This window comes from Staphylococcus sp. MZ3, assembly GCF_018622755.1.
GTDB classification, from domain to species: Bacteria; Bacillota; Bacilli; order Staphylococcales; family Staphylococcaceae; genus Staphylococcus; species Staphylococcus aureus.
This window is the reverse complement of the sequence record NZ_CP076026.1, coordinates 461,372-519,042: the sequence shown is the minus strand read 5'-3', so window position 1 is coordinate 519,042 and position 57,671 is coordinate 461,372. Positions and strand designations below refer to the sequence as shown.

The 57,671-nt window shown below is 35.6% G+C and carries 49 protein-coding genes, 1 tRNA gene, 3 rRNA genes, 1 other RNA gene and 1 pseudogene (2 of these 55 running past the window's edge); 6 read left to right on the top strand and 49 right to left on the bottom strand.

All coding sequences use genetic code 11. The features are described 5' to 3' along the window. The 33 genes and pseudogenes from KI230_RS02380 to KI230_RS02220 form a co-directional block, all read right to left on the bottom strand. A protein-coding gene (locus tag KI230_RS02380) for a polysaccharide biosynthesis protein (protein ID WP_045176646.1) crosses the window boundary here: on the bottom strand, window positions 1–718 show its start. The gene continues 809 nt to the left of window position 1, outside the view; only the first 718 of its 1,527 coding nucleotides appear in the window; its start codon is at window positions 716–718; its stop codon lies off the left edge, out of view. Beyond that, window positions 708–4,214 (bottom strand): transcription-repair coupling factor, encoded by a 3,507-nt coding sequence (gene mfd / locus KI230_RS02375; RefSeq protein WP_214958310.1) that lies wholly within the window; start codon window positions 4,212–4,214, stop codon window positions 708–710. The genes KI230_RS02380 and mfd overlap by 11 nt, the downstream gene beginning before the upstream one ends. Further along, complete coding sequence (gene pth / locus KI230_RS02370) at window positions 4,214–4,786, bottom strand: aminoacyl-tRNA hydrolase (protein ID WP_000649791.1); 573 nt, start codon at window positions 4,784–4,786, stop codon at window positions 4,214–4,216. Before pth ends, mfd begins: the two co-directional genes overlap by 1 nt. Before the next feature lie 310 nt (window positions 4,787–5,096). After that, window positions 5,097–5,750 carry a 50S ribosomal protein L25/general stress protein Ctc gene (locus KI230_RS02365; protein ID WP_000157650.1) on the bottom strand — a complete coding sequence of 218 codons (654 nt, stop codon included), beginning with the start codon at window positions 5,748–5,750 and terminating at the stop codon, window positions 5,097–5,099. A gap of 149 nt (window positions 5,751–5,899) precedes the next feature. Next, window positions 5,900–6,865, bottom strand: coding sequence for a ribose-phosphate diphosphokinase (locus KI230_RS02360; RefSeq protein WP_000933774.1), 966 nt, complete (start codon window positions 6,863–6,865; stop codon window positions 5,900–5,902). Window positions 6,866–7,011: 146 nt separating this feature from the next. Beyond that, on the bottom strand, window positions 7,012–8,364 hold the full coding sequence (gene glmU / locus KI230_RS02355) for a bifunctional UDP-N-acetylglucosamine diphosphorylase/glucosamine-1-phosphate N-acetyltransferase GlmU (protein ID WP_214958309.1): 1,353 nt from the start codon (window positions 8,362–8,364) through the stop codon (window positions 7,012–7,014). Window positions 8,365–8,386: 22 nt separating this feature from the next. Further along, a complete protein-coding gene (locus tag KI230_RS02350) occupies window positions 8,387–8,518 on the bottom strand; it encodes a hypothetical protein (RefSeq protein ID WP_001789654.1) in 132 nt (43 codons plus the stop codon). A 189-nt stretch (window positions 8,519–8,707) separates the two neighbouring features. Further along, window positions 8,708–9,010 carry a septation regulator SpoVG gene (gene spoVG, locus KI230_RS02345; RefSeq protein WP_000868999.1) on the bottom strand — a complete coding sequence of 101 codons (303 nt, stop codon included), beginning with the start codon at window positions 9,008–9,010 and terminating at the stop codon, window positions 8,708–8,710. 71 nt (window positions 9,011–9,081) lie between these two features. Beyond that, a pseudogene (locus KI230_RS02340) lies at window positions 9,082–9,462 on the bottom strand (RidA family protein). A gap of 16 nt (window positions 9,463–9,478) precedes the next feature. Then, entirely contained in the window at window positions 9,479–10,303 is an 825-nt protein-coding gene (purR, locus tag KI230_RS02335; protein WP_001269643.1) for a pur operon repressor, read from the bottom strand. Between the two features lie 13 nt (window positions 10,304–10,316). Beyond that, on the bottom strand, window positions 10,317–11,165 hold the full coding sequence (gene ispE / locus KI230_RS02330; protein ID WP_000638870.1) for a 4-(cytidine 5'-diphospho)-2-C-methyl-D-erythritol kinase: 849 nt from the start codon (window positions 11,163–11,165) through the stop codon (window positions 10,317–10,319). Window positions 11,166–11,474: 309 nt separating this feature from the next. After that, window positions 11,475–11,738: a biofilm formation stimulator Veg gene (veg, locus tag KI230_RS02325; protein WP_001126664.1), complete on the bottom strand. Its 264-nt coding sequence runs from the start codon at window positions 11,736–11,738 to the stop codon at window positions 11,475–11,477. A 99-nt stretch (window positions 11,739–11,837) separates the two neighbouring features. Continuing rightward, window positions 11,838–12,731, bottom strand: coding sequence for a 16S rRNA (adenine(1518)-N(6)/adenine(1519)-N(6))-dimethyltransferase RsmA (gene rsmA / locus KI230_RS02320; protein ID WP_000886501.1), 894 nt, complete (start codon window positions 12,729–12,731; stop codon window positions 11,838–11,840). Window positions 12,732–12,741: 10 nt separating this feature from the next. Further along, a complete protein-coding gene (rnmV, locus tag KI230_RS02315) occupies window positions 12,742–13,278 on the bottom strand; it encodes a ribonuclease M5 (protein ID WP_000700080.1) in 537 nt (178 codons plus the stop codon). 166 nt (window positions 13,279–13,444) lie between these two features. Next, window positions 13,445–14,218, bottom strand: coding sequence for a TatD family hydrolase (locus KI230_RS02310; protein WP_000904312.1), 774 nt, complete (start codon window positions 14,216–14,218; stop codon window positions 13,445–13,447). Between the two features lie 30 nt (window positions 14,219–14,248). Then, window positions 14,249–16,222: a methionine--tRNA ligase gene (gene metG / locus KI230_RS02305; RefSeq protein ID WP_001051129.1), complete on the bottom strand. Its 1,974-nt coding sequence runs from the start codon at window positions 16,220–16,222 to the stop codon at window positions 14,249–14,251. A gap of 284 nt (window positions 16,223–16,506) precedes the next feature. After that, window positions 16,507–17,346: a 16S rRNA (cytidine(1402)-2'-O)-methyltransferase gene (rsmI, locus tag KI230_RS02300; protein ID WP_000279917.1), complete on the bottom strand. Its 840-nt coding sequence runs from the start codon at window positions 17,344–17,346 to the stop codon at window positions 16,507–16,509. Window position 17,347: 1 nt separating this feature from the next. Then, window positions 17,348–17,596 carry a GIY-YIG nuclease family protein gene (locus KI230_RS02295; RefSeq protein ID WP_000377064.1) on the bottom strand — a complete coding sequence of 83 codons (249 nt, stop codon included), beginning with the start codon at window positions 17,594–17,596 and terminating at the stop codon, window positions 17,348–17,350. Next, the gene (locus KI230_RS02290; protein WP_000910696.1) at window positions 17,589–18,314 is read right to left on the bottom strand and encodes a tRNA1(Val) (adenine(37)-N6)-methyltransferase; all 726 of its coding nucleotides are present in this window, start codon (window positions 18,312–18,314) and stop codon (window positions 17,589–17,591) included. The genes KI230_RS02295 and KI230_RS02290 overlap by 8 nt, the downstream gene beginning before the upstream one ends. 273 nt (window positions 18,315–18,587) lie before the next feature. After that, window positions 18,588–18,935 carry a DNA replication initiation control protein YabA gene (gene yabA, locus KI230_RS02285; RefSeq protein WP_000375686.1) on the bottom strand — a complete coding sequence of 116 codons (348 nt, stop codon included), beginning with the start codon at window positions 18,933–18,935 and terminating at the stop codon, window positions 18,588–18,590. 16 nt (window positions 18,936–18,951) lie between these two features. Continuing rightward, window positions 18,952–19,755 (bottom strand): PSP1 domain-containing protein, encoded by an 804-nt coding sequence (locus KI230_RS02280; RefSeq protein WP_001134197.1) that lies wholly within the window; start codon window positions 19,753–19,755, stop codon window positions 18,952–18,954. Then, window positions 19,756–20,682 (bottom strand): DNA polymerase III delta subunit-related protein, encoded by a 927-nt coding sequence (locus KI230_RS02275; RefSeq protein WP_000344336.1) that lies wholly within the window; start codon window positions 20,680–20,682, stop codon window positions 19,756–19,758. 213 nt (window positions 20,683–20,895) lie between these two features. Continuing rightward, a complete protein-coding gene (darA, locus tag KI230_RS02270; RefSeq protein WP_000781979.1) occupies window positions 20,896–21,225 on the bottom strand; it encodes a cyclic di-AMP receptor DarA in 330 nt (109 codons plus the stop codon). A 27-nt stretch (window positions 21,226–21,252) separates the two neighbouring features. Beyond that, on the bottom strand, window positions 21,253–21,870 hold the full coding sequence (tmk, locus tag KI230_RS02265) for a dTMP kinase (RefSeq protein WP_001272126.1): 618 nt from the start codon (window positions 21,868–21,870) through the stop codon (window positions 21,253–21,255). Window position 21,871: 1 nt separating this feature from the next. Then, window positions 21,872–23,209: an aminotransferase class V-fold PLP-dependent enzyme gene (locus KI230_RS02260; RefSeq protein WP_000812832.1), complete on the bottom strand. Its 1,338-nt coding sequence runs from the start codon at window positions 23,207–23,209 to the stop codon at window positions 21,872–21,874. A gap of 625 nt (window positions 23,210–23,834) precedes the next feature. Further along, a 5S ribosomal RNA gene (gene rrf / locus KI230_RS02255) occupies window positions 23,835–23,949 on the bottom strand. Between the two features lie 72 nt (window positions 23,950–24,021). Next, window positions 24,022–26,943: ribosomal RNA gene (locus KI230_RS02250) — 23S ribosomal RNA — on the bottom strand. A gap of 548 nt (window positions 26,944–27,491) precedes the next feature. Continuing rightward, window positions 27,492–29,042: ribosomal RNA gene (locus KI230_RS02245) — 16S ribosomal RNA — on the bottom strand. Together the 16S, 23S and 5S rRNA genes form the textbook arrangement of a ribosomal RNA operon. Window positions 29,043–29,593: 551 nt before the next feature. Beyond that, window positions 29,594–29,692, bottom strand: a complete 99-nt coding sequence (locus KI230_RS02240) for a hypothetical protein (RefSeq protein WP_001791812.1) — start codon at window positions 29,690–29,692, stop codon at window positions 29,594–29,596. A 204-nt stretch (window positions 29,693–29,896) separates the two neighbouring features. Continuing rightward, the gene (gene recR / locus KI230_RS02235) at window positions 29,897–30,493 is read right to left on the bottom strand and encodes a recombination mediator RecR (protein ID WP_000559156.1); all 597 of its coding nucleotides are present in this window, start codon (window positions 30,491–30,493) and stop codon (window positions 29,897–29,899) included. Window positions 30,494–30,499: 6 nt separating this feature from the next. Then, on the bottom strand, window positions 30,500–30,817 hold the full coding sequence (locus KI230_RS02230) for a YbaB/EbfC family nucleoid-associated protein (RefSeq protein ID WP_001213992.1): 318 nt from the start codon (window positions 30,815–30,817) through the stop codon (window positions 30,500–30,502). Window positions 30,818–30,906: 89 nt separating this feature from the next. Beyond that, window positions 30,907–32,604, bottom strand: a complete 1,698-nt coding sequence (dnaX, locus tag KI230_RS02225; RefSeq protein WP_001109040.1) for a DNA polymerase III subunit gamma/tau — start codon at window positions 32,602–32,604, stop codon at window positions 30,907–30,909. 68 nt (window positions 32,605–32,672) lie between these two features. Beyond that, window positions 32,673–33,197, bottom strand: coding sequence for a GNAT family N-acetyltransferase (locus KI230_RS02220; RefSeq protein WP_001167828.1), 525 nt, complete (start codon window positions 33,195–33,197; stop codon window positions 32,673–32,675). 309 nt (window positions 33,198–33,506) lie between these two features. Here KI230_RS02220 and KI230_RS02215 point away from each other — a divergent pair, with 309 nt between their 5' ends. Continuing rightward, window positions 33,507–34,826 carry an ISL3-like element IS1181 family transposase gene (locus KI230_RS02215; protein ID WP_001808146.1) on the top strand — a complete coding sequence of 440 codons (1,320 nt, stop codon included), beginning with the start codon at window positions 33,507–33,509 and terminating at the stop codon, window positions 34,824–34,826. Window positions 34,827–34,844: 18 nt separating this feature from the next. After that, the gene (locus KI230_RS13735; protein WP_234741199.1) at window positions 34,845–34,946 is read left to right on the top strand and encodes a hypothetical protein; all 102 of its coding nucleotides are present in this window, start codon (window positions 34,845–34,847) and stop codon (window positions 34,944–34,946) included. Window positions 34,947–35,025: 79 nt separating this feature from the next. On the opposite strand, the gene ffs is transcribed toward KI230_RS13735, so the two are convergent. From ffs to gltB, 7 genes are all read right to left on the bottom strand, one after another. Beyond that, window positions 35,026–35,295: signal recognition particle sRNA large type (ffs, locus tag KI230_RS02210), an RNA gene on the bottom strand. A 61-nt stretch (window positions 35,296–35,356) separates the two neighbouring features. Continuing rightward, entirely contained in the window at window positions 35,357–36,085 is a 729-nt protein-coding gene (gene treR, locus KI230_RS02205; RefSeq protein ID WP_001118675.1) for a trehalose operon repressor, read from the bottom strand. A 24-nt stretch (window positions 36,086–36,109) separates the two neighbouring features. After that, the gene (treC, locus tag KI230_RS02200) at window positions 36,110–37,750 is read right to left on the bottom strand and encodes an alpha,alpha-phosphotrehalase (protein ID WP_045177114.1); all 1,641 of its coding nucleotides are present in this window, start codon (window positions 37,748–37,750) and stop codon (window positions 36,110–36,112) included. Between the two features lie 63 nt (window positions 37,751–37,813). Next, window positions 37,814–39,241 carry a PTS system trehalose-specific EIIBC component gene (gene treP / locus KI230_RS02195; RefSeq protein WP_000279365.1) on the bottom strand — a complete coding sequence of 476 codons (1,428 nt, stop codon included), beginning with the start codon at window positions 39,239–39,241 and terminating at the stop codon, window positions 37,814–37,816. 469 nt (window positions 39,242–39,710) lie between these two features. Continuing rightward, window positions 39,711–39,803: transfer RNA gene (locus tag KI230_RS02190), tRNA-Ser, on the bottom strand. A 269-nt stretch (window positions 39,804–40,072) separates the two neighbouring features. Beyond that, window positions 40,073–41,536, bottom strand: coding sequence for a glutamate synthase subunit beta (locus tag KI230_RS02185; protein ID WP_000503583.1), 1,464 nt, complete (start codon window positions 41,534–41,536; stop codon window positions 40,073–40,075). 17 nt (window positions 41,537–41,553) lie between these two features. Beyond that, window positions 41,554–46,053, bottom strand: coding sequence for a glutamate synthase large subunit (gltB, locus tag KI230_RS02180; protein WP_045177109.1), 4,500 nt, complete (start codon window positions 46,051–46,053; stop codon window positions 41,554–41,556). 180 nt (window positions 46,054–46,233) lie between these two features. Here gltB and gltC point away from each other — a divergent pair, with 180 nt between their 5' ends. The 3 genes from gltC (at window position 46,234) to KI230_RS02165 (ending at window position 49,130) form a co-directional block, all read left to right on the top strand. Further along, window positions 46,234–47,118 carry a glutamate biosynthesis transcriptional regulator GltC gene (gene gltC, locus KI230_RS02175; protein WP_000403916.1) on the top strand — a complete coding sequence of 295 codons (885 nt, stop codon included), beginning with the start codon at window positions 46,234–46,236 and terminating at the stop codon, window positions 47,116–47,118. A 114-nt stretch (window positions 47,119–47,232) separates the two neighbouring features. Further along, window positions 47,233–48,351 (top strand): YibE/F family protein, encoded by a 1,119-nt coding sequence (locus tag KI230_RS02170; protein ID WP_001794550.1) that lies wholly within the window; start codon window positions 47,233–47,235, stop codon window positions 48,349–48,351. Continuing rightward, window positions 48,348–49,130 carry a YibE/F family protein gene (locus KI230_RS02165; protein WP_214958308.1) on the top strand — a complete coding sequence of 261 codons (783 nt, stop codon included), beginning with the start codon at window positions 48,348–48,350 and terminating at the stop codon, window positions 49,128–49,130. The genes KI230_RS02170 and KI230_RS02165 overlap by 4 nt, the downstream gene beginning before the upstream one ends. A 168-nt stretch (window positions 49,131–49,298) precedes the next feature. Here KI230_RS02165 and KI230_RS02160 read toward each other — a convergent pair whose 3' ends face one another. Then, entirely contained in the window at window positions 49,299–49,784 is a 486-nt protein-coding gene (locus tag KI230_RS02160) for a GNAT family N-acetyltransferase (protein WP_000183669.1), read from the bottom strand. Continuing rightward, window positions 49,774–50,169, bottom strand: a complete 396-nt coding sequence (locus KI230_RS02155) for an NUDIX hydrolase (protein ID WP_000588530.1) — start codon at window positions 50,167–50,169, stop codon at window positions 49,774–49,776. The genes KI230_RS02160 and KI230_RS02155 overlap by 11 nt, the downstream gene beginning before the upstream one ends. A 148-nt stretch (window positions 50,170–50,317) precedes the next feature. On the opposite strand from KI230_RS02155, the gene KI230_RS02150 reads away from it, so the two are divergent. Beyond that, window positions 50,318–50,587 carry a hypothetical protein gene (locus KI230_RS02150; protein ID WP_001129473.1) on the top strand — a complete coding sequence of 90 codons (270 nt, stop codon included), beginning with the start codon at window positions 50,318–50,320 and terminating at the stop codon, window positions 50,585–50,587. Between the two features lie 183 nt (window positions 50,588–50,770). Here the strand turns inward: KI230_RS02150 and aaa are convergent, their stop codons facing one another. The 7 genes from aaa to KI230_RS02115 all read right to left on the bottom strand — a co-directional run. Next, on the bottom strand, window positions 50,771–51,775 hold the full coding sequence (gene aaa, locus KI230_RS02145) for an autolysin/adhesin Aaa (protein WP_001170264.1): 1,005 nt from the start codon (window positions 51,773–51,775) through the stop codon (window positions 50,771–50,773). Between the two features lie 331 nt (window positions 51,776–52,106). Beyond that, a complete protein-coding gene (gene gmpC, locus KI230_RS02140) occupies window positions 52,107–52,949 on the bottom strand; it encodes a dipeptide ABC transporter glycylmethionine-binding lipoprotein (RefSeq protein WP_000825530.1) in 843 nt (280 codons plus the stop codon). A gap of 36 nt (window positions 52,950–52,985) precedes the next feature. Next, a complete protein-coding gene (locus KI230_RS02135) occupies window positions 52,986–53,645 on the bottom strand; it encodes a methionine ABC transporter permease (protein ID WP_000467991.1) in 660 nt (219 codons plus the stop codon). 3 nt (window positions 53,646–53,648) lie between these two features. Next, a complete protein-coding gene (locus KI230_RS02130) occupies window positions 53,649–54,674 on the bottom strand; it encodes a methionine ABC transporter ATP-binding protein (protein ID WP_000569289.1) in 1,026 nt (341 codons plus the stop codon). 296 nt (window positions 54,675–54,970) lie between these two features. Then, window positions 54,971–56,113: a bifunctional cystathionine gamma-lyase/homocysteine desulfhydrase gene (locus KI230_RS02125; protein ID WP_001036648.1), complete on the bottom strand. Its 1,143-nt coding sequence runs from the start codon at window positions 56,111–56,113 to the stop codon at window positions 54,971–54,973. Continuing rightward, on the bottom strand, window positions 56,106–57,011 hold the full coding sequence (locus KI230_RS02120) for a PLP-dependent cysteine synthase family protein (RefSeq protein ID WP_000634098.1): 906 nt from the start codon (window positions 57,009–57,011) through the stop codon (window positions 56,106–56,108). Before KI230_RS02120 ends, KI230_RS02125 begins: the two co-directional genes overlap by 8 nt. A gap of 216 nt (window positions 57,012–57,227) precedes the next feature. Beyond that, on the bottom strand, window positions 57,228–57,671 hold the 3' portion of the coding sequence (locus KI230_RS02115; protein WP_000828722.1) for a sodium-dependent transporter. The gene runs 894 nt beyond the window's last position; only the last 444 of its 1,338 coding nucleotides appear in the window; the start codon falls outside the window, past its right edge; the stop codon is at window positions 57,228–57,230.

Here is a 57,671-nt window from a genome sequence, read left to right as displayed (position 1 = left end):
TATCAATCACTTGCCATAAAATTACGATTAATTGACTGATAGCGAAAATCAAAACCGAAAGTGCGAACTGTTTCCAAACAATCTTTGCAGTGTTATTTACCATTTTAAACTTAAAAGGTCGGTGCGCTACTAAATAAATTGAAGAACCTAAAAAACCTATCGTTGATGCTAAAATAGCAATTGTTCCCGCTTCATATATCGTCCAACCTCTGTCTACAAAAATAACAATAGTAACAATGATAATACCTACTCGTATAACTTGTTCTATAACCTGGGAAATAGCCGGAACTGTCATATTATTTGCAGATTGATAATAACCTCTTAACACGCCAAGCATACCTATAAATATAAAGCTTAAACTTGCTGCTTGAATCATTGGTGTTAAATGGCTATCACCCATCATATGTGCAATATTGTTCGCAAACACAAAAATAGCAATAAATAATAATATACCAACTAATTGTATATAAGCGACTGCTTTTGCATATGCTTCGTCACTATGATACTTCCCTATATTTTGTGTAATTGCACTAGGAATGGCATTCATCGATAATATCATTCCTAATGCTACAATTGGATACACTTGTTGATATGCATACAAACCTGTATCACCTAATATATTTTGATATGGAATTCGATATACAGCACTCAGAATTTTAATGACAATTAATGCAGCAGTTAACACGACAACGCCATTAAATGCTTCTTTATGCTTCATCACTGATTCTCATACTTTCTTCAATGCACTTAACTAAAAACTTCAAACTATCAAGCCATTGATTTTGTTTCGTTAAAGTAATTGTCATTGCATTATTTTGAACACCAACCTTCATTATTCTACCTAAAGGTTGTGTTGCTTTGAACAGCACTTCGCCATCAATATTTTCAGTGGCTTTTACAGATAAATGAATATCAATTATTTTCCCTTTATCTTTAATCAACGTGATACCTGAATGTAATGCGTGTACTTTTATTTCCACTATATCAAGCAAACGTGCTACTTCAACAGGATAATCATTAAAACGATCAATTAATTCATCTTTAATGTCGATAATTTGATCAAATGTTTCAGTTTTTCGTAGCTTTTTATAAATTTCAATTTTAGCTTGTTCATTTGCAATATATTCTGTTGGCAAATATGCATCCAAGTTTAAATCAACTTCGACTTCTGGCACCTCAGATTCTGGTTCCTTAATACCACGTTTTTCATTTACAGCTTCTTCTAACATTTGACTGTACAAATCAAATCCAACTGTATCAATAAAGCCGTGCTGTTGTTTACCTAACAAATTACCAGCACCACGAATGTTCAAATCACGCATCGCAATCTTAAATCCTGAGCCTAACTCCGTAAATTCTTTAATCGCTTGTAATCGATCTTCTGCAGTCTCAGTTAGTACCTTATTTGCTGGATGTAAGAAGTATGCATAACCAATACGACTTGAACGACCAACACGACCTCTTAATTGATACAACTGACTCAATCCAAAGCGATCTGCATCTTCAATGATCAAAGTATTTGCATTTGGGACATCGACACCTGTTTCAATAATCGTCGTCGTTACTAAAATATCATATTCATTATTGATAAAACTTAACATCGTTTCTTCTAAATCGCGCTCTGTCATTTGTCCATGAGCAACTGCAATGTTAGCATCTGGCATTAACATCTGGAGTTGTTCTCGTTTTTCATAAATGGATTGCACTTTATTATAAAGATAAAACACTTGGCCATCACGGGATAGTTCTCTTTCTAAAGCTTCTTTGATAAAACTCATGTTCTGTTCTAATACATATGTTTGAACTGGGAAACGATTTTCTGGCGGCGTTTCAATCACTGACAAATCGCGCACACCTAGCATACTCATATGCAATGTTCTAGGTATTGGGGTTGCAGTCAATGTTAGTACATCTACATTATGTTTTAATGTTTTAATACGCTCTTTATGGCGTACACCAAATCGTTGTTCTTCATCTACAATCAACAGCCCTAAATCTTTATACTGTATATCTTTACTAAGTAATTTGTGTGTACCAACAACTATGTCAACAAACCCAGTTTTAAGTCCTTCCTTAGTTTGTTTTATCTCTTTTGGCGTTCTAAAACGACTCATTAATTGAATTTCAACAGGAAAATCTTGCATACGCTCAATTAACGTCTCATAATGTTGCTGAGCTAAAATAGTTGTAGGAACTAAAAATGCAACTTGCTTTCCTTCCATTACAGCTTTGAATGCTGCTCTCACTGCAACTTCAGTTTTACCATAACCAACATCACCACATAGCAAGCGATCCATTGGACGCGATTTTTGCATGTCATCTTTAATTTCATCGATAGATTTAGCTTGGTCAGGCGTAAGTTCATATGGAAAATCTAATTCAAATGTTGTTTGCTCAGCTGTGTCTTCCCCATATTGATAACCTTCTGCCATTTCTCTTTCTTTATATAAATCAATCAACTCTTCAGCAATATCTTCAACACTTTGTTGAACTTTAGCTTTTGTTTTTTTCCATTCACTGCCACCGAGTTTATTTAATTTTGGCGTCTTATCTTCCGAAGCTACATATTTTTGAACTTGATCCATTTGATCTACTGGAACAAATAGTTGATCCGTACCTTTATATTGCAATTTAATATAATCCCGATGCGTTTGCCCCACTTCGAGCGTCTCAACACCTAAATATCTACCAACACCATGATGCACATGAACAATATAATCTCCCACATTTAAATCTTGGTAAGACTTAATTTTTTCAGCATTTGAGATAGCTTTCGTACGTTTTCGTTGCTTTTTCTGTTTTGATTTAAAAAGCTCACGCTCAGTAATGACAACTAATCCCATATCAGGTAGTTCAAATCCTTCAGATAAACTGCCTTCAATAATCACTGCTTGCCCCGATGACATTGAGCGATGCAATTTTGTTATTGATGGAATATGCATTTCACTTAACATCGCTTGCATACGTTCAACTTTAGTTTCAGTTTCGACCAAAACCACGATATGATAATTTTGATTGACATATCGTTGAAATTCAGAACGCATAATGTCATATTGCCCATAAAATTGTTGGACAGGTTTACATGAAAATTTAATAATATGATTTAGTTTTATCGGCATTGTTGTAGCGAATAATGAAAAATAAGTGACAGGATAGCCTTCAATCAATGTTTCAAAATCATCATATTTTATAAAACTTTGTCCTATAAATCCATTACCACTTTCAATAATATTGCTAATAAACGAATCAGACTCTACTGTTAAACTTTCTTCAGTTTCTTTAATACGATTAAATTCATCAACTGCAATGATTGCATCTTTTTGGAAATACTCAATAATTGTCGAAGGTGTTTCATACATAAACGCTACTAAGCGACGTAGTATTTGATGATCAAAGTATGTACTTTCGAATAATTTAAAGCTTTCATACGTTTCTTTCAAATCATTGCACACTGATTTATCTATTTTGGGTCTTGTATTTTCATATGCAGTTTTTAACTCTTCTTTAAGATGGCTGATCACTTCTTCAGTAATGATATAATCACTTGCAGTTGTGATATCGACTTCTTCAACATTATCTTTGGAACGCTGCGTTTCAACATCAAAATCCCGAATAGAATCAATTTCGGTATCAAATAGCTCAATTCTGATTGGTTCCCCAATTAGCGGAAAGATATCGATAATACCTCCTCGCAATGAGAATTCACCAATATGCGATACCACGGATTCCCGTTTGTACCCCATATTAACTAATTTGTTAAGAAATTGGTCCACATCGATATCCTCACCAACACGCAATGTCATTTGGTGATTTTGCCACATTTCAACAGGAGTTAACCACTTTTTCAAACCATTTAAAGGAACGATAAATAACCCTTTCTTACCTTGAGCTAACGCAGTTAAAGTTCTAATACGTTCACTCATCAGTTGAGGGCTTTGTGTTGAAAACTCTTCGGTCATAATATCTTGCACAGGATACTTATACAATTCTTCAGCATCTATAAATTGAAGTAAATCTGTTTCTAATTTATCTGCTTGGTATAAATTATTGGTAATTAATAATAACTGTTGATTACTTTGTGCATATTTTTCAGCAATCATCGTCACTTTAGCTGACGGGGAAAGACCAGTTACTAGTGTGTTTGCTTGTCCAAATACCTGATTAAGGTCTTGAAAATGATTATCTTCTTTTATAAGCGTTGTCAATATTGTCATTATTTCACTTCACCATTAAATTCATTCATAACATGGTCAAATCGTGATGTTTCAACAAACTTTTCAATTGCGCGTGCTGCGTGTTCGATAACTTTTTCCATCGTTACCATTTCATCATTTGAAAAGCGTTGTAAAACATAATCAGGTACCGTCATACCATTCGTTGGTCTTCCCACACCAATACGAATACGTTTAAATTGGTCTGTACCAAGCATTTTAATAATTGATTTCATACCATTGTGACCGCCCGCACTTCCTTTTTGTCTTAAGCGAACTTGTCCTTGTTCTAAATCTAAATCATCATATAAGACAATTAAATCTTCTGGATTAACATTGTAATAATCCATAATCGGTGCAACTGCTTCACCTGACAAATTCATCATTGTCATTGGTTCGATAAATAACACTTTATCGCCGTTCATTCGTTCAATTGTATATGCACCTTTAAACTTTTGTTTATCTAATGAAAAATTATTTTTCTCTAAAATATAATCAACGACTTCAAAGCCGATATTATGTCTTGTAAGTTCAAAACGTTTACCTATATTACCTAGACCTACAATACATTTCATGCGTGTTTACCTCCAACATAATTGTTTCATTTATTATTATAATGACAACATCCATTTTCCGCCATTGCCATCAATTATCATTATTCTTTAGCTTAGTAAGTATGTATTTTAAAATCGAGTACATTAAAATTTTTATGATGTATCATTGTTGAGTTTAATGTCTTTTACTCACTAAAATTAATTAAACTTTAGTACAAAGTAATAAAGTTTAATTAAGCTTTATAATAACACAAAAAGCACCATGCTTATATTAAAATAAGCACAGTGCTTGTTAAACAAAGTATAAAAACTTTAATGTAACAGATTAAAATTACTCTTCAGTTTTTTCTTCGTCTTCTTTGCTTTCGCCAACAACTTCTGGTTCTTCAGTTTGTTGTTCGCCTTCCATAGCTTCGATTTCTTCTTCAGTTGGTTCTTCAGTTGGAGCAACTACTGTTACTACTGATTCAGCTGAATCGTTTTCGATTTTGAAGTCGCCAGTTACTTTAACATCAGCAACAGTTAAGCTGTCGTTAATGTTTAATTCAGTAATGTCTACTTCGATTGCTTCTGGAATATTGTCTGGAGTAGCAGTTACTTCTAAGTTGAATAATGGTTGTTCAACTACGCCGCCTTCTTTAGCGCCTACTGCTTCACCAACTAATTGAACTGGTACTTCAACAGTACGTTCTTCACTCATATTGATTGCTAAAAAGTCAATGTGAGTAATTTGGTTTTTAAGTGGATCGAATTGGTAGTCTGCAACCATAACTTTGATAGTTTTAGAACCAACGCCTAATTCGATAACACCGTTACGACCTACTTCACGGATAACTTTGATGAATTCTACTTCATCAACTTTAACTGACACGTTTTTAGTACCGTAACCGTATACTACTGCTGGTACTTTACCAGATTTTCTTAATTGTTTAAGATCTGAACGTGTTTGCTTACCTTGACGGATGATTGACTTTAATGAAGCCATTCTCATTTCCACCTTTCATTTTTGCTCAAAACGAGCACCTCACTTACCCATCAACATCATCGTTGCTTGCAAGTGTTTATTTATTCGTATAATCACGAACGAAACTATTATACACGTTTGGAATATGTTCGTCAAACGCCTTTTAAATATTAGTCAAATAATACGCTAACTGATTCTCTTTCGTATACACGAATGATAGCTTGTGCGATTAAACCAGCAACAGATAATTCTTTAGTGTTAGATGGTTTGCGATCTTCATCTAAATGAATTGAGTTTGTTACGATTAATTCTTTTATAGCAGAATTTTCGATACGTTCTTTAGCCGGTCCTGATAAAACAGGGTGTGTACAACAAGCATATACTTCTTTAGCACCTTTATCTTTTAATGCTTGTGCAGCTAAAGTGATTGTACCTGCTGTATCAATAATATCGTCAATAATAATTGCCGTACGTCCTTCAATCTCACCAACAATGTTCATCACTTCAGCAACATTTGGTCTAGGACGACGTTTATCTATAATTGCAATTGGAGTTTTTAAAATGTCAGCTAATTTACGTGCACGTGTAACACCGCCATGGTCTGGTGAAACAACGACACATTCTTCTGGGTTAATATTCGGATCATCTTTGAAATGTTTAGCAAGAATTGGCACACCCATTAAGTGGTCAATTGGAATATCAAAGAATCCTTGAATTTGTGGTGCATGTAAGTCTAACGCAATCATACGAGTTGCGCCAGCTGTTTCGATTAAGTTTGCAACTAATTTAGCAGTGATTGGCTCACGGCTACGGGCTTTTCTATCTTGTCTTGCATATCCATAATATGGCACTACAATATTGATTGTTGCTGCAGAAGCACGTTTACAAGCATCAATCATAATTAATAATTCCATTAAATGTAGATTCACAGGATATGATGTTGGTTGAATAATAAATACGTCACAACCACGAATACTCTCTTCGATATTAATTTGAATTTCTCCATCACTAAAACGTTTAACTGAACATTTACCTAGTTCAATTCCTACTTGGTCAGCAACTTCTTGCGCTAATGCTTCGTTTCCTTTCAATGAAAAAATCTTTAATGACGAATTCTTATATTCATTATTTAACATTTATAGTCCTCCAATTATTTACTTACGCAATTACTATTATATATAAAATGTAACTCCATTACTATGCGAATCATTAAATCATAAAGATTACATTAATATTACATAGGATTATCCTTTTATCCTAGCCATTTTAAATACGTAAATGATTATTTCCTATATCCTTCTTTTGTTGTTTGTCTTGCTCTTGCCACAGCTAAACTGTCATTTGGTACGTCATCTGTGATTGTGGAACCAGCTGCCACCAATACATCATCACCAATTGTTACAGGTGCTACTAAATTAACATTGCAACCTACAAATGAATCTTTGCCGACGATAGTTTTAAATTTATTTTCACCATCATAGTTAACTGTAATCGTTCCGCAACCAATATTAGTACGTTCGCCAATTACAGCATCGCCAATATAACTTAAATGTGAAACCTTAGCACCATCTTTAAGATCTGCTTTTTTAATTTCTACAAAATTTCCAACCTTAACATCTGCACCTAATTGCGCGCCTGGTCTCAATTGCGCAAACGGTCCGACCTTAGTATTCGCTCCTACGCTAGCATCATTAACAACAGACTGTTGAATACATGCACCATTTTCAATCGTACTATTGTTAATTTCAGAGTACTGACCAATAACAACATCTTCGCCAATTTCTGTACGACCATTAATTCGTACGCCTGGTTCAATGACTGTATCACTACCAATTGTAACGTCTGGACCAATATAAGTGCTGTCAGGATCGATGATTGTCACACCATTTAGCATGTGATAATGATTCGTACGACGTTGCATCGCCTTCTCAGCCTGACTAAGCATTACACGATCATTTACACCCATGATTTCTTCAACATCATTGGTACGATAGACTTCTACGATGCCGCCATCATTTAAAATTAACGACAATACATCAGGGAGGTAATATTCACCTTGCGCATTATCATTTTTCACTTGTGTTAATTTTTCAAACAACGTTTTATTATTAAACGCAAAAATACCTGAACTGATTTCATTAATATCCTTTTCAGCTTGCGTTGCATCTTTCTCTTCAACTATGCGTTCTAAACGACCTGACGCATTTCGAACGATTCTTCCGTATCCATATGGTTGTTGAATCGATGCAGATAATACAGTTGCTTGAGCATTAGCATCCTCGTGATGCGCAATCAATGTTTCTAATGTTTCCTTTGTGATGAGCGGTGTGTCACCACATACAAAGATCGTCGTACCTTCCTTGTCTTCTAAGTGTGATTTCGCCATTTGCACTGCATGCGCAGTACCGAGTTGTTCCTCTTGAAAACTGTATAAAGAACGCTCGCCTAAATGTCCTTTTACACTTTCAGCACCATGTCCTACGATGGTTACAACTTGATCGACACCAGAGCCTTTCACACTTTCCAATACATGTTCGACCATAGGTTTCCCAGCAACCTCGTGTAGCACTTTATACTTTTTAGATTTCATTCTTGTGCCTTTACCTGCTGCCAAAATTATCGCGTGTCTTCGCATGAACATTAACCCCCATTAAATTTTACACTTCGTCATTATTATAATTTAATCTGCAATACTCTTTCAACATATAAAAGGCATTGTTTTTAATTCGTTGTAATTTTAAAAACAACTTTTTTCTTACTTCAAAAATACGAGCATCATTCAAACGCAATTTTTATCAGCAATGAATCAATAATTTTCATATCATCATAATCTGTTAACGTATATATTTATTAGCCTTTCATTAAAAATAAAAAAACATTAATACAAACTAAAAAAACTGCCGACAAAGCTTTATGCTTTATCGACAGTATCAAATCAACTTATTGCAAATGTATTACATCGCTAAATATAAAATTGATTAAGCTTCTTCTGAATCTTCTGATGTAGCGTTTTTATCTGGTACTACTTCATCTGTTTCATCATATACTTTCATCACTGCATCTTGAATTTCTTGTCTCATATCTGAATTAATAGGATGCGCGATGTCGCGGAATTCACCATCTGGTGTACGTTTACTTGGCATTGCAACGAACAAGCCAGAGTTTCCTTCAATTACACGTAAATCATGAATTACGAAAGCTTCATCTAATGTAATGGAAACGAGTGCTTTCATTCGTCCATCTGTTTGTATTTTTCTAAGTCTTACATCTGTCACTTTCATGTAGTGAGCCCCCCTATAGTATATATCTCTCTGTTTTATTTAGAAGCTTGATTAAACATATTAATCGAAAATTATAATTCCTTAATTTTACTTACTAATTCAATTTCTACTTTCACATCTTTTGGCAAACGCGCAACCTCTACACAACTACGCGCTGGCTTGTGTTCATTAAAATATTGACCATACACTTCATTTATTTTTTGGAAATCATTCATATCTTTAATGAAAATGGTCGCTTTCACAACAGAATCCAAATCAGATCCTGCTTCTTCCAAAACAACCTTTAAATTTTATAAAACTTGTTTTGTCTGTGCTTGAACATCAGCGCTTACGATATGTCCATCAATATTCAATGGAATCTGACCAGAAGTATAAACCATACCATTCACAACTGTTGCATGCGAATATGGTCCAAGTGCTTCCGGTAATCTTGTTGTGTTAATGATTTTCATAATACTAAAACTCCTTTTATGAAAACTTAGATAAACTGTTGCCAGGTTCTACGTTAAACTCTTGATTATATTCATCTACATCAGATAATTTCACTAAGGAAGTATAATCTTCAATCAATCTTTGTTTAACTTCTTTTGATTCTACAAGTACTGATACCCCTTTTACATGGGCTTTAAACTCATTCATTAAATTCATAACACCATTAATAGAGCCACCAGCCCTCATAAAATCATCGACAACTAAAACATTTGAATTTTCTGCTAAAGTTCTCTTCGAAAGTACCATTGTTTCTATTTTTCTTGAAGATCCTGAAACGTAATTAATTGAAACTGTAGAACCTTCAGTCACCTTGTTGTCTTTTCTAATCACTACTACTGGTAAATTTAAAATATTAGCAACCGCATTTGCCAATGAAATACCTTTTGTCGCAATGGTAACAACAGCATCTAATTTTTCTTCCATGTAAATACTGGCAATTAACTTACCAACTTTGTTTAGTAGCGATGGATTACCTACCAAATCTGATAAAAATAAATATCCGCCAGGTAACAAACGTTCTTTCTCTTCTAATAGAGTAATGACCTCATTAACAACTTCAGTCGCCTCTTCTTTACTCATCATTGGTTTATACGTAACACCACCACTTGCGCCAGCAGTAGTAATTACTGTACCTAACTTTTCTTTTTGGAATGTATTTTTTATAATTTGGACATCTTCACTTATTGAAGACTTCGCCTGTTTAAATTTTTTCACAAAAAAAGTTAATGGAATCAATTTATTCGGATGGTTCATCAAATATTGCGTCATAAAAACAATTCTCTCGCTTCGTTTATATCTCATCTTTTCAACCCTTCTATCCTAATAGTCTAACTAAGTACACTTCATTACAACAACCGTTAACTGCATTATAAATATTTTTTGCTTGGCTTTCTTTTCGTGCTAGCCCATACACAGTCGGTCCGCTTCCACTCATTAACGCACCATCTGCACCACTTTTCAACATATTATTTTTTAATTTATCGATTTGTGGGTGTTTTGAAACAGAAATTGGCTCTAATCGATTAGACAAACTTTGACATAATTGTTGATAATCTCGATTTTCTAAGGCCTCATAACACATTTTCGTATGTACGTCGTAACGCTTATCTAAATTGATCAACTTAAATATATCTGGTGATGATATGCCTAAGTTTGGTTTAGCAAGAATCACCCAAGCTGAAGGTGGTTTATTTAAAAACTCGATTTTCTCTCCTCTTCCAGTACATAGTGCAGTTTTATTATAAATACAAAACGGAATATCTGTCCCGATTTTACTGCCTAGTAGAGCCAATTCTTCCAAACTCGCCCCTATATCAAAAAGTCGATTCAATCCTCTTAACGTTGCTGCTGCATCAGCCGAACCTCCAGCTAAGCCAGCAGAAACAGGTATTTCTTTATCGATAGAAATTGTTACACCTTGCTTTAGTTGATATTGCTCAATAAATAGTTGCGCTGCACGATATGCGAGATTTTTATGATTAGAAGGCACATAATTATGTTCAATCTCAACAACTATCTTTCGATCTTTTCTTTTATGAAAAGTTAAACGATCATTTAAATCAACTGTTGTCATTATCATTTCAATCTCATGATAGCCATCATTTCTTTTAAAAAGTGTATCGAGCGTAAAATTAATTTTGGCTGGTGCCGTTTCATATATCATTTTCCGCCCTCTTTTCGTTATCTTAATATGATGATTTTAACATAAAGAGAATTAATATTTGACATTTTAATTTGTTTTTTAGTGTTTTTTTAATAAAAAAGTAATTTTCTCCATCTAATTACTTAGTATTTACTTGTATTTGTGTTTATAAATACAATTATCCATTTACTGAAAAATCTATAAGCGAAACATCAGTGTTAAACATTTTGTAAATAAAAAGAGTATTGAACATAATGCCCAACACTCAAATAATTATCATAATATTTACTTCTTATACTAAGAAACGTCTAACATCTCTATATGTCTTATTTAGTGTGCAATTGATTCGTGATGATTATCCTCTTCAAATGAAACTTGAACATTTTCAGTTAACACATCAGTGTATGTATAAGATACTCTCTCAAAGTTGTGTTTGTCTTGATCTAACTCAACAATGAAAACTGACGGATATGTTTCTTTTAAAATTCCAGAACGTTTTATTGTTTTCTTACGGCCTCCATTGGCTTTCAGTACAATACGATTTCCTACATGACAATCAATAGAATTTTTGATGTCCAAAATTGATTTTGGCATATTGCTCCACCTCGCTACAAGTTACATAATACCATATTTGCAGCGTTTTCGTCAAACAAAATTTAAATTTTAACAATAGTGCTTTGCTTTGTCAATCATTTAATTTTCTAATTGAGGGAATTTTTTCTTTTCTTCATACAATTTAGCAAAATCTTGAATAGATAGCGTTTCACCGCGACGTCTTGAATCAATACCTGCTTGTTCCAACCATTGTAAAATCACTTCTTTGTGTTGTTTACCATCTTTAAAATAATTTTGATAGTTATTGTTAATTGTCTTTCTTCTTTGTGCAAATGCTGCTTTTGCTAACTTAAAGAATGCTTCCTCGTTATCTACTGTTACTAACGGTTCAGTTCTCTGCATCAGTTTTACAACTATTGAATCAACATTAGGTGGTGGCATAAATACAGATTTAGGTACCGTTAATACTTTACTAGTCTCTGTATAGTATTGTACGACAATTGATAATGAACCATATGCTTTTGAACCTACTTCAGCATTTAAGCGTTCGCCCACTTCTTTTTGCATCATCACCACGTAGCCATCAATTGGTATATCTTGTTGCATCAAATTTAATAAAATTGGCGTCGTAATATAGTACGGCAGGTTTGCAACAACCATTATTTTTTCACAATCTTGTAAATGATTTTCAACAGCTTCTTTAATATTCGCTTTTAAAATATCTTCATTAATCACCGTCACATTATCATAAGGTGATAGTGTATCATTTAATACAGGTATTAAACGTTGATCAATTTCAAATGCCAATACTCTTTTAGCATGTCTGGCCAATTGTTCTGTCAACGACCCCATACCTGGACCAATTTCAATCACCCCAGTTTGTGCATCAATATCACTTGCATCAATGATATTATTAATGATATTCACATCTATCAAAAAGTTCTGTCCTAAACTTTTTTTAAAATTAAAGCCATATTTATCTAACAACGCTCGCGTTCTTGATGGTGTTGCAATATCTTTATTATCCAACATTTTCACTTCCTCATTCATCTTCTAAAGCTTGCCTTACATCCGCTTCGGTATAACCAAATGCATTTAACTTTTTCAATAACTGCTTACCATTGGAATGGCCGATTCGCAATTTTCTACTTAAAATTTCTCTACGGCGCCTTGCATCTTTCCCAACAATTAACCCCAACTCTATAAGCACAGATTTATCAATTGATTCATAAGCTTCATCAAAGGGTGAACTAACATGCATTAACGCTTCTTTAATATCAATTAAGTCGGCATGTTCAACACCAATTTTCCCTTTTTTATTTTTAGCTTTTTCTCTATCAATATACGCATGTTTAACACCTTTGACATGTTCAGTAATTGTACTTCTAATTTTATCTCCTGGGAAATCTGGATCTGTTAATACAATAACGCCTCGACTTTGTTGAGCATTTCTAATTACTTCTAAAGTTTGTTCGTTGATGGCACTACCATTCGTTTCAATCGTATCACATTCAACAGCTCGTTTAACACGCTCAGTATCATCTCGTCCTTCTACAACTATAAACTCATTGATTTTCATTTAAAACGCCTTCCTACAATTCTTAATTTCAAAGCTCTAACCATCTCTATCGTACGTATTGCACATGCACGATATTTTAATTTAAAAAAGTGAGAAAGAACCATAGCATATTAAACGAATATAGCATCGTTTACATTTATGGCGGTGATCTTTCTCACTTTTAACTTTATGAATTTAAATTAAACAATTTCTCTGCATTTTTAGTTGTTTGTTCGCACACTTCTTCATAAGATAAGCCTTTTAATTCAGCAATTTGTTCAGCTACTAAAGTTACTCTCGCCGGTTCATTTCGCTTCCCTCTATACGGATGTGGCGAAAGATACGGTGCATCGGTTTCAACTAGCAAACGCTCCATTGACACATGCTTAGCAACTTCTTTAGGCTGTTTAGCATTTTTAAATGTCACAGGTCCTCCTAATGAAATATAAAAATTCAGCTTATTAGTTACAATATCTGCAATTTCTGGAGAACCACTAAAGCTATGCATAATCCCGCCTACCTCTTCAGCATGCTCCTCCAATAAGATATCGATACAGTCTTGAGTTGCTTCACGGTTATGAATGATAATTGGTAACTTCAAACGCTTAGCTAAAGCAATTTGCTTTCTAAAAACTTCCTTTTGAACATCTGCAGGAGATTTATCCCAGTGATAATCTAATCCCATTTCACCAATACCAATCACTTTTGGATGCTGAGCTAAAGATTCAATCCATTCCAAGTGTTCTTCTGTAAAATCAATTGCGTCAACTGGATGCCAACCGATAATGCCATATAAAAAATCATACTCATCGATTAATTTCATCGCGCGTTCAATTGTCGATTTGTTAAAACCAACTACAAACATACGATCAACACCTGCTTCTCTAGCACGTGTAATCACTTCACTCAAATCATCATCGTATTGCTCATCATTTAAATGGACATGTGTATCGATTAACATAATTATCTCTCCTAATTTTTAAAAATACAGTTATTTAATCACTGCACCATTTGGAATTGCACTTGGTAAACTTACTAAGGTTAATACACCATCTTTTTCAGCAGATAATATCATACCTTCAGATTTTTGTCCCATTAATTTAGCTGGTTTCAGGTTAGTAACAACTGCTACTTTTTTACCAATAATATCATCTGGTGTATAGAATTTGGCAATTCCTGATACAATTTGTCTTTGTTCAGAATCTAAGTCTACTTGAATTTTTAAAAGCTTATCTGACTTCTTAACATGTTCAGCATCAATAATCGTTGCTGCCTTAATTTCAACTTTATCAAAGTCTTTAATATCAATTTGAGGTTTGCTAGGAATCTCTTCTTTTTCCTCTTCAGTAGCAGGCGGTTGCATTGATTCTTTGATATATGCAATTTCCGCTTCGCTATCCAATCTTGGGAAAATAGGTTTAGGTTGCCCAGTAACCATAATTGACTCAGTAAGCACACCATATTGCTCTAAACTACTAAATTCCATAAATTGAGGATTGTTTATGTTCAATTGTTCAAAAATCTCTTTCGGCGCATGTGTTAAGAATGGACGTAATAATACAGCTGCATAACGAATATTTTCAACTAAGTGAGCCATTACATTGCCTAACATATCTTTTTGGCTATCGTCCTTAGCTAATACCCAAGGCGTTGTTTCGTCAATATACTTATTCGTTCTACTTATAAACTTCCATACCGTAGATAATGCCACAGAAAATTGCAAACTTTCCATGCTTTCAGTGTAGCTTTTCACTGTTTCTAAAGCCATAGCTTCCATTTCTTCATCTAATTCATGAAGTGGACCTTGATACGCTGGTAATTCGCCATCAAAGTACTTATTAACCATAGAAATCGTACGGTTTACTAAGTTACCTAAGTCATTTGCTAGATCGAAATTTGTACGCTCAACAAATGCTTCAGGTGTAAATACGCCATCTGAACCAAATGGTAATTCACGCATTAGATAATAACGTGTAGCATCTAAACCATAGCGATCAATTAAAATATTAGGGTCTACAACATTACCTTTAGATTTACTCATTTTTCCATCTTTCATCAAAATCCAACCATGTGCAAAGACTTTTTTAGGTAACGGTAAGTCTAATGCCATCAATAAAATAGGCCAAATAATTGAGTGGAATCGCACAATTTCCTTAGCCATTAAATGAATATCTGCTGGCCAGTATTTGTTAAATAGTGACTCATCATCTGATAAATAGCCTAATGCTGAAATATAGTTAACTAACGCATCAATCCAAACATAAACAACATGTTTTGGATTAGACGGAACATGGACACCCCAGTTAAATGATGTACGAGAAACAGCTAAATCAGCAAGTCCTGGTTTAATGAAGTTGTTAATCATTTCATTTTTTCTTGATGGTGGTTGTATAAAATCTGGATTTTGGTCATAGAACTCTAATAAACGGTCTGTATATTTACTAATATTAAAGAAATAACTTTCTTCTTTAACTAGTTCAACTTCGTGTCCAGAATCTGGACTTTTGCCACCAATAATTTTACCGTTTTCGTATTGTGGGTCTACTAATTGTGACTCTGTATAGTATGTTTCATCCGGAACAGAATACCAACCTTCATATTCACCTAAATAGATATCACCTTGCTTTAATAAACGTTCAAACACTTGCTCAACGACATGTTTATGACGTTCTTCAGTTGTTCTGATAAAATCATCATTTGAAATTTCAAGCTTAGCCCACAATTGTTTAATTCCAGCAATCATCTCATCCAAATATTCAATTTCTGTCTTACCAGCTTTTTGAGCTTTTTCTTGAATTTTTTGACCGTGTTCATCCGTTCCAGTCAAATAACGAACATCATATCCTTGCATTCTCTTATATCTTGCAATAACATCTCCAGCCACTGTAGAATATGCATGTCCTATATGTAAATTCCCACTAGGATAGTATATTGGGGTTGTTATATAAAATGTTTCTTTAGCCATAACTGTTCCTCCTCGTAATGTCTCACTTCAAATAATATCTAAGATTTCTATGCATTTCAACGGACGCGAACATTTATCTCGTCATCTCATTTTCATCTTATTCAATGTTAAGGTATTTATTACTTTCAATGTATTTATTTTACATTAAAAAACGTCGATGTCATCATTTTTTTATCATAGTCAACATCATTTTATCAGTATCAATGCAAAATGATAACTTACCATTTAAAATTACAGCTTGCGTTTATAAAATCGTTTAAAATTTCATATAATCGATAAAGTGATTAACTTATTTGATGATAAATATTATATACTTCATTCGTTTTAAGTTGTCGTTCTTCAGCAACTTTTTTAATAGCTTGTTTTGGTTTCATCTGTGAAGTTTGAATATAATGATCAACATGCTCATTGATAGATAAATCATCAAACCACGATATCTCATTGTTCGCTTTAGCACCTTCAATTAAGATAACGAATTCGCCTTTCAATGGTACATCGCCTTGCTGAATCAATGCTTGTAATTGTGTTACATCATCAGTTACAATTTGTTCGAACTTCTTAGTTAATTCACGCCCTAGTGATACTTGTCGTGTTGCATCTATCTTTGCAATTGTTTTTAATGTATCTGTCACACGATGCGGTGATTCGTATATAATTAATGTGCTATTTTCATGCATACGTTGCTCTAATACAGCACTTTTTTCTTTCTCTTTTCGTGGCAAAAATCCTAAAAATGTATATACATATGAAGGTAATCCACTAGCCATCAAAGCCGTCAGCCCAGCATTAGGTCCAGGCACAGTCTCTACTTTAATATTAGCTTCTCTGGCTGCCACTACTAATTCGTATCCAGGATCACTAATTAAGGGCAATCCAGCATCAGATACGAGCGCAACGTCAAGACCTAATTCTAACTGTTCAATGATAAAAGCAGTCTGCTTATCCTTGTTATGTTCGTGATATGACTTTAATGGAGTTGGAATATCATAATGTTTACACAGCTTACTAGTTACTCTAGTGTCTTCACAAGCAATCATATCAACACGTTTCAATACATCAACTGCTCTATAAGTAATATCTGCTAAATTACCAATTGGTGTGCCCACTAAATATAATACAGCCATACTATCGCTCCTTAATTAATCGCAATTTCTTTTGTCTGGTATAAGTTTTAATTTCATATTCACGCTTCAATGCTTCAGACTTTGTCTCATACATTTCTTGATAAACTAAATGCACCGGACGTCTTACTTTCGTATATTTGGCTCCTTGACCTCGGTTATGTTTTTCAACACGTGCATTAACGTCTTTAGCGTATCCTGTATATAAACTTCCATCACTACATTTTACAATATATACAAAATGACTATCCATAATATACTTCCTTCATTTCTTCGCTATAATTACCATCTTCATTATAAATATAAAATGGGGGCATGATTTCTAAACCTTGATTTCCACCTTTTCGACCTTCTACAACTATCGTTTGTGCCGATTTCCCTACTTTACTATATATAAAAACGACTTTCTTAGGTTCAATATTCACTTTTCTCATTTCAAACAAGACATCCATTAGTCTATCTGCACGATGTACCATATTTAGCCTGCCACCTTCTTTTAATAAATGACGGGCTGCAATCATGCAATCTTCAAGTGTACACATAATCTCATGTCTCGCTATCTTATGTGCTTCTTTTTGATGTTGGTGTTGCTGATTCTCTTTAAAATAAGGCGGATTACACGTTACTAAAGTATATTGTGAAGGTTTAAATACTTTAGTAACGTTTTTCAAATCCATGTGATGCATTGTTAAATATTCATCAACATCATTGAATTGAAATGTGCGTCGCGCCATATCGACAAGTGTTTTTTGAATCTCAACACCTTCTATATGTCGTGGATGTTTCGCAAACAATAACAAGGGTATCACCCCATTGCCTGAACATAAGTCCAATACAATATCTTTTGTTCTAGGTTTTGTAAAATGCCCTAACAACAAAGCATCCGTTGAAAACGAAAAAACATCATCATTTTGAATAATACTAAAATTTTCTTTGATTAGTTGATCAAATCGTTCATTCTCTTTTAACATTTTTAACTCCTATGAAGACAACCTTTTTCTATTGAGTAATTGAAATCTCTTTTTATATTATATGCCTATCTACATTCGATGTATTTTTGACTTTTAACAGCTACATTTTATAACTAATGATACTGCGCGCACACTTAATAATAACATTTAGTACCGCTATCTCTTATGCAATCACCAAAACTTTATACACAATTAAAGCCTGAAACATGCATTGTCTCAGACTTATCCAAACCATATTCATTTATAATTATAACACTATTTGAGAGTGCTTGATTAATCACTTAAAACTTCTAAACAGAACAGACAATCTTCACCATGTCGATGTTTTCCAAATAATTCGCCTTTACAAATATGAAATCCTTCTCCATACAATATAGCCAAATTATCTTTACTTGGTAATGGCTTTTTCACAGCTTTTGCTGGTTTTGAATTCGCAGTATCAATAGTAGTTGGTTCATCATTGCCCAACACCTTTTTCAAATTATCATTTTCAAGTTGAAGCGCTACATTTTCTTCTACTAATTCAACTGCAAGTGCCTTTAATTCTGAAGTTTCCTTTGAAAGTTGATTGACATTCATTTCTAAACGCATTATTTTTTCAAATATTTCATTGCGATCCAAATGTAATAATGCCTCCTTAATGCATAGTTTCTATTTCTTCTAATTTATATTCAAGTGGCTGTTCATGTCCCTCAAGCTTCACCTGCATAGAAATGTCTAATATATTTAAAGCAACTACTTTCCCGTTACCATCAGGCGTTTCAATTGCTTCACCGATATCAGGTAATTGTGCACGTACTTCCTCATAATAGTCATTTTCATATTTTAAACAACACATCAAACGACCACATGCACCAGAAATTTTAGTTGGATTTAATGATAAATTTTGATCCTTAGCCATCTTAATCGATACTGGTTCAAAATCCCCTAAAAATGTAGAACAACATAACGACCTACCACAAGGTCCGATACCGCCAAGCAATTTGGCTTCATCCCTTACACCAATTTGTCTCAACTCGATACGTGTTTTTAAATGTTGCGCTAATATTTTTACTAATTTTCTAAAATCAATACGATCATCCGCCGTAAAATTAAAAATAACTTTCGATTTATCTAATGTATATTCGCAATTGACTAAACGCATGTCCAAACCTTGTTCTCTTACAATGTCTTTACATAGTATTAATGCATTTTCAGCATCTCGTTCATTACAATTAAATTTATCAATATCTTTGTCATCAGCAACGCGAATAATATTTTTAAGAGGTAACACAACATCCTCTTCAGCAATATCCATTAATGGATTTTTAACAATACCTATCTCTATGCCTCTTTTAGATTCGACAACTACCCAGTCTTCTATATCTACTTGTATATCATTAGGTGTATAATATTCTAATTTTCCCGCTTTTTGAAACTGAACACCTATTACATTTGGCATCTAACTCACACCCTTAATTACGATTTGTTCAAATACAAGCGTTGGATTTACATTTTGATTCAATTTCTTATGTGCTTCCGTCAGTTGATCAAACATCAAAATTAATTGATTAAACGACAACTTTTGCGCATATTGATCAATATCATTTTTTAAATCACTATATATTTGTTTATCCTCTACATTTACCTTTGTATGTATGATATCTTCGAAGAAACCATTCACAGCTGCAATAGTTAAAGATTGCAGTTTTTTATTTTTAGCCTGTTTCAATAAATCAATAATACCTATAAGTGCCATTGGCTTGTTAGTAAGCAACAATTCACACCAACGTATAACTGATTTCCTTAATGCTAATAAATCAAATTCTTCATTTAAAGCTATTGCATTATCTATTTGCGTAGTATAAGTACTAATCATTTCAGCTACTGGCTTAGACATGTTTTGTTCAACTAATCTATTTATAAACTTTTCTTTATCAATAGGCTTGAAATACACATGCTGACACCTTGAATGGATTGTGTCTAAAATTTGCTCAGGTTTTGTAGACAATAAAATAGCAATCGTATTGTCCGGTGGTTCTTCAAGAAATTTCAAGATACTGTTTTCCCCTTGAACAGTTAACTTTTCAAAGTCTTCAATGATGTACACTTTATTTGTGCTTTCTATAGGAAGTTGATTCATATGACGCACAAGTTGTTCAACTTGTTCTTTCTTAATTGCATTCTCAGTTGTTGATATATACATAAAGTCTGGATGATTATATGTACTAACCTTTGTTTCACATTGACTATCTGTTTGACATAAAATAAGCTTTGCAAAATTAATCGCAACTTGTTTCATCGTTTGTGCATCATCACCTTCAAATAAATAGGCATGCGATAATTTATTTGAATGATATGCATTCGTCAATTGTTGCTGTTCATCCATTCATTACAAACTCCCTTTTGCTTTTATATAAAAAGGTTGCCAAAGAGCAACTAATTACTGCAACAATAGCGACCATGATTTGTGATTATTTTTAGAACCACAAAAATCAAATCTATTGGCATCTGAACTAGTCGCAGTCAAGCAACCCAAAATTGTTAATAACTTATTAATACACTATTTTAAGTATCTCTAATTGATGATTGTATTATAGAATTAAAATTGATGGAATGCATCAACTGGCATAACAAATACAGTAGCACCGCCAACTTCAACTTCAACTGGATATGGAATGTACGAATCCGCACTGCCTCCCATAGGTGTAATAGGTGAAACCAACTGTTCTCTATTACCACACGTTTGATTAATCACAGACAATATTTCATCTACACGGTCATCATTGACACCACATAAGAATGTTGTATTACCCGCTCTTAAAAACCCACCTGTTGTTGCCAATTTTGTTGCTCTAAAGTTATTTTTAACAAGTTGATCTGCAAGTTCCTGACTATCTTGATCTTGTACGATCGCTATAATCATTTTCATTTTATAACACCTCTTCTAACAATTATATCATATCTTTTCTAAATATTTGATGATAGTTTGATACGTGTCTTCAACAACATTTTCAAGAGGTTGATCTGCATTAACGCTTTTGAACCGTTGTGATTCATTATGAATGATTTCTTGGTAACCTTCAATTACTTTTTCGTGAAACTTTAAATCTTCTTGATCTAATCTATTTTGATCTCTTGAATTTTTAATAATACGTTCGCGACCTACTTCAGCACTAACATTTAAATAAATCGTCAAGTCTGGATATAATCCATTTATTGCAAATTCGTTTAATGCTCTTACTTCTTCAACGCCAATCCCTCTAGCATAACCTTGATAAGCTAATGAACTATCGATATAGCGATCACACAACACAACCTTACCTTCTTTTAAAGCTGGTATGACCTTTAATACAAGATGTTCTCTTCTAGATGCAGCAAATAACATTGCTTCAGTTCTAATGTCCATATCATTGCCTTCTAATACAATTTTACGTATTTCTTCACCAGTAGGAACACCACCTGGTTCTCTAGTCATAATGACATCATAATCTTTTACTAATCTATGGTAAACTTCATTAATTACAGTTGTTTTTCCAGAGCCTTCTGGGCCCTCAAAAGTTATAAAAGCTGACATTTTATTCATCCTCAACTAAAATTTTATTATTTTTAATTCCTTCAACTATCATTCCAGTTTCCAGATATTCATTTACCAATTCTATCATATTTTCAGTTATTGTTTCTCCTTTGAAAATAATAGGAATCCCTGGCGGATACGGGACAATATGTCGCGCCAGAACTTTACCTTTTGCCTTTTTCAAATCACACCAAGTAACATATTCAAAGCGTTTTGGTTTATAGTTACCTTCAGTTGTTAAAAGTTGTGTTTGTTTAACTTTAGAAACTGATTTTTTCGGTAAAATCATATCTTCAATTTTACGTAAAAGCGAATCAAATAAATACGTATCATCATGATGCCATAACGGCAATATCGCTAATGCTTGATAGTCGTCCGCTAATTCTAAATAGATATGTGCATTCATAAACCAATTTTGAATATCATGACCTGTAAAACCTTCATATTTTATCAGCAACTTCAACGGATCATCAACTTGAAGCATTTCAAAACCCTTCTTCTCCAAACATTCGATTAATTGCGCTCTCTTATCAAAAAACACGGTACTATCATATGTTTTATAGAACTCGGCAGCTGACTCTAAACTAGCCATAATCAAATACGAAGGACTAGATGTTTGGAAGTAGCTTAGATATTCTATAATAGTTTCTCTATAAGGTGCATTTTTATGAATATAAAGTACCGAGCCCATCGTTAAAGCTGGTAACGTTTTATGAAAAGATTGAACAACATAGTCAGCTTGATAATTTAATGTAGAATCTGGAAATCCTTGCAATCCAAAGTGCGCGCCGTGTGCTTCGTCAATGAGTACAGGAATATTTAATTGGTGCAAAGATTTGATAACCTCTTCTACATTAAATGTTTCACCGTAATAGTTAGGATAAGTCAACACAGCAAGTTTGTGACCGTCATTATTCAAACGGCTTAAATTAACTTTATTATAATGATTCGTTAACGGACTTTGATGCGTTTCAATAAAATGCCCTTCTTGTTGGCTAATATCGAGCGCATGTAATACAGATTTATGTACATTTCTTGCCATTAAGATATCGCCTTTTTTCTGTGAAAAAGACTGGATGACAGATAATATTCCTGAAGTGGTGCCATTCACTAAGAAATAAGCATCATAATCTGAATGTTTCTCCACCTGCTTCATACTTTCCAAAATGACTTCTTCAGGATGATGTAAATCATCTAATCCAGGTATTTCAGTTTTATCCATTGTCATTGATAATTGAGATAAATGACCGATAGTCATATTTTTATGACCCGGAACATGCAAAGAAATCGCTTCTTCTTGATTTAAACTTTCTAATTTATTTAAAATAGGTTGCTTCATGATATACGCTTCCTTTATTTACACTGTTTTGGAATTAGTTACTTTCAAAAGTATTAATTATATAGTAACACTTCTTTGACAAAAGTTAGTGTTACTTATGCAATAGCTTGTCTATTGTATAATAATTAATTTCCTTTTTGTATTTCGATTTAAAAAATATTAGACATAAAACCTAAAAACAGCAGTAAGATGATTTATGATTAAAAACTATCTTACTGCTGTTCACTTTTTATAATACTTCTGAATGTCTTCACTTATACTTCTAGTCACAGATTTAAACAATCAAAAGTGCACATTATTAAAATATCATTTCCAAAACTCAATGCGGCTCATCGCATCCATTTCTTGCCTAGCAACGTTCTACTCTAGCGGAACGTAAGTTGGCTACCATCGTCGCTAAGAACCTTTCTTGACTTGTGACAATCGCTTGCTTCTTTCCTCTTCTTCGGCTCTCGCTTACTCATTTAGCTCTACTAAACTCGTTGCGCTCTTTTCTCGTTTCGTCAGATTCAAACGTTTTCACTTCGCCAAGCCATTTTTCTTTGTGTTTACTTTTTATTTTGACGTTTTAGACATAAAAAAAGAGACCTTGCGGTCTCAATGCGGCTCATCGCATCCATTTTTTGCCTGGCAACGTTCTACTCTAGCGGAACGTAAGTTCGACTACCATCGACGCTAAGGAGCTTAACTTCTGTGTTCGGCATGGGAACAGGTGTGACCTCCTTGCTATAGTCACCAGACATATGAATGTAGATTATACATTCAAAACTAGATAGTAAGTAAAAGTGATTTTGCTTCGCAAAACATTTATTTTGATTAAGTCTTCGATCGATTAGTATTCGTCAGCTCCACATGTCACCATGCTTCCACCTCGAACCTATTAACCTCATCATCTTTGAGGGATCTTATAACCGAAGTTGGGAAATCTCATCTTGAGGGGGGCTTCATGCTTAGATGCTTTCAGCACTTATCCCGTCCACACATAGCTACCCAGCTATGCCGTTGGCACGACAACTGGTACACCAGAGGTATGTCCATCCCGGTCCTCTCGTACTAAGGACAGCTCCTCTCAAATTTCCTACGCCCACGACGGATAGGGACCGAACTGTCTCACGACGTTCTGAACCCAGCTCGCGTACCGCTTTAATGGGCGAACAGCCCAACCCTTGGGACCGACTACAGCCCCAGGATGCGATGAGCCGACATCGAGGTGCCAAACCTCCCCGTCGATGTGAACTCTTGGGGGAGATAAGCCTGTTATCCCCGGGGTAGCTTTTATCCGTTGAGCGATGGCCCTTCCATGCGGAACCACCGGATCACTAAGTCCGTCTTTCGACCCTGCTCGACTTGTAGGTCTCGCAGTCAAGCTCCCTTATGCCTTTACACTCTATGAATGATTTCCAACCATTCTGAGGGAACCTTTGAGCGCCTCCGTTACCTTTTAGGAGGCGACCGCCCCAGTCAAACTGCCCGCCTGACACTGTCTCCCACCACGATAAGTGGTGCGGGTTAGAAAGCCAACACAGCTAGGGTAGTATCCCACCAGCGCCTCCACGTAAGCTAGCGCTCACGTTTCAAAGGCTCCTACCTATCCTGTACAAGCTGTGCCGAATTTCAATATCAGGCTACAGTAAAGCTCCACGGGGTCTTTCCGTCCTGTCGCGGGTAACCTGCATCTTCACAGGTACTATGATTTCACCGAGTCTCTCGTTGAGACAGTGCCCAAATCGTTACGCCTTTCGTGCGGGTCGGAACTTACCCGACAAGGAATTTCGCTACCTTAGGACCGTTATAGTTACGGCCGCCGTTTACTGGGGCTTCGATTCGTAGCTTCGCAAAAGCTAACCACTCCTCTTAACCTTCCAGCACCGGGCAGGCGTCAGCCCCTATACATCACCTTACGGTTTAGCAGAGACCTGTGTTTTTGATAAACAGTCGCTTGGGCCTATTCACTGCGGCTCTTCTGGGCGTTAACCCTAAAGAGCACCCCTTCTCCCGAAGTTACGGGGTCATTTTGCCGAGTTCCTTAACGAGAGTTCGCTCGCTCACCTTAGAATTCTCATCTTGACTACCTGTGTCGGTTTGCGGTACGGGCACCTATTTTCTATCTAGAGGCTTTTCTCGGCAGTGTGAAATCAACGACTCGAAGACACAATGTCTTCTCCCCATCACAGCTCAGCCTTAACGAGTACCGGATTTGCCTAATACTCAGCCTTACTGCTTAGACGTGCAATCCAATCGCACGCTTCGCCTATCCTACTGCGTCCCCCATCGATTAAAACGATTATAGGTGGTACAGGAATATCAACCTGTTATCCATCGCCTACGCCTGTCGGCCTCAGCTTAGGACCCGACTAACCCAGAGCGGACGAGCCTTCCTCTGGAAACCTTAGTCAATCGGTGGACGGGATTCTCACCCGTCTTTCGCTACTCACACCGGCATTCTCACTTCTAAGCGCTCCACATGTCCTTACGATCATGCTTCAACGCCCTTAGAACGCTCTCCTACCATTGTCCAAAGGACAATCCACAGCTTCGGTAATATGTTTAGCCCCGGTACATTTTCGGCGCAGTGTCACTCGACTAGTGAGCTATTACGCACTCTTTAAATGATGGCTGCTTCTAAGCCAACATCCTAGTTGTCTGGGCAACGCCACATCCTTTTCCACTTAACATATATTTTGGGACCTTAGCTGGTGGTCTGGGCTGTTTCCCTTTCGAACATGGACCTTATCACCCATGTTCTGACTCCCAAGTTAAATTAATTGGCATTCGGAGTTTGTCTGAATTCGGTAACCCGAGAGGGGCCCCTCGTCCAAACAGTGCTCTACCTCCAATAATCATCACTTGAGGCTAGCCCTAAAGCTATTTCGGAGAGAACCAGCTATCTCCAGGTTCGATTGGAATTTCTCCGCTACCCTCAGTTCATCCGCTCACTTTTCAACGTAAGTCGGTTCGGTCCTCCATTCAGTGTTACCTGAACTTCAACCTGACCAAGGGTAGATCACCTGGTTTCGGGTCTACGACCAAATACTAAACGCCCTATTCAGACTCGCTTTCGCTACGGCTCCACATTTACTGCTTAACCTTGCATCAAATCGTAACTCGCCGGTTCATTCTACAAAAGGCACGCCATCACCCATTAACGGGCTCTGACTACTTGTAAGCACACGGTTTCAGGTTCTATTTCACTCCCCTTCCGGGGTGCTTTTCACCTTTCCCTCACGGTACTGGTTCACTATCGGTCACTAGAGAGTATTTAGCCTTAGGAGATGGTCCTCCCAGATTCCGACGGAATTTCACGTGCTCCGTCGTACTCAGGATCCACTCAAGAGAGACAACATTTTCGACTACAGGATTATTACCTTCTTTGATTCATCTTTCCAGATGATTCGTCTAATGTCGTCCTTTGTAACTCCGTATAGAGTGTCCTACAACCCCAACAAGCAAGCTTGTTGGTTTGGGCTCTTCCCGTTTCGCTCGCCGCTACTAAGGGAATCGAATTTTCTTTCTCTTCCTCCGGGTACTAAGATGTTTCAGTTCTCCGGGTGTGCCTTCTGATATGCTATGTATTCACATATCGATAACATGACATAACTCATGCTGGGTTTCCCCATTCGGAAATCTCTGGATCAAAGCTTACTTACAGCTCCCCAAAGCATATCGTCGTTAGTAACGTCCTTCATCGGCTTCTAGTGCCAAGGCATCCACCGTGCGCCCTTAATAACTTAATCTATGTTTCCACCATTTTTATAAGTCAAACGCTCACATACGGCTTCGTTTTCATTATTTTAAATGCTCATTTACATAAGTAAACTCTGCTTTAAAATAATTTAACTCATTGTCTGCTAAACGTTTTCTTTTATAAAAAGATTTAAACGCGTTATTAATCTTGTGAGTGTTCTTTCGAACACTAGCGATTATTTCTTATGAATTCAAGCTTATTTAAAACTCTTTATTCACTCGGTTTTGCTTGGTAAAATCTATATTTTACTTACTTATCTAGTTTTCAATGTACAATTTCTTTTTAGTCAAGCGCTCGCATACTGCTTTATTTTCAAAAAATCAAATGCTCATTTACAAAAGTAAACTCCGCTTTAATTTTTCTTAATGCATTGTCTGACAACCGCTTTCTTTAAAAAGAATAGATTGTCAAGCGCTCGCATAAGCAATATCACTTTAACCAAAAAATATTTGAATGTTAAATAAACATTCAAAACTGAATACAATATGTCACGTTATTCCGCATCTTCTGAAGAAGATGTTCCGAATATATCCTTAGAAAGGAGGTGATCCAGCCGCACCTTCCGATACGGCTACCTTGTTACGACTTCACCCCAATCATTTGTCCCACCTTCGACGGCTAGCTCCTAAAAGGTTACTCCACCGGCTTCGGGTGTTACAAACTCTCGTGGTGTGACGGGCGGTGTGTACAAGACCCGGGAACGTATTCACCGTAGCATGCTGATCTACGATTACTAGCGATTCCAGCTTCATGTAGTCGAGTTGCAGACTACAATCCGAACTGAGAACAACTTTATGGGATTTGCTTGACCTCGCGGTTTCGCTGCCCTTTGTATTGTCCATTGTAGCACGTGTGTAGCCCAAATCATAAGGGGCATGATGATTTGACGTCATCCCCACCTTCCTCCGGTTTGTCACCGGCAGTCAACTTAGAGTGCCCAACTTAATGATGGCAACTAAGCTTAAGGGTTGCGCTCGTTGCGGGACTTAACCCAACATCTCACGACACGAGCTGACGACAACCATGCACCACCTGTCACTTTGTCCCCCGAAGGGGAAAGCTCTATCTCTAGAGTTGTCAAAGGATGTCAAGATTTGGTAAGGTTCTTCGCGTTGCTTCGAATTAAACCACATGCTCCACCGCTTGTGCGGGTCCCCGTCAATTCCTTTGAGTTTCAACCTTGCGGTCGTACTCCCCAGGCGGAGTGCTTAATGCGTTAGCTGCAGCACTAAGGGGCGGAAACCCCTAACACTTAGCACTCATCGTTTACGGCGTGGACTACCAGGGTATCTAATCCTGTTTGATCCCCACGCTTTCGCACATCAGCGTCAGTTACAGACCAGAAAGTCGCCTTCGCCACTGGTGTTCCTCCATATCTCTGCGCATTTCACCGCTACACATGGAATTCCACTTTCCTCTTCTGCACTCAAGTTTTCCAGTTTCCAATGACCCTCCACGGTTGAGCCGTGGGCTTTCACATCAGACTTAAAAAACCGCCTACGCGCGCTTTACGCCCAATAATTCCGGATAACGCTTGCCACCTACGTATTACCGCGGCTGCTGGCACGTAGTTAGCCGTGGCTTTCTGATTAGGTACCGTCAAGATGTGCACAGTTACTTACACATATGTTCTTCCCTAATAACAGAGTTTTACGATCCGAAGACCTTCATCACTCACGCGGCGTTGCTCCGTCAGGCTTTCGCCCATTGCGGAAGATTCCCTACTGCTGCCTCCCGTAGGAGTCTGGACCGTGTCTCAGTTCCAGTGTGGCCGATCACCCTCTCAGGTCGGCTATGCATCGTTGCCTTGGTAAGCCGTTACCTTACCAACTAGCTAATGCAGCGCGGATCCATCTATAAGTGACAGCAAGACCGTCTTTCACTTTTGAACCATGCGGTTCAAAATATTATCCGGTATTAGCTCCGGTTTCCCGAAGTTATCCCAGTCTTATAGGTAGGTTATCCACGTGTTACTCACCCGTCCGCCGCTAACATCAGAGAAGCAAGCTTCTCGTCCGTTCGCTCGACTTGCATGTATTAGGCACGCCGCCAGCGTTCATCCTGAGCCAGGATCAAACTCTCCATAAAAATTATGATGTTTGATTAGCTCATAAATACTAAATAATGTTTGTAACTTATAGTTACGTTTTTTGGAATTAACGTTGACATATTGTCATTCAGTTTTCAATGTTCATTTTTCTTACCGACAAGAATTAATTATACATTTTATTAACATTTAAGTCAACAACTTTTTAAAATTAATTTTCGTTAGTAATTCAAGTTATTTCTTAAGTTGAATTGTTTTGTTTGCCTCAACAAATAAATACTATACAGGCTTTCAAACTGCTTAACAACAGTAAAAATTACACCTTTGTCATCTGTACTGAACGCCCTTATCCTAAAAATCGAACTTAAAAAGATCCCCACTTATAAATAGTACGTTTTTTAGAACAAGAAACAGATTTTTCTCTAACCATATCAATCAAAAAAACCGCAAAACAGAACGTTATTTTTTTACCAGAAATTAAAAATAAATTTACAAGTTTTAAATAATCTCTCAAAACACCGCTATACAGGCTGATTTAATAAGCTTTAGACCAAAGAAGTACAACTTACTAAGCCAGCATCTATCATTTCAATTACAAAAGAATTTCATTTGCATAGTCATTAACCGCATTTATCAAATTAATAGCACCAACACACCATAACCATAGATCTAATTCGATAATCCAATTCACATCATTACTATTAGAAGTAACAAATCACAACCAACGGCTTGCTTCCTAAAGATTACCCATCCCTCAGTAAAACTAGGTAAACCATACCACCGCCACACCGCAAATAAAGTAGTACATCACACCACACCATAAAAAAAGCCACAATGATTACACTGTGACTTTTCTTACTATAGTATTAAAATCAAAAATGTTTAATAGAAGACATTACATTTCTGTTCTACCTGCGATTGCTTTAGATAATGTTACTTCGTCAGCATACTCTAAATCGCCACCTACCGATAACCCTTGTGCTAATCTCGTCACTTTGATACCTATAGGCTTAACTAATCTAGAAATATACATGGCTGTAGATTCCCCCTCTAAGTTCGGGTTCATAGCTAAGATTAATTCGCTAACTTCATCGTTTTTCAAGCGTTCAATCAATGAAGGAATATTAATATCTTCTGGTCCAATGCCATCCATAGGCGAAATAGACCCATGTAAAACGTGATATAAACCTTTGTATTCTCTCATTTTTTCCATAGCTATGACATCTTTGTCATCTTCCACAACACAAATAACTGAACGATCTCTTTGCTTATCTTCACAAATATAACATGGATCATTTTCAGTAATGTGACCACATACGCTACAATATGTTAATTCTCTCTTAACATCTACTAATGCTTTGGCAAACTGAACAACATCGTCTTCTTTCATATCTAAGGTATGAAAAGCCAGACGTTGGGCTGTCTTTGGACCAATGCCTGGCAATTTCATAAAGCTATCAATAAGTTTTGATATAGGTTCTGGATAATGCATCTATGATCACATTCCAGGGATGTTTAAGCCTTGAGTATGTTTACCTAAACGTTCTTGAGTAAGCTCATCAGCTTTATTCATCGCTTCATTAGTAGCTGCTAACACTAAGTCTTGTAGCATTTCAATATCATCTGGGTCTACAGCTTCTTCTTTGATTTCAACGTCGACAACTTCTTTATGACCAGTTACAGTAACTGCAACCATGCCACCGCCAGCTGTTCCTACAATACGCTCTTCTTTAAGTTTTTCTTGTTCTTGAGCCATTTTCTTTTGCATTTTTTGCATTTGTTTCATCATTTGTTGCATGTTTCCGCCACCGCGCATATTCCATTTCCTCCTTGAAAATCAATAAATATTTATCAATAAAATGATGTTTCTTTCATTATACATACGATTATATCGCTTGTCATGTATCACTCTTCATCTATCACATGTACAGTTTCTTCACCGAAAAGATCTTTTGCTTTTTGAGCAATATCTGTTTGTTGCGCTTGTTGCTTTGGCATATCATCACCTTCGTTTTTACGATTTTGTAAATATTCCGTTCGAACTCTTTGCCATTGATCTGATGGTACACCAACAACTTTAACGTTTTTATTAACGATATTACATACAACACTTTCTATGCTACTACGTTTCTCGTCGTCTTTATTGACGATTTCACAATGGATCTCTTCCTCAAATTTCACAAGTACGTGATCTTCACTTGCCGCCACAGGTTCCGAATTTTGCAATAAACTAACGAGTGATTTTTTATCATTGTTTTTGGCATGATCAATCACTTCTTGCCAATGATCTTTCAACAATTTGATATCTGCCTTATTCGCTTTATCTAGCACTTTTGCAATTTGTTGCATTGAAAATGCATTTTTAGATTTTTGTATGCCTCTCGCAGGCTTTTTCGAAGATTTTTGAGCAGGAGCGACACTCACTCCTTGTGCTTTTAGTGTTTTTAGTTCTTGCTCTAACTGTTCCATACGTTGCAACAATACATCTGTGTTTGGCGATGAAGCAATTTGTGCTGGTTCAGCTACATTCGCAATCACTTGTGGTTGACCCTTAATCTGCTCAGCTAATTTTACTAACAACACTTCAAAATGAACGTTTTGATTCACACTAAAACGAATCGACACTAATGTATCATTAATAAGATCAATCATTTGATATAACATATCTAATTCTAAGTTCATCAGTGCTCGATACTCAGTATCTTTCTCAGATGTTTTATTCATAATCGTATCTCTGACAAAATAAATCATATCATTTATTAGGCGATTCACTTCTTTACCTTCTGTTATAAACTGATGGTATTTTTTAAAAGATGCTTGTACGTCACCTTGTACAATATCATCAAACAAGTGATCCAACGCTTCATCATGAACGCTACCCGTAACATTTAGGGCATCTTGTAATGTCAATGTGCCATCGCCGAAAGCAATAGCCTGATCCATAATACTTAATGCATCACGCATACCCCCTTCAGACGCTTTAGCGATAAATGCCAAGGCTTCATCTTCACATTCAATTTGTTGTGCATCTGCTACAAATTTTAAACGTTCAACAATTTGATCTAGGCTAATTGCTTTAAAATCAAAACGTTGTGCCCTAGAAATGATTGTTGGAGGGATTTTATGTGGTTCTGTCGTTGCCAATATAAAAATAGCGTGTGCTGGAGGTTCTTCTAACGTCTTTAAAAGGGCATTAAAAGCACCTGTTGTTAGCATGTGCACCTCATCTATAATATAAACTTTATATTTCGATTCACTTGGTGCATATTTAACTTTGTCTCTAATATTTCTTATTTCATCAACGCCATTATTACTAGCAGCATCAATTTCTATCACATCTGAATTAGTCCCCTGCGTAATGCCTTTACAAATATGACATTCATTACAAGGTTCTCCATCAGTGCTATTTAAACAGTTGATTGCTTTAGCAAACACTTTGGCAATACTCGTTTTTCCCGTACCTCTCGGACCACTAAAAATATATGCATGCGACTGTTTTTCTTTCGAAATCGCATTGCGCAATGTCTTCGTGACATGTTCTTGTCCGACGACATCCTCGAAACTTTGGGGTCTGTACATACGATATAAGGCTTGATAATTCAAGTTAGCACCTCCATAAACAATTACCTTTCATTATAGCATGATAATACCTTTACTTCTTAAATGAACAATTAATAAAAATGTTCTGGAAATTTTACGATTCCGTGTGGTGCATCCGTCAAATTATCCCATAAATATTTTACAAGTAACGGTGCATCACCAGATTCTAATTTAATGTCATGCTCAGCAGCATTTTGATAACCCAACTTTTCAAAGTAGTCAAAACAATGGTCTACAACAACCGTACTATACTCTTGCGCTTTTGCACGTTCTTCTACTGCTTGAACCAATCCACGACCTAATTTTTGTCCACGTAATTCAGGATGAACTGATAAAGAGGCAATCGCCAAACCATAATACGTCTTGTCATCACTATTAATTTCTACTTCAATTAATAAAACGTGTCCAACGACATCGTTATTTTCATTTTTCGCAATTACTTCTAATTCAAAATTATAGCAAGGAGATTTTCTTAAATGTTTTACTTTCGCACGTGCTTGCCAACTCGTTTCAGGATTATCATCAAAACTTTCTTCAATACTATTTAAAGATTTATCATAATCTAACTCTGTTAAAGTACTTAAATATATTTGCATATGTCCTCCGTAGGCATTTGATTGTCAATAATCATAACGTATCTCATTAATAATTCTATTGTAAGATACTCCCCCTCATTTCACCATCATTTCTTTATTATCAAATAATAACTTCTTACTTTTCATTGACACAAAAATCATTCAAACTGCACATCGAGTTCACTTGAATCAAACTTCACATATAAAAAAGGGTTCTTCATCTTTTATGGTGGGAAGGTAAAACTTCCTGCTTTTTTTAATACACAAAAAGCGCAATTGCCTCTATAATTTAAAGTGACCAAACCCAAACTAAAGGAGACAAGTGCGCCTATGTGTAATGATACCTTAGAATTACTAAGAATAAAAGATGAAAATATAAAATATATAAACCAAGAAATTGACGTCATTATCAAAGGAAAAAAAGCAACAGTGGTTAATGCTGTACTAACGTATAAGCCTTCGGCCTGTTATTGTTGTGGAGTTAAAAATGAAGGACAAATTCATAAACATGGTAAGCGTGTTTCTCGTATTACTTTACTTAAAACTCAAGGGTATAACACATACCTCAACTTAGCTAAACAACGTTTTAAATGCTTAGAATGCAATGGCACTTTTACTGCTAAAACGTCAATTGTTGATGAGTCGTGTTTTATCTCAAGATGTGTTACTCAAAAAGTTATAGAAGAAGCTACTAAAGTTAAAACAGAGATTGATACTGCAGAAGATAACTGTATCTCTCCATCTACTGTAAGTCGTATTAGAACTAAAGCGGCTAATTCATTACGAATTAAACCCTTTAATTGTTTGCCAGAACACATCGCTATGGATGAATTTAAAAGCGTTAAAAATGTAACTGGATCAATGAGTTTCATTTTTATAGATAATGATACTCATGATGTTATAGATATTTTAGAAAATAGAACTACAAGATTCTTGCGTGCCTATTTCGAGCGATTCGATTTAAAAAATCGACAACAAGTTAAGACGGTTACTATTGACATGTATGAACCCTATGTCCGATTATTTCGCGACCTATTTCCTAATGCAGCTATTATTTTTGACAGATTCCATATCGTTCAACATTTAAATAGAGAACTTAATAAGTATCGTGTACAAGTTATGAATGAATACCGTAATAAAAAAGGACCTGATTATACAATTTTTAAGAATAACTGGAAAGTCCTATTGATGGATACTAGTAAAACCATATTTAGTAAATACAGATGGAATAAATCTTTTAAGGCTTATAAACGCTCATCTGACATTGTAGAATTCATGCTTTCAAAAGACGATATACTACGACACTCCTACGAACTTGTCCAAGGATTACGAAAAGACCTAAGGTTATGTAATTGGCCTAAATTTATTAATCGTTTAAATTCAGTTAGTAAAAAGTCTGTGAGTAAGGGTGTATGGAAAGCGGTTAAATATTATAGAAAACATCAAAGGATGTTAAGAAATACAATTTATTACCCAGCATTTAATAATGGTGCTATAGAAGGAATTAATAATAAGATAAAATTAATCAAGCGAATTTCTTTTGGTTACAGAAATTTCAACAACTTTAAAGCACGTATAATGATGATTTTCAGCTTGTACAAAGGAGAAAAAAAGAAGACAACCAAGCCCAATAATGGACTGGCCGCCTAATAATAAAAACTCTAAAAGTTGTATTTTAAAAATAGTTCTTTAAATTATATACCCACCACATTTGGTGGAGAACCTAAAAAAGCTACTTCCCACAAACATGTTCCACGTATAATACGCTGAATTGTCTTCAAGAAAGTAGCTTCTATAATTATATATTTTCAACTCTTAATAATCGGTTTAATATTTAAAAAATAAAAAACCGTGCACCTAAGCATCGAACGTAATTCACGAACGTAACCAAAGTCGTTAGCTAAATCTCGGCTACCCTACGGCACATATGATGATCCACTTAATGCTGCTTCCGTCAGGACCTGACATGGTTCATGGGTTCATATTGCATAGGACCGAAATCTTCAAACACTACGTGCTTTGGGCAGACTTCGCAAAAATACGGCCTCAACAAAGGAATTAAGCCTCGCATAAAGCGGATTTCGAGTACAGGGAACCGCTACCTCCCCACCTAGCACGGCAAGATATATATTACTATATTTTAATAGTTAATTGCAAGTATAAATCATTTATATCATTGTTTACTTTATACGACGTCTTGAGAAGTCATTAAATTTAAATTCATTTGCAAGATGTTTTGAAATATTATATTGAAACGGCATTGTATTTTCTAAATACACAATACTTCGAACTGTTGCTGAATAAGCCACCGATACATCACCAAACAATTGATATGCTTGTTCATCAAACGGTTCAAAAGTAATAGACTTACTTGAATAACTAATATTAAGATTTAATACCTTTTCCAAATAATCATAAATAGAATCACTCGCAACATCATTACCTATATCTGAAACAATCGACTTTAGAAAATAATCTTCATCAACAATCTTCACATGTTGGTTAAGCCGACGAGTTCTAACAATATGAATGAGTGATTCACTAGAATTGATGTTTAAAGCATGTTGAACTTCTGGAACTTCATGCGCTTCAACAACCTCATTCACAACAACTTCAGTTAAATATGCGACGCCCATTTCTTCTTGCATTTCTTTAAAACTAACAAGTTCAGAAAATGGAAACTCTGTAACCTCCTGATAAATGACAAGTGACCCTTTACCATGAATCTTTTGAATCATGCCGTCTAATGCCAACAAATCTAATGCCTTACGCACGGTCTCTCGAGATGACTGGTACAATTGCACCAAATCATGTTCAGACGGAATTTGTTCACCATATTGAATCTGCCCGTTTAATATATCTTCTTTCAACGCCTCATAAATCTTCATAAACTTTTTTTGTTTCGCCATATAAACGCATCCACTCAATTTATTTTACGCGTTTGTTTCGATTACAATTGCACCAAACCCGCTTATCGTATTATTTTCCACTGTGCCTGTTTGAATCACAACACAACCTTCTCTAGCCAATCCTTCTGGCAAATCAACAGCCGATGCTGAGAAATTCGCAATTACTAGCCATTGTTGATTCTTATAATGACGTTCATAAACAAATAAATGATCATGATCCATAAAACGTGGCACAATGTCTCCATACGTAATAATATCATGCGTATGTCTTAATTGTATTAATTTTTGATACGTATAGAAAATAGACTCTTTATTCTGAAGTGCTTGTCTAACGTTGACCTGATGATAATTTTCCGAAATATCAATCCAAGGCTTACCAGCTGTAAATCCAGCATTAACATCATCACTCCATTGCATAGGCGTTCTCGAATTGTCTCGTGACTTCTGTCCTAAAATCGCTAATACATCCGCTTCAGCATGCCCTTCACTTAACAACTGATGGTAGGCATTAATCGATTCAACATCGCGATATTGTGCTATTGATGTAAAATGTGGGTCCGTCATACCAATTTCTTCCCCTTGGTAAATATATGGCGTCCCTTGCAACATATGCAGTGCGATAGCTAACATTTTAGCACTTTGTATCCTCATTTCTTCCGACGTATCATCACCAAATCTAGACACTACCCGTGGCTGATCATGATTACACCAGAAAATCGCGTTCCATCCGCCACCGTCATAAATACCTCGTTGCCATTGCATCAGAATTTCCTTTAACTTATGGAAATCAAGCTTCGCATTTGTCCACTTTTCACCATCAACATAATCAACCTTTAGATGATGAAAATTAAAAACACTATTCAATTCTTGACGTTCTGGCTGTGTATACTTAATACAATTTTCAATCGTCGTCGAAGACATTTCTCCTACAGTCATCATGTCAGTGTTACCAAACGTTTGACGATTTAATTCATGCAGAAACTCATGCACTCTAGGACCATCCGTATAAAATTCTTTACCTATTTTGTCAGAGTCCTTAAATTCACCTTTAGAAATTAAGTTAATGACATCAAATCGAAAACCATCAACGCCGAAGTCTATCCAATGATTGACTATGCGATATAACGATTGACGTACTTCCGGATTATCCCAATTTAAATCAGCTTGACTGACATCAAATAAATGTAAATAATATTCATCTGTCTCAGAATCATACTTCCATGCATTACCACCGAATTTAGAATGCCAATTTGTTGGCGGCCCGTCTTCAGATGATCTGAAAAAGTAATAATCTCTATAAGGGTTATCTTTAGATTTACGGGCTTCTTTAAACCATTCATGCTCCGTCGACGTATGATTAATGACAATATCTAACATCACTTTCAAGTCTTTTTGATGAGCAACTTTGATTAACTTTTCAAAATCATCCATCGTTCCAAAGTCTTCATTGATTTCTAAATAATTGCTGATATCATAGCCATTATCATTCATAGGTGATTCATACACTGGTGTTAACCAAATATAATCAACACCCAATAACTTGATATAATCCAATTTTTCTATAATTCCGTTGATATCTCCTATACCATTCCCCGTCGTATCATTAAACGACTTAGGATAAATTTGATATACAACGGATTTTCTCCAATCTATTTCTTTCGACACACAATTACCACCTTATAACGTAATAAAGGACGTCCAAATAACGAACGCCCCTTTTTTATTTTATTAATCTTCAACAATTTCTTTCGCTTTTTGTTTACTAAAATGAGACATCACAATTGTTAGTATACATGGTACAACAATAGCAATAGCTGTCACAATAAGATATACTGGCCAAAATTCTTTTTGAATTGAAATGAATGCTGGCACGCCACCAACACCAACTTTTCCAAGTACGTTATTCATACCAACGATTGCCCCCAATACACAAGATGTTGATATCGCAGCGATAAATGGATATTTCAGAGGTAAGTTCACACCAAACATAGCTGGTTCAGTAACACCTAACATACCAGAAATACAAGATGTTAATGCCAAGCCTTCTTCTTTAACCATTTTACGACGTTTATAGACAAACCATGCTCCAAATGCTGCAGAGCCCTGACAAATATTGGAAATCGCAACGATTGGCCATAAGTACGTACCACCTAAGCTGCTACCCATCAATTGGAAATCTACTGCTAAAAACATATGGTGTAGTCCTGTAATTACAAGTGGTGCATATAACAATCCATATATTGCTCCGCCAAGCCATCCTGCATGTTGGAATATAAATGTAACACCAGATGTAATACCTGTACCAATCAATAACGCAACTGGTCCAATGATAATAAATGCTAAAAATCCAGTAACTAAAAGCGCTACGGGGCCAACGACCAACATTTTTATCGAATCGTGAACGACTTTATTTAATCCTTTTTCAATTTTAGCTAGAACATAAGCTGCAATTAAAACAGGCAACACTTGACCTTGGTAATTCAACTGCTTAATCTCTAAGCCAAATAAGTTCCACGTCGGAATATTCCCTTTTGCCAAATCATACTGAGATACTAATTGCGGATGCATTAAAATCAAACCTAAGACTATGCCTAGAATCGGACTACCACCAAATACACGCATACTACTCCAACCAATTAATGCTGGTAAGAAAATAAATGCCGTACTCGCAATCACATTAATGATGTTTGAAATATCAGCAATTTGCGGATACATCTCAATAAGTGCTTTTGGACCAAATAAACCTTTCATTGTAAGTAAATTATTGATCCCCATTAACAAACCAGCTGTCACAATCGCAGGTAATATTGGTATAAAAATATCCCCTAACAATTTGATCAAACGTTGTACTGGATTCCCTTTTTGCGCAGCTGCTTGTTTCGCTTCATCTTTCGAAGCTTCTTGAGCACCTGTTTCATCAATAAACTGCTTATACACTTCATCGACTGTTCCTGGACCAATGACAATTTGATATTGATGGTCTGCTTTGAACTGCCCCTTGACCAACGCGTTATTACTTAATGCGTCTTTATCAACTTTGCTTTCATCTTTAAGCACTAAACGTAATCGTGTTACACAATGCGTTGCAGCTTCAAGATTTTCTTTTCCCCCAATAGCGCTTACGATGGCTTTTACATCTTCTCTTTTTACAGCCATATATTTCACTCCCTTAATGTCTTAAAACGAGTATAACTTGTCTAGACAAGTTATGTAAAGGCTTTCAACAAATTATTTTTATTTTGTCACATGATCTGATACAGCTATTTTAGAAAATCAATAGGCCATAACGACATATGTAGCAATAACTCCTCGCTACAATTGCGTTATTAACAATACCTCACCACGCTCTCACCATTATAAAGTGTAGATGCATGGCCAACTCCTAAATTGAAAAATGCATATCTATAAATAGCAAACTTGTCCACACAAGCCATCCATCATATTTCACAAAACAAAAAAGACATTTAGCTATGTATATTGCACAAGCCAAATGCCCTTCCAATCTCAATGCCTTATCATTTCTATTATCAAAAATTACGAGTCATTCAAAGACAAATAAAAAAGGTAAATACTCAAAATTTGAGCACTTACCTTCATTATATATAGTATTTAATATAAATATTGATGGCGGAGGAAGAGGGATTCGAACCCCCGCGAGCCGTTAAGCCCCTGTCGGTTTTCAAGACCGATCCCTTCAGCCGGACTTGGGTATTCCTCCTAAACACAATATTTATCATATATGAACGTTCTGTAAAAGTCAATATTGTTTTTAAGCATTACATGATTACCACAAATCATTGTCTTCCACTACAGTTGACCTATAAAACGAATGTAAAAAATCACTACTTATAATTAATCTATTTGTTGTCTTACAAACCTTTGTTTTTAGGTTACAAAGATGGCATGTGACGTTGATAGATACTAGATTATTTCAAACTCGATTCAGCATGACACAACGTCAACGTAACCACCATTTCCATACAAAGATTATACACAAACTTTACTAGCTAAATACTGATCTACTGCTTTCGCTACGCCTCTACCTTCTTTAATTGCCCATACAACTAAACTTTGACCACGTCTAGCATCTCCAGCAGCAAATACCTTTTCATTATTAGTTTGATAGTTTGTATCATCCGCCACGATTCGATTTCTATCCGTTTTAATGTTAAAAGCATTCGGTACTGTTGGTTCTGTACCTTCGAAGCCGATTGATAATAATACAAGGTCAGCAGGCCAAAATCTTTCAGGTCCTTCTTTCATGACCATACCATTTTCGCCTTGCTCTAAAATTTGAGTATACAAACCACGTATGTGTCCTTTATCGTCAACATCGTAACGCATTGTTTGAACACCATATGCACGTGGTTCCTTACCAAACTTAGCTTCGTACTCTTGGTGCGCGTAGTCCATTTTAAACACCGGCATTGCTAAAGGCCATGATGCATTTTCTGTAAATGTAATTGCTTCTGGCAATTTCGTATATTTATTAAATTGAACAATCGATTTACAATTTTCTCTTAATGCTGTCGCTACACAGTCTGCCCCTGTATCACCAGCACCAATGATAATGACATTCTTATCTTTTGCAGTTATTGTTATATCATCAATTTCTCCATTTAACAGCTGCGTTTGTTCAGTTAAATAATCCATAGCGAAATGTATACCATCACCCATGCGTCCTTCTAAAGGTAAATCTCTACCTTTTTGTGCACCAGTACATAATATAATGGCATCATACTCAGATTCTAACGTTGCTTTATCAATATCAACGCCTACTTCAACACCATTAATGAAAGTAATGCCCGCTTCTTCCATTAACTTAATACGACGTCGAACCACATCTTTATCAAGTTTCATATTCGGAATACCATACATTAATAAACCGCCTGATTCTCTAGCACGTTCATAAATAGTTACTTGATATCCTAGTAGATTAAGTTCTTCAGCAGCAGCTAATCCTGCTGGACCGCTTCCAACGATTGCCACTTTTTCATCTCTACGGCGACTCGGAACTTTCGGCGCTACCCAACCATTTTCAAAAGCTTCATCAATAATTGTGCGTTCAATACCTTTAATCGCAATCGATTCTCTATTAATCTTCATCACACAAGCACTTTCGCATGGTGCAGGACATACACGCCCTGTAAAGTCAGGAAAGTTATTTGTTTCGCTTAAGCGTTCATAAGCAGTTTTAAAATCTTGATGATACACTAAGTCGTTCCATTCAGGAATGTAGTTTCCAATTGGACAACCTATTGTTTCCCTACCATACTGTTGTCCGGTTTGACAAAACGGCGTTCCACAATCCATACATCGCGCACCTTGGATAGAGGCATCTTCTTTAGTAAATCGTTGTTGATATGCTTTATGATGCTTCAAACGGTCTACCAGTGATAATTCACCTAAGTACTGTTTGTCATACTTCATAAATCCTTTAAATTCACCCATCGTATCTCCCCCTTTCCTTAATACACAACGGCTGGTTTATGTTTAGCGTCGATTGTTTTACTGTCATCGTAAAATGCAGCTAACATCGCTTCATCTTCATTGTCATGTAATGATTTGTGCAAATGAATTTTTTGCATCATTAATTGATAATCTTTAGGAATAACTTTAACGACGACATCTTCAATGCGATCAAAATGTTTTAACACATGAATCGCTCTCGTACTATTCGTGTGTGACACATGTTCTTCCAGCATTTGCTTAATGAATGCTTTTTCTTCTTGGTGTTTAATCTTTGTAAACGAAAGTGTATCTAGTTGATTATTTTCAACAAAAGCTTCTACATCAGACGGGATAACGTAAGCAATACCACCACTCATACCTTGACCGAAGTTCTTACCTACATCTCCTAAATTAATGACATGTCCACCAGTCATGTACTCTAATCCATGGTCACCGATACCTTCAACGACAACATCTACACCACTATTTCTAATACAGAATCTTTCTCCTGCACTACCGTTAATAAATGCCTTACCACCTGTCGCACCATAGAATGAGACGTTACCAGCAATAATTTCATTTTGTCGTTCTTCAAAAGGTGCTTTGACAATGACCGTACCACCAGATAATCCTTTACCAACATAGTCATTCGCATCTCCAGTATGATGAATCATTAAGCCTTTCGGTGCATATGCTGCAAGACTTTGACCAGCATGACCATTCGTATAAACATTAATTGTATTTTCAGGAAGTCCTGCTTCTCCATATTGTTTCGAAATCTCACTACCTGTAATAACCCCTACATCACGTTGTTCATTATTTACTGTAAAGCTACCTGTATAGCGACGTCCTTCAGCAATATATGGCTTCGTTACTTCATATAAATTTGTTAAATCAAATCCATGCTCAAGATTATGATTTTGTTGAATTTCTTTTGTGTTTGGCCCATCGAAAGGACATAACAGTTTTTCAACATCAATACTAGCCGCTTTGCTATTCGCTTTTAATGTTGATGATCGTTGTAATAAATCAGTTCTTCCAACTAAGTCTTCTACACGTTTCAAACCTAAAGATGCTAAAATTTCTCTTAATTCTTGTGCAATAAAATGCATAAAATTAACAACATGATGTGCTTTACCTCTATATAAAGCACGTAAATCTTTGTTTTGAGTTGCAACTCCTACTGGACATGTATCTTTATGGCATACACGCATCATAATACAGCCCAACACCACTAATGGTGCAGTTGCAAATCCAAATTCTTCCGCTCCAAGCGCACATGCGTACGCTACATCTTTACCAGTTAATAACTTACCGTCTGTTTCTAACTTAACACGACTTCTTAAGTCATTTAGTTTTAATGTTTGATGTGTTTCTGCTAAACCAATCTCCCAAGGAACACCGGCATGCTGAATACTCGTTTTAGGTGAAGCCCCTGTACCACCATCGTAACCACTGATGACAATTTTATCTGCAAATGCTTTTGCCACCCCAGATGCAATGGTACCAACACCTGTTTTCGAAACTAATTTTACCGCGATATCTGCATCTTTATTCGCATTTTTCAAATCATGTATCAGTTGCGCTAAATCTTCTATTGAATAAATATCATGATGTGGCGGTGGTGAAATCAGACCGATACCTGGCGTTGACCCTCTTGTCTTCGCAATCCACGGATATACCTTAGTACCAGGTAATTGACCACCTTCACCAGGCTTTGCACCTTGCGCAACTTTAATTTGAATTTCTTTGGCATGTTGTAAATAATCACTAGTTACACCAAAACGTCCAGAAGCAACTTGTTTAATCGCACTTACTTTGTTGCTTCCATCAACTTGTACTTCATAACGTTTTGCATCTTCGCCACCTTCACCACTATTACTCTTTCCACCTAATTGGTTCATGGCTTGTGCTAACGTTTCATGTGCTTCCGCTGAAATCGATCCATAACTCATCGCCCCTGTATTAAAGCGTTTGACAATGTCACTTACCGATTCAACTTGGTCGATGTCAATCGGTGTACATGCTTTAAATTCAAGTAAATGTCTAATGTGATCTGTTCTATTTTTGTTCACCGCTTCAGAGTATGCTTTAAATTGCGCATAGTCATTTTCTTTACATGCGTGCTGCAATAAGAAAATAGATTCCGGATTAAAAGCATGATGTTGACCTTGTTGTCTCCATTGGAATGTACTACCTGATGCAAGATAATTATCATCACTTTGTTGACGTGCTTTATTTTCAGCATCAATTTGATCAATCGAAATACCCGATAACTTAGACTGTGTCCCAGTAAAATAACGATCAATCACATCATGAGACAAGCCAATCGCTTCAAATATTTGTGCACCTTGATAACTTTGCACTGTCGAAATTCCCATCTTAGCCATTACTTTAATGACACCTTCGGACAATACATCCGTATATGTCTTAACATTATCGACAACGGTGCCTTGTAACCCTTCTGTCAATGTCAGTTGTTCAACTGTACGTTGCGCTAGGTATGGCACAATTGCATTCGCGCCATATGCGAGTAAACAAGCAACATGATGCACTTCTCGTGTCTCACCAGATTTAGCGACTAAACTTGTAGACATACGTAAATCTGCTTTAATAAGTAATTGATGCACATGACTTATTGCGAGTAACATCGGCATTGCAAAGCCATTGCTATCAACTAATCCACTGTCATCTAACACTAGAATTTGAGCGCCTTGCTTTACAGCATTCACTGCTTCTCGGCCTAATGCTTCTAACGCATCTTCCAAATCCCCTTCATATACCGTTGATAAATAAGTTAATTTAAAATGTTCCTGATCAATCGCTGCTATGTGTGATTCATTCAATACCGGCCTTTTCAATTGAATACGATCTAAAACCGTTTCGTCAGGTGCTAGTAAGTTACCTTCGCCACCTAAATAAGAAAGTTCACTCGTTACGATTTTTTCACGATACGCATCAATTGGTGGATTCGTAACTTGTGCAAACAGCTGTTTAAAGTAATTAAATAGTGATTCTGGTCGCTCGTTCAACACTGCAATTGGCGCATCATATCCCATTGCACCGATAGGATCCTTCTTACCTTCTACAAGTTCCTGAATATACTTATGAATCTCTTCTTTCGTGTATGCAAACTGACGTTGTAATTTAAATAACGTCTCATCTTTCCATTGCGAATCTTGATATTGTATATTTTCAAAATCAAAGTCAACTTTATGGTTATCAATCCACGCTTTATATGGTAATTCTCCAGCAATCGCACCTTTTAAATCATTATTTTCAATGACTTTATTCTGTTTAAAATCAACAAGCAATAACTTTCCAGGATTCAATTGACCTTTAAAAGCAACATTACTTTCAGGTACGTCCACAACACCCACTTCAGATGAAAAGACAATAAAGTTATCTTTAGTAATCGTATAACGACCTGGACGTAATCCATTTCTATCTGTAAGCGCGCCAAGTTTGTCACCGTTACAGAACGAAATCATTGTAGGACCATCCCACGGTTCCATTAAATAACTATAAAATTCATAAAACGCACGTACATTTGCATCATTCGCTTCATTATATAACCAAGGTTCAGGTATGAGTAGCATCGCTGCCTTTTCTGGCTCCATGGCTAACGATAAGAACTCTAGCGCATTATCTACAATAGCAGAGTCACTACCATCCTCATCGACAATTTGAAACACTTTATGTTGATCCTCGCCAAATAATGTTTCGATTAATTTATGTTGGCGTGCTCGCATCCAGTTTACATTACCTTTAATCGTGTTAATCTCACCATTATGCATTAACATACGGTTAGGATGTGCCCTTTTCCAACTCGGGAATGTATTCGTACTAAATCTCGAATGCACTAAACCTAGCTTTGATTGATATGAATCATCCGATAAATCTGTATAGAGTTTTTTAATTTGGTCTGATCGTAACCAACCTTTATATACAATTGTTTTGCGTGATAAGCTCGTAAAATACAATTCTAAATCGCACTGAGTCGAATAGAACTCTAATTGTTTTCTCGCTAAAAACAAACGCTTTTCAACATCTTCAATGTCCCTAATATCAATAAACACTTGTTGAATGACTGGCATCGTATCTGCTACATGTTTAGCAATGGCATCTTTATTAACTGGTACATTACGATAACCAAGAATTGATAACCCTTCGCCTTCAAAATATTTTTTAAAAACTACTTCATGTTCAGAACCTAAAATGCGTTCTTTGGAAAAAAATAACCCCACGGCATATTCACCTTCACCTGGGATATCAAAGTCCGTTACATGTTGTTTGAAAAATGCAAAAGGTATTTCAGTCATAATACCTGCGCCATCACCAGTGATGCCATCTGCGCCGACCCCGCCCCTATGATCTAAGCGTCGCAACATTTCAAGCGATTTATCAATGATGTCGTGAGACCTTTTATTATCCATATTCGCATAAAAACCAATACCACACGCATCATGTTCCTCACGATAGTCATATAAGCCTTTAATTAATTTCTCATTGTGCATGATGCACACCCCTTTTTTAGAATATTCTGATATTAGTTATTAATGATAATTACTATAATCTAAAAAATTTATCTGTTCAATATATAAAATAGAAGATATTCATCTAAAAAATAGAACATTTATCAATAATATTGCTATAATAGTTACAAAACACTCATTTTTGGAGGTGCCTATATCGCTATGGAAATTAAACAATTAAGATATTTTATCGAGGTCGCTAAAAGAGAACATATCTCCGAAACAGCACTTGAACTAAACATTGCTCAATCAGCGATAAGCCGTCAAATTACATTATTAGAACAAGAACTTAATGTGTCTTTATTTAAAAAGCAAGGACGCAATATTACGCTCACATCTGAAGGGAAATTATTATTTAATGAAGCTCTGCGTATTATTGAACATTTAGATAGCACGATTGAACAATTTCAAAGCCATGGATTAACTAAAAATAAAAGTATCTACATTGGCTATGATGAGAGTGACGTATCCCACATGTTACTACCACTTATCCAAACGTTTCATTTACAAAATGATACACATGTCATACCGAGCTTATTAGAACATGACACAATTATAAATAGCGTATTAAATGGGAATATAGACATTGGTTTCACGGAACTTACACCAGAAATACGTAAACACAAACAATTACATATGCTACCTTTATTCGAAGAGCACTATCATTTATATGCGCCTTCAGACGATCCAATTACGATGGCGACACACCCACCATTAATTCAGTTTGAGCATAGTCATATTTATTGCTTGGCACCATTTGCCGAAACTGTAAAAAAACAATTGCGCAAGATTACTAAATCAGATGTATACACAATCAGTAGCCAACCACTTGCGCAGTATCTCCTTCGTCAAAAAGAAGGTTACATCATTTCATCACAAAATATACATTTACCAGAATCTAAATCATGGATAGATATAAAATTAGATCATACTGAATTAAAAAGAACGATATGTGCTATTACAAAGGAGCCTTATACAAAGAGTGATATTGGCATATTATTAACACTTATTCAGCAATTAATGACTAAAACGTCTACATTCCATTAAGTAATTCGATGCTATCAATGATGATTTTCGTTTTACACTTAGCAGTAATATCTTTGAAAATAAAAAATTAAGGGCGTATAATCACCATATTAATTCATTCATAGAATTGGGGTTTTGTTTTTGAAATATAGAAATTTATTTACAAAGCCATTTAATATAATTTTAGGTTTGTTCTGCATCGCATTCATTGGTGCTATTTTATTTACATTCAATAATGAGAACTTTTACAACAAACCAATTGGTCAAATTATAGATGTCAAACATGTTTCTTCGACACCTACAAAAGATGCACAAAATAATCGTGATATTAAATATAAAAATCAATTAAAAGTCAAAATATTAAATGGTCAATTTGCTGGAGAAACGACGACGATTAATCATCAGTACGTCAAATCGCAAGCAGATTCTGAGGCATTTCGCACACACGAAAAAGTATTATTACATATTTCTAACAAGCCGAGTGATGCTTATATTATAGAAAAGAAGCGTGATACCTTAACGGTTATCATCACTGGTTTGTTCTTATTAACTGTATTATTGGTTGGTCGCAAAGTCGGACTGCAATCGATTTTATCGTTAATCTTGAATTCTATTGCCATATTAATCGCAATTTACATTCATATTCAACATAGCAATATTAATTTATTCTTACTCATGACCATTGCCATGATCTGTTCAACAATACTCACTTTATTGCTCGTTACAGGCTGGCATATGCGCACACTCATTACCATAGCCAGTACAATTATCGGAACTTTTTTGAGTATAGGTTTAACAGAATTAATCATATATATGACAGACGGTAAAGGCATTAAATATGAAACGATGAACTTTTTATCATTACCACCGAAAGATATCTTCCTAGCCTCAGTGTTAATAGGTTCACTTGGCGCTATTATGGATGTTGCAATTACAATTGCTAGTGGTATGCATGAAATTTTACAGCGTACGCCACACATTTCAATGAGGAGATGGGCGCTTGCTGGCCGAAACATCGGCCAAGATATTATGGGAACAATGACTAACATCTTATTATTCTCATATTTATCCGGTGCACTACCTATGTTTTTAATCTTTTTAAAAAATGCCAATACAGTGACTTATACTATTTCGATGAATTGGTCGTTAGAAATTGCGCGCGCACTAACAGGTGGTATAGGTATCGTACTTACAATTCCTATCACAATATTGTTTATGGAAATATTTGAAACATTAAGGAGGGCGAAACAATGAATGCTGTATTTATATTGGCGTTATTGCTCCTCTTTCTGATGATAATTTTCGGAGGTAGAAAGGGATTCATCTCTTATTTAACCCTATTTTTAAATTTTGCTATTTTAATTATTAGTATTGTGTTGATTATTTTTGGCGTACCGATTTATGTCGTCACATTCTTTTTCTGGATTATTATTGGCGCTTGTAATTTATTCGTACTCAATAGTTACAATGTTAAAACACAAGCTGCATTTATCAGCACTATCGTTACAACAATATTGTTGATTACACTCATTTATTTATCGGTCTACTTCGGTCATCTACAAGGCTTTTCAACCGAACAACAAGATGAAACATATGTGTATTCAATGAATATTGGCATTGATATGGTTCAATTTATGGTGTTCACTATTATTCTTGCTGTTATTGCAGCTGTGATAGATTTAACGATTACCATTAGTTCACCCATTTATGAATTGCATCAAGTAAATCCAACACTTACACAATACGAATTATTCCAATCTGGCATGCGTGTTGGTAGAGAAATTTTAGCGACATCTGCGAACACGATTTACCTTGCCTTTTTTGGTGGCCAACTTGCTTTATTTATTTGGTTTTTCAAACTTAAATATTCATTTGGTCATATTATAAACTCGAAAATATTTGCCCAAGAATTTATTTCTATTATTTTAGGCGGTATTGCCGTTGCAATCAGTATTCCGATTACGGCTTGGATTACGGCATTTTTAATAAAAAGACCATCTCGACAGCGCAAAAATGATGAGTCTATCAATTAATCGCAACTAGCAATATAACTTAAGTTAAGCGACCTGTGGATATATGTCAATTGTTCACTAGGTCGCTTTTTACTATAGTAAATTGTCCGGTGATCTATAACAAAAAGCACCTTTATTCATCATTAATTGTTGTGGTCGACGATGAGTAAAGATGCTTTTAAATTTAATTTATTTTATAGTTAACGCCATAATATGAACAGGTCTTCCGACGAACATACTATCTCCCATATATTGATATCCTTGTTGGCGATAAAGTGCCATGGCATGTGGATTGTCAGTATTAACCGTTAACACAATCTCATTAATATCCTGAAATGTTGAAGTGATAAATGACGCCAATTTTTCCATTACCACTTTACCTATTCCTCTATTACGATAACGTTGATCAACACTAAATGACCTGAAAAATACTGCATCTTGGTTATCGCTAAATGGTGCGACCCCTTTTCCACGATGTAATGTAAAAAAGGCCACACATTGCCTGCCATCCATTACAACGATGGGATACCTTTCATTATCAGACATTGCAGCTGTAATATTTTCCTCTGGCGTTTTAACAAACTTCAAATCACTTTCACTTAATTGAAAAGCTTCTAACATCGAATAATCTTGTGGAACATAATGTCGTAACATGATGGTGTCATTATTTGTCATGTTTACCACCATACGTTTCAATCCAAACTTTGACAGCAGGCGCAATCAACGCATCATTATCTTTATCAATCCAGCGTATATCCGTAATTTCATTATTGATAGTTACGTTTTCCCAATCGATTTTGGTTAATGCGCGAAATCCATTTAACTCAGTTAACATATCCTGTTGTGGATATGCAGGACCTACAATTGTCCCGATATATTCAATTTCATCCATTGTTAATGTTAAATTTAATTCTTCTTTTACTTCTCTTAACAGCGCTTGTACTCGTGATTCCCCTTCTTCTATTTTACCACCTGGGAAATAATACTTTTCGCGATTCCTTACTTGAACAAGTAATATTTTATCAGCTGTTTCTTCAACTAAACAGACACATTTAATCATCTTTGACACCCCAACTTTGTGAAATCAATTTTTAAAATTATACTGTACAATTATGTTATCATATATGAGTAGTTATAGCGCAAAACGTTAGCAATTCAGCGCACCCAATTTTTCATATAAACAGAAGATACTAGGGGGAATTATTATTATGGCAAAACGTTCCAAATCACAACGTTTATCAAGTTTACTAAATGTCGCAGGTTTCATAGTCGACGGCTACAATGGCTATAAATATCATGCTAAAAATAAAAAATTAGTATATCTTTCATTAGGTTTAAGCACTGTAGGAACCGTGTTAGACTTTTACATTTCAATTAAGTCACCACGTAAGTTCAAAAAAGCAGTGGCAGTTGTTACTTTAATAACAAACGGTGCTAGATTATTTACAAGCATTCGCAAAGTAAAGCATGAATACTAATTCAGAAAAGGATTGGTCGAACATAGAACATGAAGTTCATTCGACCAATCCTTTTTCTTATACAAAAATTCCTATTACAACAATCACGACTTTGATAGCCCCGCCATAAAGTTTAGGATTCAATCCAACTTTCAGCTTGTGAAATGTAATAGGAATTCATTATATATTTATATACGTAAGACTTTAGTGAATATATCTATAATTATTTACTTGGTAAGCTGGTACCGTTCTGTAAGTTAAAATACCTGGTGCAGCTGAATAGTTCATTTCTGAAACTAAAATACTACCATCGTTATTTACACGTTCTACAAACATAACATGACCATAATAACCTACATCTGTTTGAGCGATAGAACCTACAGTAGGTCTATTGTCGATAGTGTAACCATCTGCTGCCGCTGCGTTATCCCAGTTATTAGCATTCCACCAATAAGTACTAATACCTTTACCAATTTCAGCACGACGATTAAATACATGATATGTACATTGACCCCATGTATATAAGTTTTGGTGACTGAATACTGGTGTATTGTAACCTCTATTTGTCGTTGTTGCAGATCCTGAGTTCGTAGATGCATTACCAGTTACTTTCAATTTTTGACCCGGATATATAAAGAAATTATTTAAGCCATTTAAGCTCATAATTTTTTGATAAGTTGTACCATATTTTGATGCGATTAATGACAATGAGTCACCTGCTTGTACTGTATAGTATGATCCGCCACCTGAGTTCGTTGATGGACGGCTACTATTGCTCGCAGCGTTACTTGAGCTAGCAGTACCTGATACTTTTAATTTTTGACCTGGATAAATAAAGAAATTATTTAAACCATTAAGTCGCATAATGTTTTGGTAAGTTGTACCATATTTTGATGCGATTAATGATAATGAGTCGCCTGCTTGTACTGTGTAGTATGATCCGCCACCTGAGTTCGTTGATGGACGGCTACTATTACTCGTAGAATTACTTGAGCCAGATACTTTTAGTACTTGGTTTGGGAAAATTAGATTAGATGTTAAATTGTTTAATGACTTTAATTTAGCAATCGAAATCCCATACTTATTTGAAATTGCCCACACTGATTCACCCGGTTTTACTGTGTGAGTTGTAGCCGCATTTGCTTGAGTTGCCGCAACAGCGCTAATCGCGCTTGTCCCAATAATAGCTGCAATTACTTTTTTTTGCACTTTAAAATCCTCCTCTTGCTTAACTTTCCTAACATTCTTTTATCCGAATTTATGAATACTACATCATTATACGATTTTATTATGTATAATAGGTTGATGTTTGATGACATTATGATTACAAAAAAATCATATACTGTATCATCAAATTTTATAATTACCCCTTAAAATTATTACAACTTATTAGATTTTACAATATCTAAATTATTACAATTTCATAATATTTCACTATAAAATGATTACAATCCCTTTCTCTATTGGAAATAATTTTATTCTCCAACAATAACGCCCTACAAACATAAGCATGAACTTTGCTTGTAGGACGCAATATAATTTATTTTGCTAATGACGTTTCTATTGCCTTAATCTCATCTTTAGATAAATTAACAGGTTTCTCTCCATCTTTGACATCTTCCTGCAACGCTTTTTGAGCTTCTTTTGAATGATACAATTCTACGATTTTAGCATATGTTTTGTTATCCAAGTCTTTGTCATTAACTGCAACAATATTAATATATGGCTTTACAGCATCTGAATTTGATTTTTCTAAAAATATCGGATCATTTTTAGGGTCTTTCCCCGCTTTAGTTGCTACACCGTTATTAATAACTGCAATATCGACATCAGATAAAGCACGCGCAGTTTGCTGTGCATCTACTGCAGTAATTTTTAAATGTTTTGGATTTGACGTTATATCTTTCACTGTACCTGCTAATCCGAAATCTTTTTTCAGTTTTATTAAACCAGCTGCTTCTAATAGTTTAAGTGCACGTGCTTGGTTTGATACATCATTTGGAATGACAACTTTAGCACCATCTTTAACCTTTTTGACATCTTTAATTTTATCTGAGTAAATGCCCAACGGTGCTAAAACTGTTGTACTCAATGCTGAAATCTTTGTTCCTTTATGTGCCTTCTTATACTGATCTAAAAATGCAAAATGTTGGAATGCATTCATATCAATATCACCATCGTTTAATGCTTTATTCGGTAAATTGTAATCGGAAAAGTGCTTAATCTCCACATCAATATCATCTTTTTTAGCTAATTCTTTAACCTTCTCCCAAGCCTTAGTGTCATTTGATGCGACACCAATTGTTACTTTTTTATCATTGTTACTACCACACGCTGCTAATAATACAAGTGCTACGATAACTAACCCAATCAATCTTTTCATTCTATCAATTCCTTTCAAAATCTTCACTATATATCATTAATGTCTACGTATGAATCTAGCTAGGACATTCCCTAGCGTTTGAATCACTTGGACAATAATGACTAATACAATAACGGTAATAATAATGACCGTCGTATCAAATCTTTGATAACCATACACTAAAGCTAAGTCTCCTATACCACCACCGCCAACAGCTCCTGCCATCGCCGTACTTCCAATAAGTCCAATAATCGCAGTGGTAATTGCTAATACTAATGAACCTAACGCTTCAGGAATTAAAAAATATCTAATGATTTGTAGTGGTGAAGCGCCCATCGCTTTCGCCGCTTCAATAATCCCCTCGTCTACTTCTAATAATGAGTTTTCAACAAGTCTTGCAATGTAAGGTGCCACATATACTGTTAAAGGCACGATGGCAGCAGTCGTACCAATTGAAGTACCTACTACTAATTTTGTGAATGGTACAATCGCAATTAACAAAATAATAAATGGTAGTGACCTTAAAATATTGATTATAGGATTTAAAACTTGATGTATCACTATATTCGGCCATATGCCTTGTTTTCGAGTAATTACCAATAAGACACCTAATGGAATACCAATCACTGCTCCTAAAAATAAAGCAATAGATACCATATATAGCGTTTCGTACAATGCTTGTAATAACTGTGCACTGTCTAAATCAGAACCAAACATATGTTAATGCACCTCCTCAAATTGAATATTTTTCTCTTTGAAATATTGATTTATTGCCGTGTCATCAAATTGTTGATCCATATTAAATCGAAGCCACATATAACATACGGTGTTACCTTGTATTTCTGACATAGATGAAAATAAAATTTTAACCTCTCTGCCACAAATTTGAATCAAGTCATTTATAATCGGTTGTGTCACCTGAGTTTCCTCGACGAAGATTTTATAATCTTTAAAATCGCCAACTTGTTCGTCATTCAATCGACGAATCAATGATGTACTTGGCTCAGTCTGTATAACTGTAGACACAAAATTTTGAGCAATCGTCGTTTTAGGATGACTAAACACCTCTTTAACAGTTCCTGTTTCAACCACTTGACCCTTTTCCATTACAGCAACACGATTACAAATGTCTTTAATAACGCGCATTTCATGTGTAATCATCATAATTGTAATGCCAAAGGTTTGATTGACATTCTTTAATAACGTCAATATCGAAGCAGTCGTTGCTGGATCCAATGCGCTTGTTGCTTCATCGCATAGGAGTATTTTCGGATTAGTAACAAGCGCTCTTGCAATAGCCACCCTTTGCTTCTGCCCACCAGATAATTCTTCAGGAAATTGGTCTTTTTTATCACTCAATCCTACAAATTCAAGCATTTCCGTTACTCGTTGCTTAATTTCTGTTTTGCTTTTCTTACTTAAAATGAGTGGCATTGCTACATTTTTAAATACGGTAGCTGAATTTAATAAATTGAAATGCTGAAATATCATACCGATATCTTTCTTAATATCCCTCATCATTTTATCGCTATAATTCGTAATATCATGTCCATCTACAATCACTTGTCCATTCGAGGCAGCTTCAAGATGATTCACGAGTCTTACCAACGTACTTTTTCCTGCACCACTATATCCAATCACACCAAAAATATCATTGCGATTGACCGTAAATGATACGTCCTTCAAAGCATCTATTTTTTGCTTCTTTTTATTAAAGGTCTTACTTACCTGTCGAAACTCAATCATGCAAAGCCCCCTCCTTCAAATTCTTATCATTCCACTAGGAATAAAAGCATTATATGTAAAATTGCATATATCGTCAATACAATTTGCCGAATTTTCTAAAAAATTAAAAAATAAGCAATTCATGTGACAATGACGAATTGTGAGACTACTATGACATTTATCAAATTAAATCCATACAAATGTCCACCAAACCTCCATAACTCAATCACGAATGATTAACATCGCACAAAAAAAGCACTAGCATATTCAAGAACAACAAACGTTGAACTCAAAATATATGCCAGTGCTGCTATTATTTATAACGTATCTAGTGCTTGTTTTAAATCATCGACTAAATCTTCAGTATCTTCAATACCTACAGAAATTCTTACAAGTCCGTCTGTAATACCTTCTTTAGCTCGAATATCTGCTGGAATGGATGCATGTGTCATCAATGCAGGTACTGAAATTAAACTTTCCACTGCACCTAAACTTTCAGCTAATGTGTAATACGATGTTGCTTTAATCAATTGTTTGGCACTTTCTGTATTTTTCACTTCAAATGCAATCACACCTGTATGGCCATCCGCTTGAGCCATATGGACATCATGATTTAAATGACTTTCAATACTTGGATGGAACACTTGTTGCACAGCTGGATGTGCTTGTAACATTTTAATAATTTCAATAACACTGCGATTAATTTGTTCCATACGTAAACCTAATGTTTTAATACCCCTCACAAGTAAATAGCTATCTTGAGGTCCTAAAATGCCACCTGTTGAATTTGAAATAAATGCTAAACGTTCTGCAAGCTTGTCATCCGATGTTGCAACTAAACCAGCAACGACATCACTATGTCCACCTAAATATTTCGTTGCAGAATGCAAGACAATATCGATGCCTAAATCTAATGGATTCTGATAATAAGGTGTCATAAATGTGTTATCAACGACTGAAATCAAACCGTGTTCTTTCGCAATTTCAGCAGACTTTTTAATGTCAGTAACACGTAATAATGGATTAGAAGGTGTTTCAATAAACAACATCTTTGTTGTTGGGCGTATCGCTTGTACAATTGAATCTGTATGCGTTGTATCTACAAAATCCACTTCAATGCCAAATCGTGTAAATACTTTTGTCAATGCGCGATAAGTACCGCCGTATACATCTGAATTTAAAATAATATGATCACCTTTGTCCAACAGCATAACAACTGCACTGATAGCTGCAACACCTGAACTAAACGCAAAGCCATGTTTGCCATTTTCTAATGCCGCAATAACGCTTTCTACAGAACTTCTTGTTGGATTCGCAGTACGAGAATATTCATATCCTTGACGTAAATCACCAATATCATCTTGTAAATATGTACTTGTTTGATAAATTGGTGTAGTAACTGCACCTGTATAGTCGTCCGTTGTGTGTCCACCGTGAATTAATTTAGTTTTCTTATTCATAATCATTCTCCTCATAATTAAATATTTGCTTAGACATATATCGATCGCTACCATCTGGAAATACGACAACAATCGTACCTTCAGATAATTGCGCTTTTAAATTCAATGCACCTTGTAATGCTGCACCTGAAGAACTGCCTACTAACAACCCTTCATTTATAGCCAAACTTTTGACATTTCGAAAGGCATCTTGATCTTTAATCGTAAATATCCCATCTACAAGACGTCTCTCTAAAAATATCGGCCATTTCTCAGAACCGATACCTTCAGTGTCATGTGCATGAGCTGGCCCTCCATTTAACACGGACCCTTCTGGCTCAACGGCATAACATTGCACGTGATGTTGCTTTAAATAACGTGCGGTACCTGTAAATGTACCGCCAGAGCCAATACCAGCCACAAAATAATCAATTTGCTGTAATGCTGAAGTCAATTCGGGTCCCAATGTATGAAAATATGTATCCGGATTATGTTCGGATTCAAATTGATTCATATAAACGGCACCATATTTTTCAGCATAGGAACGTGCAGCTAATTGTGCCCCATGCATACCTTCAGACTGACTCGTCCTTGAAACATCTGCACCAAGCGCTATCATAATATTAATCTTTTCTTCTGAAAAACCATACGGCGCAAAGATCTTACATTTTAAATGATGTCTATTCGCTGCAATAGCTAACCCTATGCCTGTATTACCAGCAGTCGCTTCAACAATAGTTTGACCTGCACGCACACGCCCTTCTTGAATTGCCTTCTCTACTAAATATTTCCCGAGTCTGTCTTTAACACTGCCTCCAGGATTCCATTGTTCAAGCTTGGCATAAATTTTAACTTTATCATCACTATAATGTTCTAACAGTACTAATGGTGTATTGCCAATTAAATCATAAGTAATCATAGATGCACCCTCATCTGACATGCCGATCAAATGAATGAAACCTTTCTTCATGTCTCAATTTTAATTCTTACTTTTCAGATAAGAATTATAAACGACATTTTGTTATTTTGCAATTATCTAAGTTTCGATTAATTCAGAACCAGTACTAACTTTTCAATTCCAAACAAAAAAACACCTGAGCAACACAAATACTTGTGTGTCAGATGCTTCTATATATTAACTAAATAATTGCACGATAAAGACTAAAATAATAACGACAGGCATCGCATACTTAATTAAGTAATACCAACCACTGAATAATCTAAATCGATCTTTACCAAAATATTGTTGTAATAATTTTTTATCTAATAATTGTCCTACGACAAGCGTAGTACCTAATGCGCCTAATGGCATCAATACATTCGAAACGATGAAATCCATATTATCAAAAATCGTTCCCGCACCGAATCTTACATCTTTTAAGATACCAAAAGATAAGGTTGCTGGAATACTAATGATAAATACTAAAATACTACCGATCACTGCGACTTTTTTACGTTTTGTATTGTCATTCTTCGTGAAGTTAGAAACATTTAATTCTAATAAAGAAATAGATGACGTTAAAGCCGCAAATAAGAACAGCACTAAGAATCCCAAATAGAATAATGTGCCTAGATGCAT

Bases quoted from the DNA above. Each gene is read 5' to 3' on its own strand.
- veg (WP_001126664.1), bottom strand. From the start codon at position 11,738: ATGCCAAAATCAATTTTGGACATCAAAAATTCTATTGATTGTCATGTA.
- KI230_RS02185 (WP_000503583.1), bottom strand. From the start codon at position 41,536: ATGGGTGAATTTAAAGGATTTATGAAGTATGACAAACAGTACTTAGGT.
- rnmV (WP_000700080.1), bottom strand. From the start codon at position 13,278: ATGAAAATCAATGAGTTTATAGTTGTAGAAGGACGAGATGATACTGAG.
- KI230_RS02360 (WP_000933774.1), bottom strand. From the start codon at position 6,865: ATGTTAAATAATGAATATAAGAATTCGTCATTAAAGATTTTTTCATTG.
- KI230_RS02230 (WP_001213992.1), bottom strand. From the start codon at position 30,817: ATGCGCGGTGGCGGAAACATGCAACAAATGATGAAACAAATGCAAAAA.
- KI230_RS02295 (WP_000377064.1), bottom strand. From the start codon at position 17,596: ATGGATAGTCATTTTGTATATATTGTAAAATGTAGTGATGGAAGTTTA.
- ispE (WP_000638870.1), bottom strand. From the start codon at position 11,165: ATGATATATGAAACGGCACCAGCCAAAATTAATTTTACGCTCGATACA.
- KI230_RS02290 (WP_000910696.1), bottom strand. From the start codon at position 18,314: ATGTTAAAAGAGAATGAACGATTTGATCAACTAATCAAAGAAAATTTT.
- recR (WP_000559156.1), bottom strand. From the start codon at position 30,493: ATGCATTATCCAGAACCTATATCAAAACTTATTGATAGCTTTATGAAA.
- KI230_RS02130 (WP_000569289.1), bottom strand. From the start codon at position 54,674: ATGATTGAGTTTCGACAGGTAAGTAAGACCTTTAATAAAAAGAAGCAA.
- KI230_RS02275 (WP_000344336.1), bottom strand. From the start codon at position 20,682: ATGGATGAACAGCAACAATTGACGAATGCATATCATTCAAATAAATTA.
- rsmI (WP_000279917.1), bottom strand. From the start codon at position 17,346: ATGGCTGTATTATATTTAGTGGGCACACCAATTGGTAATTTAGCAGAT.
- KI230_RS02220 (WP_001167828.1), bottom strand. From the start codon at position 33,197: ATGCAAATATATTTAAGTACTTTAACAGAGTTAGATTATGATAAATCT.
- KI230_RS02150 (WP_001129473.1), top strand. From the start codon at position 50,318: ATGGCAAAACGTTCCAAATCACAACGTTTATCAAGTTTACTAAATGTC.
- mfd (WP_214958310.1), bottom strand. From the start codon at position 4,214: ATGACAATATTGACAACGCTTATAAAAGAAGATAATCATTTTCAAGAC.
- KI230_RS02160 (WP_000183669.1), bottom strand. From the start codon at position 49,784: ATGACAAATAATGACACCATCATGTTACGACATTATGTTCCACAAGAT.
- KI230_RS02215 (WP_001808146.1), top strand. From the start codon at position 33,507: ATGTGTAATGATACCTTAGAATTACTAAGAATAAAAGATGAAAATATA.
- treR (WP_001118675.1), bottom strand. From the start codon at position 36,085: ATGGCGAAACAAAAAAAGTTTATGAAGATTTATGAGGCGTTGAAAGAA.
- gltC (WP_000403916.1), top strand. From the start codon at position 46,234: ATGGAAATTAAACAATTAAGATATTTTATCGAGGTCGCTAAAAGAGAA.
- KI230_RS02155 (WP_000588530.1), bottom strand. From the start codon at position 50,169: ATGATTAAATGTGTCTGTTTAGTTGAAGAAACAGCTGATAAAATATTA.
- KI230_RS02280 (WP_001134197.1), bottom strand. From the start codon at position 19,755: ATGCCAAATGTAATAGGTGTTCAGTTTCAAAAAGCGGGAAAATTAGAA.
- KI230_RS02165 (WP_214958308.1), top strand. From the start codon at position 48,348: ATGAATGCTGTATTTATATTGGCGTTATTGCTCCTCTTTCTGATGATA.
- KI230_RS02310 (WP_000904312.1), bottom strand. From the start codon at position 14,218: ATGTTAATCGATACACATGTCCATTTAAATGATGAGCAATACGATGAT.
- spoVG (WP_000868999.1), bottom strand. From the start codon at position 9,010: ATGAAAGTGACAGATGTAAGACTTAGAAAAATACAAACAGATGGACGA.
- pth (WP_000649791.1), bottom strand. From the start codon at position 4,786: ATGAAATGTATTGTAGGTCTAGGTAATATAGGTAAACGTTTTGAACTT.
- metG (WP_001051129.1), bottom strand. From the start codon at position 16,222: ATGGCTAAAGAAACATTTTATATAACAACCCCAATATACTATCCTAGT.
- glmU (WP_214958309.1), bottom strand. From the start codon at position 8,364: ATGCGAAGACACGCGATAATTTTGGCAGCAGGTAAAGGCACAAGAATG.
- tmk (WP_001272126.1), bottom strand. From the start codon at position 21,870: ATGTCAGCTTTTATAACTTTTGAGGGCCCAGAAGGCTCTGGAAAAACA.
- KI230_RS02365 (WP_000157650.1), bottom strand. From the start codon at position 5,750: ATGGCTTCATTAAAGTCAATCATCCGTCAAGGTAAGCAAACACGTTCA.
- KI230_RS02120 (WP_000634098.1), bottom strand. From the start codon at position 57,011: ATGATTACTTATGATTTAATTGGCAATACACCATTAGTACTGTTAGAA.
- KI230_RS02125 (WP_001036648.1), bottom strand. From the start codon at position 56,113: ATGAATAAGAAAACTAAATTAATTCACGGTGGACACACAACGGACGAC.
- purR (WP_001269643.1), bottom strand. From the start codon at position 10,303: ATGAGATATAAACGAAGCGAGAGAATTGTTTTTATGACGCAATATTTG.
- rsmA (WP_000886501.1), bottom strand. From the start codon at position 12,731: ATGTTGGATAATAAAGATATTGCAACACCATCAAGAACGCGAGCGTTG.
- darA (WP_000781979.1), bottom strand. From the start codon at position 21,225: ATGAAAATGATTATAGCGATCGTACAAGATCAAGATAGTCAGGAACTT.
- gmpC (WP_000825530.1), bottom strand. From the start codon at position 52,949: ATGAAAAGATTGATTGGGTTAGTTATCGTAGCACTTGTATTATTAGCA.
- treP (WP_000279365.1), bottom strand. From the start codon at position 39,241: ATGGCTGTAAAAAGAGAAGATGTAAAAGCCATCGTAAGCGCTATTGGG.
- gltB (WP_045177109.1), bottom strand. From the start codon at position 46,053: ATGCACAATGAGAAATTAATTAAAGGCTTATATGACTATCGTGAGGAA.
- KI230_RS02260 (WP_000812832.1), bottom strand. From the start codon at position 23,209: ATGAAGCAACCTATTTTAAATAAATTAGAAAGTTTAAATCAAGAAGAA.
- KI230_RS02135 (WP_000467991.1), bottom strand. From the start codon at position 53,645: ATGTTTGGTTCTGATTTAGACAGTGCACAGTTATTACAAGCATTGTAC.